The following is a 54,039-nucleotide window of genomic DNA, read 5'->3' as shown; positions in this document are numbered from 1 at the left end:
CGCTGGCAGCCCGACGACCTCCAAGCCGTTGCACACGCCCTCAACACCAGGCCTCGGAAGACCCTCGGTTGGAGGACACCCTCCGAAGCCCTCAATGAACACCTACTCTTGACTCAAGAAGCCAGTGTTGCAACGACTGATTGAGTCCGGGCTGCGATCCGGCATCGGAGTGGTGGATCAACTCCCGTGCGGTAACGGGGTTTCCGGCCCGATCACGCTGCCACAGCCCCATTTCCAGTGCGGACAGCACCAGCGGAGTCTGCTTGTTCGTCGCCGCGGACCAGCCGACGATCCGGCGGGAGAAGGTGTCGACGACGAAGGCGGCGTAGACGGTGCCGGACCAGGTGGCCACGTAGGTGAAGTCCGCGACCCATACCCGGTTGGGAGCACTGGCCACGAACCGCCGGCTGAGCCGGTCCGGAGCCCGCTCGGCCTCCCTGTCCGCCACCGTGGTGACGACCTTCCTCCCGCGCACCGCCCCGGCCAGACCCTCGGCCTTCATCAGCCGCTCGACGGTGCACCGGGCCACCTGATGGCCCTGGCGCTTGAGCTCGGCCCAGATCTTGCGGGCCCCGTAGACCCTGTAGTTGTCCTGGTAGACGCGGACGATCAGCGGCGCCAGTTCCGTGTCCCGCAGGGCACGGGCCGACACGGGACGTTTCTTGTACGCGTAATAGGTGGACGGGTGGATGCTGCAGTCGTGCTCGGTGAGCGTCCTGCAGATCGGCTCGACTCCGCCGAAGCGGTCCCGGTGCTCGTCGATGAACGCTACGAGCGTGTATGTGGCCGGTCGAGCTCGGCCGCGAAGAAACTTGCCGCAGCCTTCAGGATCTCGTTCGCCCGCTTCAGCTCGGCGACCTCCTTCCTGAGGGCCTTGAGCTGCACGGATTCCTCAGTCGTGATCCCGGTCCGGGCACCGGCGTCGACCTCGGCCTGCCGAACCCAGTTCCGCAGGGATTCCGGCCCGATGCCGAGCTTCGCGCCGATCGACCGGATCGCCGCGGACTCCGTCTTGTACTGATCGCGAGTCTCCAGGACCAGACGCACGGCCCGCTCCTTGAGCTCCTTCGGGTATTGCTTCGCCATAACGGACTCGATCCTTCCAAAAGATCGAGCCTCGATCAAACCCGGAACGGTTCAGTTCGGCGTCGTATTGATCGGCGTCGAAGTGAAAGATCGGAGGGCGCACCTCATCGACGGGCACCTGCCAGTCGGACCACTCCACGATCCCGCCGTGACGCTGTACGAACACGGACAGGTAGCCACAGCATCCGCCCGTGCACTCGGGCTCACCCAGCACTACACGTCGTCCCTCGACGGTTGCCCAGAGGGGACCCTGGCCATCGGCCGGCAATGCCTCCTCGGCAAACGGGCCGCGGCCTCCCTCTCCGATCGAGGCCGCGACCACTTCCTCGCCATCGATCTGGAAAGACAGTTGGGCAGCCCATCGGGAGCCTGGTGGCAACACACTGATCTCAAGCCGATTGAACACCCAAGAACCCTACGGGAGTACGGAGACGCCAGGGTCGCGCTGTCGGACATGTTCTCCGCGTCGGCCGCCTCCGGTATCGGACGGAAGGTGCCAGGAGCTTGGCCTGAGGTCGCACGGTGACTGAGCGCAGACAGGTCGGGTGAGCGCCGGAAAGCGCTGGTCACCGGGGTATCCAGCGTTCAGGAGCGTGCCCACCCGGAGGAATTCCCTGGCGCGTTGGTCACGCCGTTGGTCACGGAGGCGGTAGGTGGCCCACAGAGAGGCTGGTCAAGGGACCGTGTGTTGGAAGCGACGACCGGGGCCGCCACCCCCGGCTGTACCCAGTTGAAGAGGCCCCCTGACCTGGAAGTTTGCCGTCTAGGTGCCGGTTCCTGACTTCCGACTGTCTCGGCGTGTTTCCAGGTGATTCTGTCTGCTTCTGGGCGCTGTTGGCCACGCGTTGGTCATGCGATGCGCCCAGCCCTTCCGGCGCCCGGGCAGGCCGTTCACGTGGCCACGGATGCCAGCCGCTGATGTGCGTACGAGCGCAGGTCCTGAACGGCGGTTTCGCCCTTGTGGGGCTCGAGTGACTCCCGCAGGGTGCCGCGCACCAGGTCGAGGCAACGTGAAGCACCTGTGCCCAAAGCGGTGTCCAGAGCTGTCCGAGTGTCCGCCACGGCGGCGGCGACGTCGTGGTCGGCGAGCGCCGCGTGGGCTCGATAGGTGAGCATGATGGCGCGGGTTCTCTCCCGTTCGGGAACCAGCAAGCCCAGTCCCTCCTCCAACGCGGCGGTGGCTCGCCGTGGGTCTTCCAGGTCCAGCCAGCAGCGCCCCGCGTCAGCGGCGAGGTCGGCGGATGACATCCAGGACACCCACGGGGGTGCGGATTGTGCTCTGCCACGCTCCAGTTGGTGTTCGGCGTCGTTTAGTGCGCGGGCGGTGCCTACATCGTCCTGGAGGACCGCGAGGGCGCGAGCCCGGCGTACATCCAGCAGGGAGCGGGCGGTCGCGTGGCGGGTTCGGGTACGGGCCAGGGCGAGGATCTCGACCGCCTCACCGGGATGGCCGAGCCAAGTGGCGGAGTAGGCGAGGTCGGAGAGGACTCCGGCTCCGAGGTCGCGGTCGTCGGCGCTGTGGGCTGAGTGCAGGGCCGTGCGCCAGTGGCGCTGCGCCGAGGCGTGGCGGCCTTGGTCGAAGTGGAGCCAGGCGGCGCTCTGGGCAGCCTGGGCCAGGACGGTACGCAGGCGACGGTCGATGGTTTCGTCGTAGCGGGCTGAGTCGAGCAGGCTGATGGTGACGCGCATGGCCGCGCCGAGGAGGTCGGCACACTCCTGAGGGGATGTGTTCGCGAGGCCAGGGAGACGTTCGACGCTGCTCTCCAGCCAGGTGAGCAAGCTTTCGTCGACGCGGCGCCCGGCCAGAGCCCCGGCCAGGCGTTCGGGTTCGACGGGAGCCCATTCGGTTGCCATACCGACTAAGGATCCGGCGGCGAGGGCGAGGAAGGTACGGCGGTCAGGCTGGTCGAGATCCACCAATAACTCCGTGTGGGCGGCGCGGGCGCCGGCCGGGCTGAAGGGGAAGGGGCGATCGAAGGCGGGGAGCCACCAGGGCCATGGCACAGTCCGCAATCGGGCGGAATCGATGCCCAGAAGGTCGGCCAGCAGCTCCTGATAGAGGTCGCTGGGAGCGCCTACCCGCCTGTGCTCCCACCGATAGATGCGACTGCGGTCGGCAGCGCTGCGAAGACCGCGACGTTGCGCCGCCAGATTCAGGTGACGGGCGAGCCTTTCCATGCTCCACCCGCGCTGTTGGCGCACGTAAGTCAGGGGATGTCGTACCGCTTCAGTCGTCATGCACACCCCCCGACTCTGGTGTCTGTACGGCACCGTAGCGACCGGATTCACAGAACGGGACCACATCGGGGATACAGACTTCGATGGGGTGTGCGGCCCACCGTGGGGGCAGCTCGGCGACGTTCCGGGCATCTCTCGACGGCCTGCTGACATCGGCTCCCTGCGTGATGTGCCGGGCCGCCACTCTTCCGGGAGGCGTGCATGAAACACGTACTCGTCACAGGAGGTGCGGGCTTCATCGGCTCGCACTTCGTCAAGCGGATCATCCAGACTGAGGACGTCGCCCGTGTGACCGTCCTCGACACCCTCACCTACGCCGGTCACGTCGAGAACCTGGGCATGGCGTTCTTGTCAGACAAGCTCCGGTTCGTCCATGGTGACATCCGAGACGCGACTGCCGTCGACAACTTGATGGGGTCCGGTCCCACAGCAGTGGTGCATTTCGCGGCCGAGTCCCATGTCGATCGCTCCCATGACGCGGCCGACGGGTTTCTCTCCACGAATGTTCTCGGTACCCGGGTGCTTGTCGACGCGGCTCACCGACACGGCATTGCCAAATTCGTCCACGTCTCGACCGACGAGGTCTACGGCCCGTTGCCGAAGGGAGCAGCGACCGAGGCTTCACCCATGCGCCCCTCGGTCCCGTACGCGGTGTCGAAGGCGGCCGCCGACCTGGTAGCCCTGGGTGCTCACCAGACCCTTGGGCTCCCGCTGTGTGTAACTCGCAGCAGCAACAACTACGGGCCCTACCAGTACCCGGAAAAGATCATCCCGCTCTTCGTGACCCGGCTCTTGCGAGGAGCGCCCGTCACTCTCCACGACCGGGGGCAGCACGTACGTAACTGGCTGCACGTAGAAGACCACTGTGCCGGGATCGAAGCGGTGCTGCGTGGTGGGGAGCCGGGGGAGATCTACAACCTCGGTGGAGGCACTGACCTGTCCAGCAAGGAGCTGACCGGCCACCTGCTGAACATCTGCGGCGCGACGTGGGACGCGGTCACGTACATCCCCGACCGACCGTCGAACGACGTCCGCTACTCGATCGACTGGTCCAAGGCTCGCAACCAACTCGGGTACCGGCCGACTCGCGGCCTGGAGGATGGGCTGGCTGAAACCGCCGAGTGGTACCGCCGCAACCCCGACCGGTGGGCCCCGCTCGCGAGCGGCGGTCTGCGGCGCACCGCTCCGGCCTTCCGCCCCGCGCTCGCGCCTCCGGAGGGCGACCGTGCCTGCTGACCCGATCGCACCGCGCCGGATCCTGGTCACCGGTACGGGAGCCAACCCCGGCTTTGGGCTGGCCCGGAGCCTTACCCGCCTCGGCCACCGAGTCATCGCCGCCGACGCCAACCCTCTTGCCCCAGGCTTCCTGCTCCCACAAGTCGTGCCTCAGGTCATTCCGACAGCTGACGACCAGGACTACCGGGCCCGCATGACCGGGCTGTGCCGGGCGCTGGCGGTAGACGCGGTGGTACCCGCCATCGAGAACGATCTTCCGCCGCTGCTGCGCATGAGTTCTCGGCTGGAGGAGATCGGTGTGCGTATGTGGCTGCCCGAACCTTCATCGGTACACACATGCATCGACAAGGCAGCCTTTCATCGTGTGCTCACCGAGCAGGGGGTGCCAACTCCTCGGTCATGGTGGGGCGACACCCTCGACCGGGTCCCCGGGAACACACAGTTGGTGGTAAAGCCCCGGCGCGGCCACGGCGCCCAGCACGTCCACTTCGTCGAGAGGAAGGAGCACGCCCTGCTGCTGAGCGAGGTGATCCCTGACGCCATGGTGCAGGAGCGGTTGTACGGAACCGAGTTCACGGCAGACTGCCTGGTGGACCGCACCGGCCGAGCGTCGGCGATCCTGCGCCGCCGGGACCTGGTGAAGGCCGGACTCGCCGCAGTCTCCACCACCTTCCGCGACACCATCGTGCTCGATCTCGTACTGGCCGCCCTACGTGCTGTACGCGCCGAGGGCCTGTGCTGTGTACAAGGTTTCGTCCAGGCAGACGGGCAGGTCACCATCACCGAACTGAACGTCCGGATCGCCGGCGGGTTCCCGCTGACCGAGGCGGCCGGAGCCGACCTGGTCGGCCAAATGGTCAACGGACTGTTCGGCCTCCCGGTCGACCATGACCGCCTGGCCTACCGGACAGGAGTGTTCCTGACCAACTACGTCGAGACGTTGGCCGTCGGTGAGACGGCCGACCTGAAGCGCATCGCCATGAACGGGGCAACCACATGAGCCTGACCATCCCCGACGCCCGGCGCAACGCGTCCCCGTACCTCTACGGACGAGAAGCAGCGTCTGTCGCCCGCGTCCTGGAGGCCGGCCAGTACGGACACACTGACCTCACCGCCGAATTCGAGAGGCGGGTCGCCGCGTACCTCGGCGTACCCGACGTGGTGGCCGTCAGTTCCGGTACCGCTGCCCTGCACAGTGCCCTGCTGGCCACAGGCATCGGCCTTGGCGACGAGGTGATCGTGCCGTCCATGACGTTCTGCGCCACTGTGCAGGCCATCCGGGCTGTAGGAGCCGCCCCGCGGTTCATCGACGTAGACCCGGCGACGTTGTGCGTCACCCCGCAACTCGTCATGGACGCAGTCACTGATGACACGGCCGCCGTACTGCCGGTGCTCTTCGGTGGCCGTGCCGTCGACCTCAGCTCCATTCGCGAGGATCTGGCTGAACGGGGCATCGTGGTCATCGAGGACGCCGCCCACGCCTTCGGCTCTCACTGCGGACCCAAACACGTCGGCGCCGACGACACAGCCCTGACGTGTCTTTCCTTCGGGCCGGTCAAGAATCTGACGTGTGGCCAAGGCGGGGCTGTCATCCCTCGTACGCCCGAGGAGGCCGCCGCTGTCCGTCGACTCCGCATGCTGGGCGTTACTCAGTCCCAGAGCGAGCGCGCCGAGACGACCAGCTACCGAGTGGAAGGCTTCGGCTTGCGGTATCAGCTCTCGTCCATCAACGCCGCCATCGGGCTGGCGCAGTTCGACCATTTCGACGCCACCGTGCGCTCCCGGCGGCATTTGTGGCGCACCTACAGAGACGCCCTGGACGCGCTGGAGGGGGTGACGCTCGTCGCTGTCGACCTCGGCCACACGGTGCCGCACCTGTGTCAGGTACGCGTGCCGCACCGGGACCACGTATTCGCCCACCTACGGGCGAGGAACATCGGCGTCGGCGTTCACTACCCGCCCAACCACCTTCAGCCCGCCTTCGCACGCTGGACGCGTGACCTGCCCGCCACCGAACGGACCGGCCGTGAAATCCTGAGCCTGCCCTTCCATCAGCACCTCACCGAGGCAGATGTCCACCGAGTGGTGATCGCCCTCGGACAGGCTCTCAAGGCTACGGGCGGCTCATGATGTCGAAGCTGCTCGTTGTGTGTCTGGGGAACTACTGCCGTAGCCCCTTCGCTCAGCTTGCTCTCGCTCGACGGGGTGGACCACGTATGGCCGTTCGCTCAGCCGGACTGATCGGCAAGTGGCAGGACCAGTCGGCTCATTCCGCCATGATCAACGCCGCCCGGCGGCTGGGCTATGACCTCACCGCCCACCGTGCTCAGCAGACCAGCCTGGACATGTTGGATTGGGCGGACACGGTACTCGCCATGGACGCCTCCGTTCTCGCCACCCTCCGGGCCGTCTGCGGTCCGGAGAACGAGAACAAACTGCGTCTCTACCTCGGCGACCGGGACGTGCCCGACCCGATGGGCCAGGGTGACGCTGCGTTCCATGAGTGCGCTGTGCTCATTGAAGCTGGCACCGCCCTCCATACAGGTGGACGGATTACGTAGCCCACTGCGGGCGAAGCTGTTACTGGGACGCTGCGGACAGGATCACATCCACGAGCTTGTCCGCAGCGTCCGGGCGGCCGTGCGCCCTGGCCGCCGCTGCCATCGTGGCCCGGCGCGCCGGATCGTCGAAGAGCGGCCCGACCGCCTCGCGCAGGTGCCCGCCGGTGACGTCGCCGAGGAGGGCGATCGCCGCCCCGGACTCCCCCAGGTGGCGGGCGTTGTGGGCCTGTTCGTTCCCGGCCGCCGTGGCGAGCGGGATGAATACGGCGGGCTTGCCGAGGGCGGTCAGCTCCGCCAGGGTGCCCGCACCGCTGCGGGAGATCACGAGATCGGCCAGGGCCAGGACGTCCGGCAGCTCCGGTCCGACGAACGGAGTGAGGTGGTACCGGGCGACAAGGGAGGCCGGAAGTACTGCGGCGCGTGCGGACAGTGCCTCCTGGTGGGCCGGACCGCACTGGTGCACCACGTTGGCGCGCTCCAGCAGCCACGGCAGTTCGCCGCCGACCACGTCGTTGATCTGCTGCGACCCCTGCGCCCCGCCGGTGACGTACACCGTCGGAAGACGCCGGTCGAACGCGTGCAGACCCAGTGCCGTCACTGCCTTGTCCGGGTGGCCGGTCAGGACCTCCGGTCGTACGGGGTTGCCGGTGACGACCGCCGCCGGTCGCACGCTCTCCGGCAGGAGCGGCAGGGTCGACTCCGAGGACACGGCGATCCGCGCGGCGGAGCCTGCCAGCTTGCGGTTGGCGAGGCCGAGGCGCACGGTCTGCTCGTGCAGAACCAGCGGGACCCGGCACATCCTGGCGGCGAGGCCGGCGGGCACCGCTACGTAGCCGCCCGTCGCGAGGACGACATCGGGCCTGAAGTCGGAGACCGCCTTCCGTGCCTGGGCGACCCCGAGCGGCACACGTGCCATGTCCCGGACGTTGGCCGGCGAGACCATCTTCAGGGGGTTCGCGTGACGTCGGATCTTTCCCGTGGCGACGGTGGTGAACGGAATGCCCTCCGCGCTGGTGACCCGGGCTTCCAGGCCCTCCGCCGTTCCGATCCACAGAACGTCGAGCGTGCGGCCGGAAGCGGCCAGGCGTGCCTGCAAGGTGCGGATCGCGGTGAGGGCGGGGTACGTGTGACCGCCGGTGCCACCGCCCGTCACGATCAGGCGGAAGACAGACGTCTGCTGAGGCGCGGTGTTCACGCTGGGCACTCTAGTGGCTGCTGTCCGGTGATCGTTCGCCATGGTTCTCGGCGTCGGAGACGCCTGGGTCGCGCTGTCGGACATGCACTCCGCGTCGGCGGCCTCCGGTGCCGAACGGAAGTGCCAGGAGCTTGTCCTGAGGTCACGCGGTGACTGAGCGCAGACAGGTCAGGTGAGCGCCGGAAAGCGCTGGTCACCGGGGTATCCAGCGTTCAGGAGCGTGCCCACCAGGAGGAACTCCCTGGCGTGTTGGTCACGCCGTTGGTCACGGAGGCGGTAGGTGGCCCAAGAGAGACTGGTCAAGGGAGCGCGTGTTGGAAGCGACGACCGGGGCCGCCACCCCCCACAGGAGAGGCCCCGGCCGTCTTCCACGGGGTCGCAGCACGACCCCGTACTCATCTCAGCGCCATGACCGCGTTTTCTGTCACACCGTCGGCCGGCCGAGGAATTGTTGCGGGTTGTACAAGTCATGGACGTGGCCCCCGCCGAGCACGTAGCGTGCTGGTTCGCGCAGGGTTGCGCAGCAGTTGACCAGCTGCGATTGAGGACGGCAGAGCGGGTTGAGGGAGTGCTGGGGGACGACGCGGAGCTGACCGCCGCGGTGCTCGCGGCACAGGACGGGGACGAGGACGCCTTCCGTGCTGTGTACCGCGCGGTGCAGCCAAGGCTGTTGGGCTACATACGGACGCTGGTCGGGGAGCCGGACGCCGAGGACGTGGCGTCCGAGGCGTGGCTGCAGATAGCGCGCGACCTCGACCGCTTCAGCGGTGACGCCGACCGGTTCCGGGGCTGGGCCGCCCGGATCGCGCGCAACCGCTCGCTGGACCATCTGCGGATGCGCAGCCGCCGCCCCGCGATCGGCGGCGACGAGGCCGAGCTGACCGCGCGGGCCGCCGAGTCCGACACCGCGGGCGACGCCATCGAGGCGCTGGACACCGACCGCACCATGTCCCTCATCGCCCAACTGCCGCAGGACCAGGCCGAGGCCGTCGTGCTCCGGGTGGTCGTCGGGCTCGACGCGAAGAGCGCGGCGCAGACCCTGGGCAAGCGGCCCGGCGCCGTACGCACCGCCGCTCATCGAGGCCTCAAGCGACTGGCCGAACTCCTCGGCTCGGAGCATCCCGGGGCGGACGGGGCCTCCGTGGAAGGCGCCCCGGCCCCGGACCCGGCGCAGGGTGTCGACGGCGGCGCGGGTCAGGGGGCGGGCGATCGCGCCGGGCTCGGCGCCGTGCCCGCGCAGCGCCCCGGGCGGGGCGGTCCGGCGGCACCCGCCGGGGTCACTCCCGGTGTGACGCATTCGCGACCCTGGACGCAGAAGGACATGTGATGGCCGACGAGCACTACGAGTGGCTTGACAGGGAAGCGGCGGAGAGATTGCTCCGCGGCGAACCGGTCGTCCCCGTCGGCGACGAGGCCCGCACCGACGCCTTCCGGCTGGCCGAAGCCCTCGGCGCGGCCCGTGCGGGGATGCGGCCCCCGGCAGGCGAACTCCCCGGCGAGGACGCGGTCCTCGCCGCGTTCCGGCGGGCCGGCCACGGCAGCGGCAAGGGAGTGAACCGGCTCGCCGGCCTCTTCGCCGGCGGCGCCGTCCCCGGCCGACCCGGTCTGCTGCCCGCCGTCCACATCGGCTCCGCCCCCGACACCCCGGCCCGCCGCCCGCGCTGGAGCCGGCCGGTCCGCTTCGGCCTGGTCGCCTCGCTCGCGGGCTGTGCGCTCGGCGGGGTCGCGGTCGCCGCCGGCACCGGCGTGTTCACCGGAACGTTCGGCGGACCGGGCTCGCCCGCGCCGGCCACCTCCGTATCGTCCGCCGTGACCCCGGGGCCGCTGATCTCGGGCGGGCCCGCCGCCGACCCGTCGTCCCCGGCGGATCCGTTCTCGCCCGACGAGCCGGAGGAGCCTTCCTCGTCCGCGACCTGGGAGTCCGACGGGCCGGGGCACCCCGACGGCGCGCGAACCAGTGACACCGGCCGGGAGCCCGGCGAGGACCGCCCGGGCAGCCGGGACCAGCCGGGCGGCGACGGCCATGGGAAGAAGTCCGGGGGCGGTGACGGCCGGGACCGGAAGCCCGGCGGCTCCGGAGACGACAAGGCGACCGGGAAGTGGTACAAGCAGTCCGTCAAGGCCTGCAAGGCCTTCCGCGACGACAGTCTGGACGACCGGAGCCGACGGCAGTTGATCCGGCTGGCGAAGGGCGAGAAGAACCTGGAGCGCTTCTGTGACCGTCTCCTCGACGGGAGCGACGGGAGCGACGGGAGCGACGGGAGCGACGGGAGCGACGGAGACGGCGGCTCCGGTGGTGGCGGTGACGACGACGATGACGACGACGGTCAGAGCGGGCCGGGCGACGGCGACAGCGGCTCGCTGCCGCCGGTCTCCTTCCACCCCGTACCGCGCTCCGGAGCGGCCCAGAAGACGAGGGCCGGGACGGACACCGAGGTCCCGCCGCTCCCGAAGAGCTCCGGAGTGACCTCCGCACGCACCCGTTGATGACCTGAACCTCCCGCTGACCTGCGGTTCCAGGCGCATCGAGGCCGTAGGTGTGACGTTTTCCGGAGGCCGGGCGCAGTACAGAGTGAGCCGACTGGTCATCGGCCGCGCAACGAGCCGGGGTTCCCCCCGTACCTTCGGCTCAGCGCATCGGCGCGGGCGGGACACGTTCCCCCGGTCCCGCCCGCGCCCTCTCCTCCCTCGTGCTGGGCGTACGCCGGATCACCGGTACCGGACCACCCGTAGGCCCGGACACCCGTAAGTCCGGACGCCCGTAAGTCCGGAGCACCCGTACCGGATCACCAGTAGATGACGACCTTGTCGCCGTCCTTCACCTGCTCGAACAGTGCCGCGACCTTCTTCTTGTCCCGCACGTTGACGCAGCCGTGCGAGGCGCCGCCGTACCCGTCGGCCGCGAAGTCGGCGGAGTAGTGCACCGCTTGGCCGCCGCTGAAGAACAGGGCGTACGGCATCGGGGTGTCGTAGAGCGTCGACACATGGTCCCGGGACTTCCAGAACACCTCGAACACGCCCTCCCGGGTGGGCGTGTACTCCGAGCCGAAGCGCACGTCCATCGCGGAGAGGACCTTGCCGTCGTTCATCCACGCCAGGGTCCGGCTCTTCTTGCTGATGCACAGGACCCGGCCCTCCATGCACCGTTCGTCCGGCGCGGCCACCGGCCGCTCGGTCGGCGGGTCCAGCTCGGCGGACGTCGGCACCCGGGTCATGGCCAGCAACCGCTGCCAGGTGACCGCGTCGGTGCTTCCCGTGACCGGCAGCCGCCGCTTGGCCTGAAAGGACCGTACGGAGTCGGCGGTGACGGAGCCGTAGTAGCCGGTGGGGTTGCGCCCGAAGTGGCCGATCTGGCGGAGCCGGGCCTGGAGTTCCCGCACCCGGTCGCTCTCGGAACCCGTACGCATCAGGACGCGCGGCGGCGGTGCGGTGCTCGGTTCCGGGGCCGGCCGGGCCGTCGTGGTCGGGGCCGGGGCCGGGGCGGCGGTGGACGCCGACGGGCTGGGCAGCGGTGCGGTGCTCGGCTTCGCGTCCTCGGCAGCGGGGGTGGTGGGGGAGAGGGTCGGCGCGGCGGCCTGCGTGGCCCGCACCGGCGGCGGCACCTCCTGCGCCCCCTCGGCGGTCCCGGGCTCGCATCCCGTCGCGAGGGCGGCCAGCGCGACGAGGGAGGCGGCGGCGACGCGACGCCCCTGAGGCCTTCCGCCCGCACGCCGTTCGGCGGTCGCGCCCGGCCCCGGTCCGGGTGTCGCTTCCGACGCCCGTGTCCCGCCCGTGTCGCTCGCTCCCGGGCCGTCCCACCCGCTGTTCGTGTCCGTCATGCTCGGTCCCCCTGGATCACCCGGCCCGGCGCCTCCCGTACGGAAATCCCGTCCGGCCCGGTCACCGAATCCTCCGTCGGACGTCAGCCGCGCGTCCAGCCCCCCGAGGGGTTGCCCAATGGATCATGGCCGGGTCCGGCCCGCCGGACGCACCGAATCCCGCACGGCGCCGGACGGACGCTGTCGCCTGGTGAAACCCCCTGGACGGCGACTCGTACGGACGTGCGAGACTCCGTCCATGCTGGGTGTCACCGATCTTCCGACGTATCTCGCCGGTCTGGCGCTGATCGTTCTTCTGCCGGGGCCGAACTCGCTGTACGTGCTCTCCGTCGCCGCCCGGCGCGGGGTGCGCACCGGCTATACGGCCGCCGCGGGTGTCTGGACCGGGGACGCCATCTTGATGACGCTCTCCGCGCTCGGCGCCGCGTCGCTCCTCCAGACCACGCCCCTGCTCTTCGCGATCGTCAAGTACGCGGGCGCGGCCTATCTGACCTGGATGGCCGTCGGGATGCTGCGGGCGGCCGTGTCCCTGTGGCGCGAGCGGCACCGGCGTACCGCCGAGCTGGTGGAGTCGGCCGAGACGGCCGAGACGGTCGGGACCCCCGGGGCGACGGTGACGGCCCCCGTGGAGAGGCCCTACCGCCGGGCACTGGTGGTCAGCCTGATCAACCCGAAGGCGATCCTGTTTCTGATCTCCTTCTTCGTCCAGTTCGTTGACCCGGGCTATGCCTATCCGGCGCTGTCGTTCCTGGTGCTGGGCACGCTGCTCCAGCTCGCCAGCTTCGCGTACCTCTCGGTGCTGATCTTCGGCGGCACCCGCCTGGCCGCCGCCTTCGGCCGCCGTAAGCGACTGTCGGCGGGGGCCACTTCGGCGGCGGGCGTCCTGTTCCTCGGGTTCGCGGCCAAACTCTCGCTGAGCAGCGTGTAGCTCCGGCGCTCCGGCGCTCCGGCGCTCCGCCGTAACGCCGTAACGCCGTAACGCCGTAACGCCGTAACGCCGTAACGCCGTAACGCCGTAACGCCGTAACGCCGTAACGCCGTAACGGCCCTCAGTGTTGCCAGGCCTTTCCCCCGACGTTGTGGATCATGCGTTGCAGCACCTTGAGCGCGGCGACGAACTCCGCCTCGGGGATGCCCTCGTGGATCTCCGCGCTCGCCCGCGAGACCCGGGTGTACGCCTGCTCGCGCAGTGCCCGCCCCTCGGGGGTGATGCGCAGCCGGGACCCGGAGTCCTCGGTGACCAGCCCCCGTTCGAGGAGGCTCTCCACGGCTTCCTCCATACCGTCCACGCCGTCCGCCCCGGTGTGGAGGTACCCGCTGAGCATGGTGACCAGCTCGGCCCGGCCCCGCCCCTCCTCGTCCGCCCCGTCCAGTTGGTTGAGCACCCACCAGGGAGGCTGGGTGAGTCCGTGCTCGGCCAGCGCGGACCGGATGTGGGTGACCGTCGCCTCGTGCGCGGCCCAGCTCCAGTAGCCGATCGGCTGGCGTGCGAGTCCCGCGTCGTCGTGTGAGTAGTTCATGCCTCAGAACGTAGAACCTCAAGCTAAGTTGCGGTCAAGCCCTCCTTGTCGGGCGCTCTCCGGCGCACGTGCCCGGTCATACGGCGGACGCGCAGAGTTCACCCGCTGTCGTGACGGGCGTCACCCGATCCTTCCGCCGTCTCACTAGGTTGTCGGGACCATGATCGAAGGCGAGGGCACGCGTGCCGAAACTGTCCGTTGTCGTACCGCTCCACAATGTCGCGGCCTACGCACCGACCACACTGGGCAGCCTGGCCCGCAACGCGGACCCGGACATCGAGTTCCTGCTGGTCGATGACGCGTCCACCGACGGCACGCAGGACATCGTCGACCACTGGGCCGAGCGGCTGCCGCGCGCCCGGGTGATCCGGCACGGTACGAATGTCGGCATCGCGGCCGCCCGCAACAGCGGCATCGACGCCGCCGAGGGCGACTACCTCACCTTCCTCGACGGCGACGACTGGTACGCCCCCGGCCACCTGGACCGGCTGGTGCGCGCCGCCCAGGACCTCGACTGCGACTTCGCCCGCACCGACCACGTCCAGTCCACCGGCACCACCCGCGTCGTGCGGCGCGCCCCCGCGCCCCTCCGGGACACCCTGCTCGACCCCCGCGACGGGATCGGGGTGCCCGAGCGCGAGACCATGGTCGACTACCCGTTCGTCTGGGCCGGGATCTACCACCGGCGGCTCTTCGCGGAGGGCGCCCAGCGCTTCGCCACCGAACTGCGCACCGCCGAGGACCGGCTGTGGGTCTGGCAGCTCCATCTGCGCGCCCGCAGCTACGCGGCGCTCGGGCTGTACGGCGTCTTCTACCGGCGCGGGGTCACCACCTCCCTGACCCAGATCAAGGACGCCCGCCAGCTCGACTTCTTCCCCGCCTACGACACGCTGCTCGACCAGTTGCGCACGGACCGGGACGCGAAGACCCTGCTGCCCAAGGCCGTCCGCACCTACTGCGCGATGATCGCCTTCCACAACGAGAAGGCCGACGACTACGAGCCCGCCACCGCCCGGCGGCTGCGCTCCGAGTCGGCCGCCGCACTGCACCGGATGCCGCAGGACGTGCTCGACCGCACCCTGACGATGATCGACGACAAGCGTGGCACGCTCCTGGGCCGTCTGCGCACCAAGCAGAAGGCCGCCTGACCGATGCCCGTACCCACGCCCGTTCCCACCTCTGTACCCACGCCCGTACCCACCTCCGTGCGTACGCCCGTGCGCACCCAGATCTTCCAGGTGTCCACGTTGTACGGGGCGGCCACCCTCGCCGCCGCGCTCGACGCCGGACAGTTCGGCCGGGCCCTCGACAGCCACCGCGTCCTGCTGGTCTCCAACAACGCGGCCGTCCCCGAGACCGCCCCGCGCCTGGAGGAGATGCGCGGTTACGGCTCCCTCGCCACCCGCTTCGACGCCGTCGTCGACTGGAACGAGGCGATCAGCCCGCACCACCCCAGCGGCTGGGGCCCGCGCTCCGAGGAGACCGTCCTGTGGCAGCGGGCCTTCCGCCTGGCCTGGGACATCGCCCCCGACACCCCCGTCGACCTGGCCGTGGAGTCCATCCAGGTCAACCCGGGCCGCGCGCTCGCCGCGATCTTCTCCGAGAGCGCCGTGCACGTCTACGCCGACGGCCTGATGAGCTACGGCCCCACCCGCAACCGACTGCCCCGGTCCATCGCCTGCCGCATCCGGCGCGTCCTCCACCTCGACCTGGTCACCGGGCTGCGCCCGCTCCTCCTCGCCGAGGCCGGCGTCGCACCCGAACTCGTCCCCGACGACGCCTTCCGAGCCGTACTCTCCGAGATCGCCGCCGCGGCCGAGGGGGACAAGGAGCTCGCCGCCGCCGAGGCCGCCGCCCCCACGGCGATGCTGCTCGGCCAGTACCTGGCGGCCCTCACCATCCTCACCCCGGAGGAGGAAGAGGACCTGCACGTGCGGATGTTGCGCGGAGCCGCCCGCGCCGGACACACCTCCATCCTCTTCAAGCCGCACCCCACCGCCCCGGCAAGCTACTCCCGCGCCCTGGACGAGGCCGCCGCCGAGGCCGGCGTACGGCTCACCACCCTGGACGGTCCGCTGCTCGCGGAGACGCTGTACGAGCGGTGCGCGCCCACCCTGGTCGTCGGCTGCTTCTCCACCGCGATGTTCACCGCCGCCGCCTACTACGGCATCCCCGTCGCCCGCGTCGGCACCCGCCTGGTCCTCGACCGCATCACCCCGTACGAGAACAGCAACCGCGTCCCGCTGACGATCACCGACCACCTCGTGCCCGACCTGGAAGCGCCGGGCGCCGGGGCCGTACCCCTGCTGCCGCGCACCGCGCCGGACACCCTCGCCCCGCTGGTACGGGCCGTCGGCTACTGCATGCAGGCCAAGCTCAACCCCGGGCTGCGCCCCGACGCCGAGGCCTGGCTGCGGGAGCACCTCGACCCCACCACCCAGCACTACTTCAAGCGCCGCCGCCTACAGAGCCTCACCCTGCCCGGCGGTGGCGGCCCCCGGGGAGCGGCGGTCCGGCTGCGCCGCACCGTACGGCGCACCCGCGGCACCCTGGGCCTCTGACCCGGGACCACGCCGCCCGCCCCACCGGCCGGGCGTGACACCGTGCCGCCCGCGTGACGCACCCCACCTCTGTGGCCCGTAACCACCCATCGCGCCCCGCCGACTCACTGAGGCCCTGAGCACCATGCCGACCAGACCCCCCGCCTCCGCCCCCGCCTCCGCCCCCGCCTCCGCCCCCGCCTCCGCCCCCGCCTCCGCCCCCGCCTCCGCCCCCGCCTCCGCCTCCGCCCCCGCCTCCGCCCCCGCCTCCGCCTCCGGCTCCGTCCCCGCCCCGGCTCCTACGGTCCCGGAGACGCCTCGTCCCGTCCGCGAGCACCGCTACGACATCGACCTGATCCGGCTGCTCTGCTCGGTCGGCGTGATCGGCCTCCACGCCGGATCGGCCTTCGTCAACGCTGTGGGCCGGACGGCCTCGCAGGGGAGCGGCACCTACTGGGCCGGGCTGACCGCCGATTCCGTCGGCCGTTTCGCCGTGCCCCTCTTCTTCGCCATCGCCGGCTGGGTGGTCCTGGTCGGGGCCCCGCCGAAGGACGGCGCACGGCTGCGGCGGCGCGTCGTGCGGATCGTGGTGCCCCTCGCCGTCTGGACGGCGCTCTACCTCGCCTGGGGCAGGCTGCGCGGAACCAACGACGACCCGGTGGCCGGGTCGGCGCTGGACTCCGTGTTCGCCTCGGTCCGCCCCGCGTACCACCTCTGGTACCTCTACGCCTACCTTCCCGTGATCATGGTCCTGGGGCTGGTGGTGCTGATCAGGTCGGGCAAGCGGCCGTGGGGCCTCGGCGCGGTCCTGCTGGTCCTGGCGTCCGCGCCGTCGCTCCTCGGTGACCTGGCCGAGGTCACCGGCCGTGAACTGCCGCGCTTCGGCTGGGGGTTCGCGCCGTATCAGCTGACCTACGCGGTGCTCGGGGCGCTGCTGCTCGCCGCCCCGGCCGGTACGTTCGGCCGGCGGAGGCTTCCGTGGGTGCTGCTAGCGGCGGCCGGACTGGCCGGGGTGATCGCGTACCAGCACGAGGTGCACTACGCGATCCCGTACGCCCACGTCCTGGTGGCCCTGTTCAGCTGCGGCGTCCTGATCTCCCTGCACGGCCTGCGCGTTCCGGAGCGGATGCGTCCGGCGCTGACCCGGCTGGCCGACGCGTCGTTCGGGGCCTACCTGGTGCACGTACTCGTGCTCGGCGTCCTCACCGACGCCTTCGTCCGGGCGGACCTGAGCGGCCCGGCCGCCGCCGCGCTCGTGGCCGGGGTCACGGTGGCCACGACGGCCCTGTCGTTCGGCGCGGCCCTACTGTGGGGCCGTGCCGGGGCGGCCAAGGCGCTGGGCTGAGCGCCCCGCGCGGCCGGCCGCACCCCCCGGGGCTCCTCAGCCCCGGCCGCTCCGCAGCGCCTTGGCCCGCCGGGCCACCCGGCGCAGAGCCGGGCCGGCGCGCAGGAAGGCCAGCCGGGCCGGGACCGCGCCGGGAAGCGCGAGTGAGGCCAGCCGGCGGCGCTTGAAGTAGCGCCGGGTGCGGTCGTCCAGGTGCGTGGACAGATAGCGCTCGGCGGCCGGGCGCAGATCGGGCCGGACCTTCGGCCGCATCGCGAAGCCGACGGCCGCGAGCAGACCGTCCAGCTCCGCACCGGAGCACGGCTTCCGCGCACCCACCGCCTCCGCGTCACCGAGCCCGGGCAGCACGGCGTCGGCGAGCGTCGCCGGTATCCGCTCGGCGTTCTCGTACGGGGTCAGACGCTCCAGGAGCAGCCCCGTGCCGACGGTCGCCACCGGGAGGCCGTGGAACCGTGCCGCTCCGAACAGCGCGGCCGAGGTGCAGCCGAGGACCAGCGCGGGTCGCAGCCGGTGCAGCAGCACATCGGCAGGCACCGGCAACGGGGGTGCCAGTACGGTCAGTTCGACGCCCAGCCGGTCCGCCTCGGCGCGCAGCGGCGCCGGGCTCTCCCACGGTGCGTACGGATCCGGCGCGAACACCAGCCGGGTGTGACCGAGGGCGGCCGCCCCGCGCACCATCTCCAGACGCAGCCCCGCCTCCTCGGCCGCCGGGATCGACCCGGCCCCGGCGAGATCCTGCCCGAGCAGCAGCGCGGTCCCCTCGATGGCGGGCAACTCCAGCTCTGTCCGCGCCAGTTCGCCGATGACCTCGGCGATCGCCTCGGCCGGCACGGTCCGCGGCTCCACCCCGTACTCGCCCAGCAACAACAGCCGCGCCCCGGGAACCAGGTCCGGATGGAGCAGCCGCCGCACCCGGACCCCGGTCAGCGGGGGGATCTTCTCCCCGGTCGGGCCGTAGCCGCCGGGCCCCTCCGCGTACACATCGACCGGGACACCGGCGAAGACGTGGGTGAGGGCCCGGGCGGGACCGGCGTGCGGGGAGTCCACGACGAGCTCCAGCTCCTCGTCGCCGAGCCCCCAGGCGCGCCGGAAGTGGCGCTCCCACAACGGGGCGTCGTCGGCCCGGGGCAGCCAGTCGGCCGGGTGGAAGGGGAAGATCGCGTCGTTCCACGGGAGAACCTCGTCGAACCGGGCGCGCAGCCGCTCGAAGCCGGCGGTCTCCGAGACGTCGGCGACGGCCTCCGGGGCCGGTCCCGTCCGGGACAGCAGCAGGATCCGGCGGTCGGGACCGGTGAAGCAGCCCGCGTCGATCGCCGCGGCGAGCAGTACCGTCGCGGCGATCGAGGAGGCGTGGAAGATCCGGATGGTCATGCGGCCGAGGCCCCCTTCGCGGTGACCTGGCGGCGGCGCAGCCTGCGCACCCGGGTCGCTCGTGTCACGTCCATGGAGTCGAGAGCCTCGTTCAGCAGCCGCTGCGGCAGGCGCCCGAGGGCCGCCGCGCCACGCGACTTCAGTTCGCGGGCCACGGCCGGTTCGCAGGTGTCGATGGCGCCCAGATGGTGGGCGATGACCGCGCAGTACGTACGTACGGCCTTCGGCAGCAAATCGTCCGCGTCGCGGTCGGCGGCCGTATCGGCGATCACCTGGTCGAAAGCGCGCAGGAAATCGAGCCGACGCATATCGCCGATCCGGGTCAGCGACGTGTTCACCCCGCGCCGGTAGAAATGGCTGAGCATGCCCAGGGCGGCGAAGGATTCCGCTTCCCGGTGCAGCCGCCAGATCCACGGCCGGTCCTCGGCCGTGCGCAGCCCGTCGGTGAAGTGCAGCAGCCCCCGGTCCAGGAGCCGCCGGTGGTAGAGGCCCGCCCAGGCGAACGCGTAATCCACCGACGTGGTGCGGTGGGCGGGCAGGATCGCGGTCCGGGGGTCGCTCACCACCCCGTGCGGGCCGTGCGGCACCCGTCGTACGGTTCGCGACCTGCCGTTCGCCTGGACGTGGTCCGTCCGCACGAAGTCGCAGCCCAGCGCCTCGGCCCGGGTCACCAGCCGCCCGTAGTGCCCGGGGGCCAGCCAGTCGTCGCCGTCCAGGAAGGCGATGTACTCGCCGCGGGCGGCCTCAAGACCGGTGTTGCGCGCGGTGGCCAGACCGCTGTTCACCTCGTGCCGCAGCAGTACGGCCCCCGGGATCTCCTCGGCGGCCCGGCGCAGCAGCCGGGGGGTCCCGTCGGTGGAACAGTCGTCGACAAGAAGGAACTCGAAGTCCTTTCGGGCGTTGGCCCGCAGGCTTCTGAGGGTGTCGGGCGCGTAGGTCTGCACGTTGAAGAACGGCACGATGACGGAGAGCTTAACCACGCGCATCACGTTAGGTGCGACGTCGGTTCTTTCCTTTTCCATCGTGCGCCCAGCAGGTGAACAACGCTCGTCACCCAGGTGAATCACCTTTCCCGGAACGGGAATTGAGGGCGTTTTCAGCTCCGCTCCCCAATCGTCGGCTCGCTGTTAACCATCTGTTGCTGTCGCGTTGGGCCGCGCATCGAAATGCCTTCCTAGCTTCTAGGACGTGCCCCCACGTACCAGCAACGAGGCCGAACCGGCCGAAGCCCCCGCCGCGCCCCGACCGGCGCTGCGGGTCGCCGTCCTCGCCGACTCCGACACCCGGTGGAAATGGGGCGCGCTCACCGCGCGCCGCCTGACCGCCGGGGCGGACGGCCCGGACGCGCGGCCCGTCGAGATCAGCGGACTGCTGCTGCGCGGCCGGGCCACCCCGACGCCTCGCCAGCTCGCGGAGGTCGGCGAGGTCGGGATCGACGCCGAGCGGGTCCGCGAGGTCACCGCCGTCGAGTTCCTGCACACCGTGCGCCACGAGGGTTACGACCTCGTCGTCCTCGCCCTCGTCGGCGGCGGAGTCCAGGCCATGGTGCACGGCCTCGCCGCCCTCGGCCTGCCGCGCCGGCCCGTCGTCGTCACCGGATACGTGGGCGTTGTCTACGAGAAGCTCGCCGACGGGCTCCTCCTCCGCCACGGGGCGGACCTCGTCCTCGCCAACTCGGCCCATGACGCGGCGCGTTTCCGCGCGGTGTACGAGGGGGTGGGCGCCGACGCCTCGGCCGTCACGGAGGCCGCCCTCCCCTTCCTCGGCGGAGCCCCCTACCGCCCCGAAGAGGGCCGCGACACCGTGGTGTTCGCCGCCCAGCCCTCCGTGCCGGCCTCCCGCGCCGACCGTACGTACCTGCTGCGCAGGCTCGTCGAGCACGCCCGGCTGCACCCGCGCCGTGAGGTGCTGCTCAAGCTGCGCTCCAGGCCCGGCGAGCACACCACGCACATCGAGGAACTGCCCTACCAGAAGCTCGCGCAGCGGCTGCCCGGCGGTCTGCCGCCCAACTTCCGCCTGGTGTACGGGCATATGGGCGAGGTCCTGGACCGCACCGACCTGCTGGTCACGGTCTCCTCGACGGCCGCACTGGAGTCCCTGCACCGAAGCGTCCCGACCGCCGTCCTCACCGACCTCGGCGTCCGCGAGACGCTCGGCAACCACCACTTCGTCGGCTCCGGGCTCCTCACCTCCTGGGACCGGCTCGACGGCGGGATCCGGCCCCGGCCCGACGAGGAGTGGCTGGCCGGGCAGGGCGTCGCCGCCGATGGTTCGTACGGCACCGCCTACGACACGGCCCGCGCCAAGGTCACCGCCCTCCTCGCCACCGGCCAACTCCCGCCACTGGCGCCCTACTACACACCCGCCACCGCCCCCGGCTACCTCCCCGGCATCCTCGGCCGCCACCACCTGGCCCCCGACGGCACCCCCCTGCCCGGCGCGACCGCACCGCAGGAGCCCGGACGGGTCCGGGGCGCGGTACGCGAAACCGTCCGCAACGCGGCCCGGGGTGCCTACCGCCAGGGCGTCCAGCGCGTCGCCCCCGTGATCCGCCGGATGGGCGAGCTGTGACCACCCCAGCGGCCTCCACGGCCTCCATGGCCTCCACGGCCTCAGGAACCTCCGTGGCCCCAGCGGCCTCAGCTGCCTCCACGGCTTCAGAAACCTCTGCGGCCCCAGCGACCTCAGCAGCCTCCATGACCCCAGGGACAACGATGCAGCCGCCCCCGACCCCGCCCCCGACCCCGACCGTCCTCGCCGTGATCCCCGCCCGCGGCGGATCCAAGGGCGTCCCCGCCAAGAACCTCGCCGAGGTCGGCGGCATCCCCCTGGTGGCCCGCGCCGTCCGCGCCGCGCTCGGCGCCCCCGAGGTCACCGACGTCGTCGTCACCACCGACGACGGGGCGATCGCCGAGGCCGCCCGGAGCGCCGCCGCCGGCCTCCGGGCCGCCCACCGGCTGCACTGTGTGGAGCGCCCCGCCGCCATCGCGGGCGACACCGCCACCAGCGAAGCGGCCGTGCTGCACGCCCTGGACGTCTACGAGGCCGAGCAGGCCAAGCACGTCGACGTGGTCCTCCTCGTCCAGTGCACCAGCCCGTTCGTCTCCCGCGAGGACATCGACGGCGTCGCCAGGGCGGTGGCCCACGAAGGCGCGGACACGGCCGTCACGGTCGCCCCGTTCCACGGCTTCGTCTGGCGCGACGGGCACGCGGTCGAAGAGGAAACGTCCGGCGTCAACCACGACAAGTCCGTACGCCCCCGACGCCAGGACCGCCCCCAGGACCACCTGGAGACCGGCGCCGCCTACGCGATGGACGCGGCGGGCTTCCGCACCCACCGCCACCGCTTCTTCGGCCACACCGCCCTCGTCCCCACCGACCCGGCGCGGGTGCTGGAGATCGACGACCCGCACGACCTGGCCCGGGCCCGCGCGCTCGCCCCGCTCCTGGACCCCTCCCCGCTGCCCTCCCGCGCGGACGTGGACGCGGTCGTCCTGGACTTCGACGGCACCCAGACCGACGACCGGGTCATGATCGACTCCGAGGGCCGCGAGACGGTCGCCGTGCACCGGGGCGACGGACTCGGCATCGCCGCGCTGCGCAAGGCCGGGATGCCCCTGCTGATCCTCTCCACCGAGCAGAACCCGGTCGTCGCGGCCAGGGCCCGCAAGCTCCGGATCCCCGTCCTGCACGGCATCGACCGCAAGGACGAGGCGCTGAAGCGGTGGTGCGACGAGCAGTCCATCGCCCCCGACCGGGTCCTCTACGTCGGCAACGACGTCAACGACCTGCCCTGTTTCTCCCTCGCCGGCTGGCCCGTCGCCGTCGCGAGCGCCCACGACTCGGTACGCGCCGCGGCGCGCGCCGTCACGACCACCCCCGGGGGCTACGGCGCCATCCGCGAGATCGCGGCCTGGCTGCTCGGCCCCACCCTCACCACCACCACCGGATCCACCTCCGAGCCCACAGTCCCCACAGCCCCCACCGAGTAAGGAAGCACCATCATGAACACCTCCCGCCTGCGCACCTTCGGCACCCGCACCGCCGGCCCCGGCAACCCCGTCTACATCACGGGCGAGATCGGCATCAACCACAACGGCGACCTCGACAACGCCATCGCGCTGATCGACGCCGCGGCCGAAGCCGGCTGCGACGCCGTCAAGTTCCAGAAGCGCACCCCGGAGATCTGCACCCCGCGCGACCAGTGGGACATCGAGCGCGACACCCCCTGGGGCCGGATGACGTACATCGACTACCGCCACCGCGTCGAGTTCGGCGAGGCCGAGTACACCGCCATCGCCGAGCACTGCGCCAGGCGCGGCATCGACTGGTTCGCCTCCCCGTGGGACACCGAGGCCGTCGCCTTCCTGGAGAAGTTCGACGTCCCCGCCCACAAGGTGGCCTCCGCGTCGCTCACCGACGACGAGCTGCTGCGCTCCCTGCGCGCCACCGGCCGCACGGTGATCCTCTCCACCGGTATGTCGACCCCGAAGCAGATCCGCCACGCGGTCGAGGTCCTCGGCAGCGACAACATCCTGCTCTGCCACGCCACTTCCACGTACCCGGCGAAGGCCGAGGAACTGAACCTGAGGGTCATCAACACCCTCCAGCAGGAGTTCCCGAACGTCCCGATCGGCTACTCCGGCCACGAGACGGGCCTGCAGACCACCCTGGCGGCCGTCGCCCTCGGCGCCACGTTCGTCGAGCGCCACATCACCCTGGACCGCGCCATGTGGGGCTCCGACCAGGCCGCCTCCGTCGAGCCGCAGGGCCTGACCCGCCTGGTCCGCGACATCCGCACCATCGAGCAGTCGCTCGGCGACGGCGTCAAGAAGGTGTACGAGTCCGAGCTCGGCCCGATGAAGAAGCTCCGCCGCGTCGCGGGCGTCGTCGCCGAGACCGAGAGCGAGCCGGCCCCCGAGCCGGTCGCGGTCTGAGCGCCGACCGGTGAACCTCGCCTTCGTCGAGAGCCCGGTCCAGCTCCTGAACGTCCTGGAGTGGGTTCACACCCAGGGGGGAGACGATCCGGCCGACACCATGGTCGTCGTCCTCCCCCCGGTCGACCCGATGTCGCGCGGTCAGCTGCGCCGGATGGCGGAGCTGGCCCGCGACGAGGGCATCGCGGTCCGCTGGCAGGAGGCGCGCGGCGAGTCCGGCGCGCCCCTGAAGGCCCTGCGCGCCCTGGCCGGCCTGGTCCGGCGCGCGGACCACATAGTGATCGGCGACCCGTTCTCCCGCTATGTGCAGCTCCTGCTGACCCTGGTCCGCGCCGAACGCCTCACGGTGGTCGACGACGGCACGGCCACCATGGAGTTCGTCGCCCAGCTGGCCCGGGGCGAGCGCCTGACGCGCTGGCACCGCCGGGGCCGCACCGGACCGCGCGAACTGGTCCTGGCCCCGGTCACGGCGACGGCCCGCCGCCGCTTCACCCCGACGGCGCACCACACGGTCGAGGTGTTCACCGCGATGCCGGTCGAGGCTCCGCCCGGCATCGCGGTCACCCCGAACACCTTCGCCTGGACCCGCGCCCGGTTCGGCCCGCCCGGCATCGGCAGGGGCGCGGACCTGGTCGGCACCTCCCTGGTCGAGACGGGCGTCGTCGACCCCGTCCCGTACCAGGAGGCGGTCACGGCCCTGGCCCGCACCCACGGGGCCACCCGCTACTTCGCCCACCGCCGTGAGTCCGCCGAGAAGCTCCACGCCCTGGGGGCGGCCACCGGTCTGGAGATCGTCCGCCCGGACCTCCCCCTGGAACTGATCGCCCGCCGAGGCCCCATCGGCCGTACGATTCTCAGCTTCCCCTCCACGGTCGTCCACACCCTCCCGCTGGCCCTGGCCGGCACGGGCGTGAACGTCGCGGTCTGCGACATCGCCCCGGAATGGCTCCGCGCCACGGCCTCGCCCCGCGCCCAGGGCTTCCTGAACGGGGTCACGGAGACGGCGCGGGGGGTGCGGCGACTGTCGTCGGTGGCCCACGCGTAGGGCCCCGACGCGGCGGTGGTCCTACGGGGAGTCAGACGATCCTCGGGGGATCACCCGGCAGATCCGGGGGAGTCACCCGATCGCCCGCCCCGTCCCGAAGCCGAAGCCGCCGTCCGCCGCCACGCGGCCCGGCCACAGCGTCAGAGTGCCGTCCTGCGTACGGCCGTGCAGATCGGCGAATCCGTCGCCGTTGAGGTCGCCGACCGTGTCCAGCACCGGACGGGCGGCCAGGGTGAAACCAGTGCCGATCCGCACACGGTTCGCGGGGTCGCCCCAGACAGCGAGGTCCGGTCCACCGTCGGCACCGCTGCCGCCGCGCACGTCGTAGAGGTCGCCGGTGGCCTTCTCACGCAGCCACAGGTCGGCCAGGCCGTCGCCGTCGAGGTCGCCGGGCGCGAGGACGGTGAAGCCGTCCCAGTCCGAGCCGCCGACCGCCACCGGCACGTCCAGCCGCATCCCGTACAGGCCGTGGTAGACCCACAGCCGCTCGCCCTCCTGGACGAGGAGGTCACTCCTGCCGTCACCGTTCAGGTCGCCGGGGGCGATCACCTGCTCCGCGTCGCCCCAGTGGTCGTCGCCGGTCCAGCCGGGCTCGCCCACACAGCCGTAGTCCTCGTCCGGGACCGGACAGTCGACCGTCAGAAGCTGCCGGCCCCGGGTGCCGTCGACGCTCCCCAGCCCGCTGTTGGAATGGACCCAGAGCTGCTTTCGCCGTGTGTTGGGGTTGTACTCCAGCGTCACCAGGTCGACGTATCCGTCGTCGTCCCAGTCGGTCCGGTAGGTGGTGCCGGCCCCGGGCACGGTCAGCCCGGCGCCGGCCGCGGGGGCGAAGGTTCCGTCGCCCCGGCCCGCGTGGGTGAGCAGCGCGCCTTGGGAGTCCAGGCTCCAGATGTCCTTGGCACCGTCTCCGTTGAGGTCGCCGGGGGCGTCGGGGGCGGTGATGCCCTGGGCGTAGAAGCGGTACGTGGTCGTGTCGGAGCGATTGCCGGAGCGGTCGACGCTGTTGACGTACAGCACGTGCGGGCCGCCGGTCAGCGGAGTGGCCGTCACGTCCGCCGCCCCACCGGGGGAGACGGATACCTCTCGCCGCTGCGAGTCGAACGTGCTGTACCAGACGTACCCGACGACGTCCTCCACGCCGTTGGCGCCCAAGGTGAAGGTGCCGGGGGTGCGGGCGTCCCCGGTCTCCGCGGGCCATCCGGCGTCCCCGTCGGGGAACTCCTCCGAGGAGACGGTCGGCGGCCGGTCCGGCCGTACGCGGTCGACGGAGAGGACGCAGTAGCCGGTCCAGGCGGAGGCGGCTCCCGCCGGGTCCGTGGCACGGACCCGCCAGCGGTAGTCGCCGGAGGGCAGGTCGATCGAAGAGGCCGCGGCGGTGCCGCCCGCCATGGCGTCCACCGAACGCTCGGCCACCGGGACCGTGCCGTCGGCGTCAAAGACCTGGAACTGCGCGGTGAGGTAGGGCGAGTCGGCGTCCTCCACCCGGGCCATGAGAGTCGTCCCGGTGTTGCCGATGAATCCGCCCCCGCACTCGGTCGTGGGGCTCGTGGCCAGGCGGTCCGGTATCTCGGGGGGTGTGTTCGCCAGGCGCGCGCGGTCGGCGGACACGGTGGTACGGGAGCGGTCCGGCGCGGCCGTGGCGGGCGGTGCCAGGGCGGCGACCGTGCCGAGGGACGCGGCGACGGCCACCAGGAGTGTGCCGCGACGGAACAGTCTCCTTCTGTTCGGGGTGGAGTCGGATCGACTGTTCATAGGGCTCCTCACAGGATGTCCATGATTTCTTCGTGATCCTATGAGCGTTCTCGCCGTGGTGTCCCGCGCCTTTCCCGCAGGCGCACGGACCCTATTGCGGAAGACGAACGGGTATACCCGCAACCACCCAGCGTCACACGTCCTCACCCAAACTTTGTTCGCCTGAGCGGCTGAAGTTTTGTTGATCTGTGGCCAGTTGAGGGGGCAAGGGGCCTACGCTTCCTAGGGTGAACCAGTTGAAGTCCCGCGCCTCCCGCCCCCACGACCCGGCCGGCCGGCCCGGCGGAGGTGCGCTGCCCGGCAGGCTCTCCGACGAGCTCCGTGCCGAGCTGACCGCCTTCCGCCGGGATCTGCACATGCACCCCGAGCTCGGCAACCAGGAGTTCCGCACCACCGCGGCCATCAAGGACCGGCTGGAGAAGGCCGGGCTGAAGCCGAAGGTCCTCGCCGTCGGGACCGGGGTCATGTGCGACGTGGGGGAGTGGGACGGGGTGACGCCCATGCTGGCGTTGCGGGCGGACATCGACGCGCTGCCGATCCCGGACACCAAGGCGGCCGTGCCCTACCGGTCCACCGTGCCCGACCGGGCGCACGCCTGCGGGCACGACGTGCACACCACCACCGTGCTCGGGGCGGGGCTGGTGCTCGCCGGGCTCGACCGGGAGGGGCTGCTGCCCAACGCCGTGCGGCTGATCTTCCAGCCCGCCGAGGAGGTCCTGCCCGGGGGCGCGGTCGACGCCATCGAGTCCGGGGTGCTGGAGGGCGTCGGGCGGATCATCGGCGTGCACTGCGACCCGAAGGTGGACGTCGGGCGGATCGGGCTGCGGATCGGGGCGATCACCTCGGCCTGCGACCGGCTGGAAGTGGCGCTGGACGGGCCCGGCGGGCACACCGCCCGGCCGCATCTGACCACCGACCTGGTCACCGCCGCCGCCCGGATCGCCGTCGACGTGCCCGCGCTGCTCGCCCGCCGGGTCGACGCCCGTTCCGGGCTCGCGGTGACCTGGGGGCGGCTGGAGACCGGGCACGCCCCCAATGTCATCCCGCAGCACGCCGAGCTCTCCGGCACCGTCCGCTGCCTGGACCTGGACGCCTGGCGCGCGGCCCCCGACCTGGTGCACGCCGCTGTCGACGAGGTGGCCGGAATGCACCGGGCCAAGACCGTCATCACCTACGTGCGCGGGGTGCCGCCCGTGGTGAACGACGCCGAGTCCATCGGCCTGCTGGACGCCGCCATGACCGAGCGCCGCGGATCGTACGCGATCGAGGACACCGAGCAGAGCCTGGGCGGCGAGGACTTCTCCTGGTACCTGGAGCGGGTCCCCGGCGCGATGGCCCGCCTCGGCGTCCGGACCCCGGGTGACACGCGTGGGCTCGACCTGCACCGCGGCGACTTCGACGTGGACGAGGAGGCCATCACCGTGGGTGTCGAACTGTTCACCGCCGCGGCGTTGTTCGACGGGAACCGTTAGCGGAGCGTTGACACGGTCTTCGCGGGCCGTTCGTGGACCTGCGGGAGGTCTTCTGTTCACGACGATCCGATAACGGCTTCCGTACGTGCTCTTATCTGACATCTACGCGCGTTACGATCGCCGCGAAACCAGCGCCGGAAGAGGCGCTTCGGTCAGGTTTGAAGGAGCCTTCCCTTGCGCCGGATCACCAGGATCACCACCGTGGGCATTGCGTCCGCGGCGCTTGCACTCAGTGTTACCGCCTGTGGCGGAAAATCGTCGTCGGACGCCAGCGCCGACTCGGGCGGCGACAAGGCCGCCATCGCGTACGACATCGGCGGTCGCGGCGACCAGTCGTTCAACGACGCCGCTTACGCCGGACTCGCCAAGGCGGAGAAGGAACTCGACGTCAAGGGCAGCGAGGCCGAGCCCTCCGACGGTGAGGGCGACGCGGACAAGGTCCAGCGCCTCACCGAGCTGGCCCGTTCCGGCAACAACCCGGTGATCGGCGTCGGCTTCGCCTACGCGCCCGCCATCAAGAAGGTCGCGCCGAAGTTCCCGAAGACCACCTTCGGCATCATCGACGACGCCTCGGTGACCGGCGACAACATCGCCAACATCGTCTTCAACGAGGAGCAGGGCTCCTACCTCGCCGGTGTCGCCGCCGCCAAGGTCACCAAGACGAAGACGATCGGCTTCATCGGCGGTGTCGAGACCCCGCTGATCAAGAAGTTCGAGGCGGGCTTCGTCCAGGGCGCCAAGGACACCGACCCCGCGGTCAAGGTCCTCCCGCAGTACCTGACGCAGCCGCCGAACTTCGACGGCTTCTCCAAGCCCGACCTCGGCAAGGCCGCCGCCCAGGGCCAGCTCGACAAGAAGGCCGACGTGATCTACTCGGCCGCCGGTCTGGCCGGCTCCGGTGCCATCGAGGCCGCCTCCAAGGCCGGCAAGTGGAACATCGGCGTCGACTCCGACCAGTACAAGCAGGAAGGCCTCGCGGCCTACAAGGAGTCCATCCTGACCTCGGTCACCAAGGACGTCGAGGACTCGGTGTTCAACCTGATCAAGTCGGTCCAGGACGGCAAGCCGACCACCGGTGAGATCCGTTACGGCCTGGACAAGGACGGCGTCGGCCTGTCGATGTCCAACCCGGCGTTCGTCAAGATGACCGATGTCATCGCGGCCGTCGACAAGGCCAAGCAGGAGATCATCGACGGCAAGATCACCGTCAAGTCCGCTCCGTAAGCAGCTCGGAGCCTCCTGCCGTACAGCTGGTTTCCCCAAGGCCCTGTCCGTCCCTGCGCCGCACTCCGGCCGGTGGACGGACAGGGCCGCGGGCCCATCCCCGCCGGACGGACAGGCTCCCCGCCGCGGAACGCGAACCTCCCGCGGCACTCCCCGAGCTTCCCCAGCCTCACCCGCCTCACCCGCCTCACCCGCCTCACCCGAAGAAGATCCGCCTCTCGCAGTGCTCTCCCACCCGGCCGGACCGCGCGTCCGGACCGTGATGTGCACCTGTGTTTCACGATTCGGCAGCGCTACGCGTGTAGACAGCCCTCCGGCGCGATAACTTCACCCCGCCCCTCAGGGGGGTCTCCGATACCCCCAGCCCCTCCGCCCCCGCTCCTGTCCGGCCAAGGAGAGTGCGTCATCAACGCGTCCAGCAGCCCCCCTGCCGTAGAACTGCACGGCATCACCAAGCGCTTCCCCGGCGTCGTCGCCAACCACGACATCGACATCACGATCGGCAAGGGAACGGTCCACGCCCTCGTCGGTGAGAACGGTGCCGGCAAGTCCACCCTGATGAAGATCCTCTACGGCATGCAGAAGCCGGACGAGGGCACCATCGCGATCAACGGCGAGCAGGTCTCGTTCTCCAACCCGGGCGACGCCATCGAGCGGGGCATCGGCATGGTGCACCAGCACTTCATGCTCGCCGACAACTTCACCGTCCTGGAGAACGTCGTCCTGGGCGGCGAGAAGCTGTACGGCATCGGCTCCGGCGCCCGGAAGAAGATCAAGGAGATCTCCGACGCGTACGGCCTGGGCATCCGGCCCGACGCGCTCGTGGAGGACCTGGGGGTCGCCGACCGGCAGCGCGTGGAGATCCTCAAGGTCCTCTACCGGGGCGCCCGCATCCTGATCCTGGACGAGCCGACCGCGGTCCTCGTACCGCAGGAGGTCGACGCGCTCTTCGCCAACCTGCGCGAGCTCAAGGCCGAGGGCCTGACCGTCATCTTCATCTCGCACAAGCTGGGCGAGGTGCTCTCGGTCGCCGACGACATCACGGTGATCCGCCGCGGCACGACCGTGGGCACCGCCGACCCGGCCGGCATCACGACCAAGCAGCTCGCCGAGCTGATGGTCGGCAGCGAGCTGCCCTCGCCGGAGACCCGCGAGTCCACCGTCACCGATAGGCCGATGCTGCGCGTGCGGGACCTGGCGCTCACGGTCACCGACCCCGACGGCACCGTCCGCGACGTGCTCGCCGGCATCGACCTCACCATCCACCAGGGCGAGGTCCTCGGCATCGCCGGGGTCGAGGGCAACGGGCAGACCGAGCTGATCGAGGCCCTGATCGGCATCCGCGACCCGGACGGCGGGGTGATCACCCTCGACCAGGACGACATCTCGCACGTCCCGACCCGCAAGCGGCGCGAGGCCGGCATCGGGTACATCCCCGAGGACCGCCACCGCCACGGCGTCCTGCTGGACGCCCCGCTGTGGGAGAACCGCATCCTCGGCCATGTCACCGAGAAGCCCAACAGCCGCGGCTGGCTGCTGGACAACAAGGCGGCCCGCGCCGACACCGAGCGGATCGTGCGTGAGTACGACGTGCGCACCCCCGGCATCGAGGTCACCGCGGCCTCCCTCTCCGGCGGTAACCAGCAGAAGCTGATCGTCGGCCGCGAGATGAGCCACGCGCCCAAGCTCCTGATCGCCGCCCACCCCACCCGTGGCGTGGACGTCGGCGCGCAGGCGCAGATCTGGGACCAGATCCGCGAGGCCCGCCGCGAAGGGCTGGCCGTCCTGCTGATCTCGGCCGACCTGGACGAGCTGATCGGGCTCTCCGACACCCTGCGCGTCATGTACCGCGGCCGACTGGTCGCCGACGCCGACCCCGCCACCATCACCCCGGAGGAACTGGGCTCGGCCATGACCGGCGCCGCCACCGGTCACCTCGAAAGCCCGGAGGACGAGGCCCGATGAAGAAATTCGACAAGGACCGGCTGATCCTGGGCTTCGCCGGCCCGGTGCTCGCCCTGGTCGTCGCCCTCGCGCTGACGACCGTGGTGCTGCTCGCCTCCGGCCGGAACCCCTTCGAGCCGTACCGGATCATGTTCGAGTCGGCCGGGTACGTCGACGTACAGGTCCTGATCGTCAACCAGGCCGGTACGTACTACCTCGCCGCACTCGCCGTGGCCGTCGGCTTCCGGATGAACCTCTTCAACATCGGCGTCGACGGGCAGTACCGCCTCGCCGCCATGATGGCCGCGCTGGTCGGCGCGAGCGTCAGCCTGCCGGGTCCGCTGCACATCGCGCTGATCGTGATCGTCGCGATGCTGGTGGGCGCGTTCTGGGCCGGCATCGCGGGCTTCCTCAAGACCACCCGCGGGGTGAGCGAGGTCGTCTCGACGATCATGCTCAACTCGATCGCCACCGCCCTGGTCGCCTGGCTGATCCTGCCGAAGAACTTCGGCGAGCAGCCCGCCGGCTCCAACAACCTGACCACCGGGGAGATCCCGGAGTCCGGCTGGTTCCCGGGGCTGCCGATGGGCGACCAGGCCGGGGAGATCTACGGTTTCACCTTCGTCGCCGCGGGCTGCGGCCTCCTGTACTGGTTCGTGCTGAACCGCACCCGGTTCGGCTTCGACCTGCGCGCCACCGGCGCCAGCGAGAGCGCAGCCCAGGCGTCCGGCGTGGACGCCAAGAAGATGATCCTCACCTCGATGCTGATCTCCGGTGCGGTCGCGGGCCTGGCCGGGATGCCGACCCTGCTCGGCGACACCCACACCTACAGCCTCGACTTCCCCACCGGTATCGGCTTCACCGGCATCACCATCGCGCTGCTGGGCCGCAACAACCCGCTCGGCATCGCCTTCAGCGCCCTGCTGATCGCCTTCCTCGACAAGTCGTCGGCCTCGCTCGACCAGTACGGGTACGAGAAGGAGATCGCCACGATCATGCAGGGCCTGATCGTGATCTCGGTCGTCGTCTCCTACGAGCTGGTCCGCCGGTACGGAATCCGCCGCCAGCAGCAGAAGGTCGGCGAGGAGCTCGCGGCCGGCCACGCCATCAAGACCGAGAAGGAGGCGGCCCTGTGAGCACGAGCAAAGCCACCGCCGCACGCGTCGCCCCCACCAAGGGCGGCGGACGCCGCAAGCTCTCCCTGCCCGTCGTCCTCCTGATCATCGCGGGCGCGCTCGCCCTGGTCTCGCTGGTCCGCCTCATCAGCGGCGCCAACGACATCACCTCGGTCGGCCAGGTCGCCGGCGCCCTGGAACTCGCCGTCCCGATCGGCCTCGCCGGGCTCGGCGGCCTGTGGGCCGAGCGCGCGGGCGTCGTCAACATCGGCCTCGAAGGCATGCTGGTCCTGGGCACCTGGTTCGGGGCCTGGGCCGGGTTCCAGTGGGGCCCGTGGGTGGGCGTCCTCTTCGGCATCCTCGGCGGCTGCCTCGGCGGTCTGCTGCACGCGGTCATCACCGTCACCTTCGGCGTGAACCACATCGTCTCCGGTGTGGCCATCAACATCCTCGCCGTCGGCGTCACCCGCTACCTCTCCAACTTCGCCTTCGACGGCATCCAGGGCGGCTCCTCCAAGCAGTCCCCGCGCATCGATCCGATCGACAAGATCACCATTCCAGGCCTCTCGGACTGGCTCCAGGACCTGCAACAACAGCACTGGTTCCTGATCTCCGACATCGCGGGCATCGTCGGCGGGCTGGTCACCGGCCTCTCCCTGCTCACCGTCGTCGCCCTGCTGCTGATCCCCGCCACCTGGTGGATCCTGTGGCGCACGGCGTTCGGACTGCGGCTGCGCTCCTGCGGCGAGTCCCCGGTGGCCGCCGAGACCCTCGGCGTCAACGTGTACAAGTACAAGTACATCGCCGTCACGGTCTCCGGCGGTCTGGCGGGCCTGGGCGGCGCGTTCCTCGCGATCGTCGCCACCGGCATCTACCAGGAGGGCCAGACCGGCGGCCGGGGCTACATCGGCCTCGCCGCGATGATCTTCGGCAACTGGATGCCGGGCGGCATGGCCCTGGGCGCCGGGCTCTTCGGCTTCACCGACAGCCTCAAGCTGCGCGGCGGTGCGGAGAACGTCCACGCGATGCTGCTCCTGCTGGCGATCCTGCTGGTCATCGCGGTGTTCTGGCAGCTGTACAAGAAGAAGTACGTCGCCGCGGTGATCTCGGCGGCCGTCTCCGCGCTGCTGTTCACCTGGTACTTCCTGACCGACCAGGTGCCCAGCCAGTTCGTCGACGCCGCCCCGTACATCACGACGCTGCTGGTCCTCTCGCTCTCCGCGCAACGCCTGCGGATGCCCAAGGCGGACGGTGTGCCGTACCGCAAGGGCGAGGGCAAGTGACGACGCCCGCCGCCGGAGACGGCGTCGCCGCCACGGCGTTCGGCGAAGCCGACTGGGAGGGACTGCGGGTCGCGGCCCGGGACGCCATGTCCCGGGCGTACGCCCCCTACTCGGGCTTCCCGGTCGGAGTCGCCGCCCGGGTGGACGACGGCCGCACCATCACCGGCTGCAACGTGGAGAACGCCAGTTACGGCCTCTCGCTCTGCGCCGAGTGCGGTCTGGTCTCCACCCTCCACGCCACCGGCGGCGGCCGGCTGACCCACTTCACCTGCGTGGACGGCACCGGGGCGGTCCTGGTGCCGTGCGGCAGGTGCCGGCAGCTGCTGTACGAGTTCGGCGGGCCGGAGCTGCTCCTGGAGACGCCCGACGGGCGGCGCACGCTGGACGAGATGCTGCCGCAGTCGTTCGGCCCGCAGCACCTCGGCTGAACCCCGTATCTCCCGGCGGTGGCCCTTCCCCTCAGTGGAAGGGCCACCGCTCTTTCCTCTCTCTATGCGCGTAGAGTCATCGAGGACTCTTGCGTACGCACCCGGCCGGAAGGATTCCCATGGACGCCATCTCCGTCATCCGCACCAAGCGGGACCGAGGCGAGCTGACCCCCGAGCAGATCGACTGGGTCATCGACGCCTACACCCGCGGCGAGGTAGCCGACGAGCAGATGTCCGCACTCGCCATGGCGATCCTGCTCAACGGGATGAACCGCACCGAGATCGCCCGCTGGACCGCCGCGATGATCGCCTCCGGCGAGCGGATGGACTTCCGGGCGCTCTCCCGCCCCACCACCGACAAGCACTCCACCGGCGGCGTCGGCGACAAGATCACCCTGCCGCTCGCCCCGCTGGTCGCCGCCTGCGGCGCGGCCGTGCCGCAGCTCAGCGGCCGGGGCCTCGGCCACACCGGCGGCACCCTGGACAAGCTGGAGTCCATCCCCGGCTGGCGGGCGCACATCTCCAACGCGGAGATGCTCGACGTCCTCGACACCACCGGCGCGGTCATCTGCGCCGCCGGTGACGGGCTGGCCCCCGCCGACAGGAAGCTGTACGCGCTCCGCGATGTCACCGGCACCGTCGAGGCGATCCCGCTGATCGCCAGCTCGATCATGTCCAAGAAGATCGCCGAGGGCACCGGGGCGCTCGTCCTGGACGTCAAGGTCGGTTCCGGCGCCTTCATGAAGACCATCGAGGACGCCCGCGAACTGGCCTCCACCATGGTCGCGCTCGGCACCGACAGCGGGGTGCGCACGGTCGCGCTGCTCACCGACATGGCGACCCCGCTCGGCCTCACCGCGGGCAACGCGCTGGAGGTCCGCGAGTCGGTCGAGGTGCTGGCCGGCGGCGGCCCGAGGGACGTCATCGACCTCACCCTCGCCCTCGCCCGCGAGATGCTGGACGCCGCCGGGCTCAAGGACGCCGATCCGGAGAAGGCGCTCGCCGACGGTTCGGCCATGGACGTCTGGCGCCGGATGATCTCCGCCCAGGGCGGCGACCCGGACGCCGCGCTCCCGGTCGCCCGCGAGCAGCACGTGGTGACCGCGCGCTCCTCCGGCGTCCTGACCCGCCTGGACGCCTACGACGTCGGCGTCGCCGCCTGGCGCCTCGGCGCGGGCCGGGCGCGCAAGGAGGACCCGGTGCAGGCGGGCGCGGGCGTCGAACTGCACGCCAAGCCCGGCGACACCGTCACCGAGGGCCAGCCCCTGATGACGCTGCACACGGACACCCCCGAGAAGTTCGACTACGCGCTGAAGGCGCTGCCCGAGGCGTACGACATCGCCCCGGCCGGCACGTCGTTCGCGCCGCTGCCGGTGGTGCGGGAGCGGATCGCGTAACACGCTGACCGGGCACACGCGGACGGCCCGCCGCACGGATGGGATCCGTGCGGCGGGCCGCCGTCGTGCGGGTGTGAACTACGCGACGCGAAGCGTCACTTGCCCAGGTACGCGCTGTAGATCTTCACCGACGAGGTGTTGCCCTTCTTGTCGGTGACCTTGGCGGAGAAGGAGATCGCCTTGCCCTTCGCCGGGTTCTTGACGGTGATCTTCCCCTTCGTGACGGTGACCTTCTTCCAGGTCTTGCCGCCGTTGTAACTGACGTACGTCTTCAGCGACTTCAGGTTCTTGCCCACGGCCGCGCCGTGCACCTTCACCGGCACCGAGACGGTCTTGCCCGCCTTGACCCGGCCGTCCGTGCCCACGGCTGGGGTGAACCGGACGGTGGAGACGGGCAGCATCGTGGACGCGGTCTTCTTGGAGCGGAAGGTCCAGGCCGCGTCCACCCGGGTGGAGAGCGGGCTGATCTTCGCGCTGTGCCTGACCGAGGTCGTCAGCCGGTAGTCGGCCGCGCCGGCCGGTACCCGGAAGACCTCCTCCCCGAGCAGCGGGTCGCTGTTCTGGCCGAGCTTCTTACCGTTGCGGTACAGGACGGTCTTGACCGACGAGAGCGCGATGCCGCCCGCGTTGCCCTGGCCGTCCGCCAGCAGCGGGAGCATGCCGCTGATCTCGTTGCCGTCGCGGACGATGCCGAAGTCCTTGCTCACCAGCGGCCCGAAGACCGCGGTGTTCACGGTCCTCGTGTACGTTTTGCCCGGCTTGTACTTTCCGGACCCGCCGATCGTGTAGCCCGCCTCGTAGGTGGGGAAGCCCTCCTCGTCGGCGGGACCGGTCTGGTTGAACTCGGAGCTCCAGGTCACCTTGTCGGCGGTGGAGAGGTACAGCGTGCGGGTGCCGGGCAGCTTCTGCTCGGTCACGGCGGCCCAACTGCCGCCCTGGGTCGGGAGGTTGCCCCAGGAGACGATCTCGCCCTTCTTCTTCGGCGCGGCCGCTCCCATGACGACCTTGACCTTGGCCAGCTGCCCGGCGGTGAACTTCCGGTGGTAGCCGGTCGCGAGCTGCTCGACCTTGCCGCCGACCGCGATGCCGTACTCGGTCGACGCACCCCTGGTCCAGGAGCCCGTCCAGTGCTGGGCCAGCGAACCGTCGGTGATCTTCGGGCCGACGTGCAGTGTGCGGATGCCGGCCGGCGACTGCGCCAGCCAGCCGAAGGAGACCCGGTCGTTCGAGGACTCCACCGAGTAGTCCGGCGCGTACAGCCGGGGCTTCGCCTTCGTGTCCGGCACGGTGATGCTCACCGGCTTCGCCTTGCGGGCGTCGAACGTCAGCGAGGTGTTCTTGGTGACCGCGACCTTGGGCCGGGCGATCCAGTCGGCGCCCTTGGTGACGTCGTCCGGGTCGCTGTAGACCGTGGAGTTGACCACGTACGTGCCCTTGGGTACCCGGATCTTCGCCGTGCCGTCGACGACCTGCGGGCTCAGGAACGGGAAGTCCGCCCCCGCGTCGAAGCGGTAGAGCGTGTTGTCCGCGTAGGCGGCCGGACGGCCGTCGCGCCCGAGGTGCTTGACGGTGACCTCGTAGCTCTCCACCTCACGCTCGACCGCGGCGGCCGTGCGCACGGTCTGCCCGCCGCCGGTCGCCACCAGGTAGGCGGAGTACGTGCCGTCCACGGTGCCGCCGAGGCGGGTGTCGGCGGTCAGGGTGACCTCCGCCGTGCCGCCCTCGGGCACGGTGACCCGGTCCGCGCCGAGCGTGAAGAAGCCGGCCGGGGCGGGCTTGCCCCCCGGGTCGGTGCCCGTCGCCTTCAGGTCGAGGGTGACGTCGCCCTTGCCGAGGTTGCGGTACGTGACCTTCTGGGTGGCCGGCTTGTCGTCGGTGTGCGGCCACTGCTGCACCCCGAAGCTCACCGAGACCGGGTCGGCGACGACGGTCTGGGCGATCGCGCGATCCACCGCGATCCGGCCGGATCCCTGCTGGAACGGGTTGTACGCGCCGGGCTTCGTGGACGCGGTCAGCGCGCCCTTCAGCTCGGTGTACGCCCACGTGGGGTGCTGCTCCTTGAGCAGGGCGGCCGCGCCCGCGACGTGCGGGGTGGCCATCGACGTACCCGAGATCGTCGCGTAGCCGGCGGGGTTCTCGCCCACCTCCTTCGCGATCAGCGAGTCGGACGGGATAGCCGCCGTGGTGTCCACGCCGGGCGCCGTCACGTCGGGCTTGATCGCCCCGTCCCCGACCCGCGGGCCGCGGCTGGAGAAGTCCGCCAGCTTGTCCTGGTCGTCCACCGCGCCCACGGTCAGCGCGGCGTCCGCGCTGCCCGGCGAGCCCACCGTGCCCGCGCCGGCGCCATCGTTGCCCGCGGCGATGGCGAACAGGACGCCGTTCTCGGCCGACAGCTTGTCGACCGCCGCCTCCAGCGGGTCCACCTCCGGGGTGTCGGTCCCGCCGAGGCTCAGGTTGACGATGTCGGCGCCCTGGGCGACCGCCCACTCCATTCCGGCCAGGATGCCGGAGTCCTCGCCGTAGCCGTCGTCGTCGAGCACCTTGCCCGAGAGCAGCTTGGCGTCCGGGGCCACGCCCTTGAACTTCCCGCCCGACCGGGCACCGGTGCCCGCCGCGATCGAGGCGACGTGCGTACCGTGGCCCACCCGGTCCTTGGTGTCGGCGGAGGCGCTGAAGTTCTTCTCCGCGAGGATCTGGCCCTGGAGGTCGGGGTGGGTGGCGTCCGTCCCGGTGTCCAGGACCGCGATCTTGACGCCCTTGCCGGTGAACCCGGCCTTCCACGCCGCCGGGGCGCCGATCTGCTGGACGCTCTTGTCGAGGCTCGCCCGGCGCACCCCGTCCAGCCAGACCCGGTCGATACCGGCCGCTGTGGTGACCCGCTCGCCGCCCGGGCGCCGGTCGGTGAGCGCCTTCCAGATGGCCGGCGCGTCGGCGGTCGGCGTGGTCACCGACTCGGCGTTCAGTGACGTCAGGCTCCGGCGCACCTCTGTGGAGCCCGCTTCGCGGACCTGCGCCTTCGCGGTGGCGGTCTGCTTGCCCCGGTAGCCGACGATCAGCTTCAGACCGTCCCGCTGGGCCCGGAGGTTCTCCGGGCGGCTCAGCTCGGTGACGTCGAACAGCCGTCGGTCGAGTTTGCCGGAGACGATCAGCCGGTGGGCGTCGGCCGGGACGACGAGCGTGTGCCCCTTGTCGCTCATCCGCTGGACCGGGATCTGCTCCCGGCCCTTCGCGGGCCGGAAGGCGACCGGCTTGCCCTGGGCGTCGACGGTGACCCGGTCGCCGGTGACGAGGGTCAGCTGACGCGACTTACCTCCCTGGGAACGGTCCTGGGCCCGGGCGTCGGACGCCCCCCTCGGATCCGGCTGGGCGACGGCGGACGGGGCCATGCCCGCCGCCAGTGCCACGGCCACGGCGGTGGCGACCGCCGGTATGCACGCGTTTCTCACGTGTCTGCGCAACTCTCCCCCTGGAGAACTCGATGGTTGCTCGGTCCCGCCGGGCCGGTCCGCAGAGACGCAGGAACGACGGCTGCGGCCCGTCGGTTCGCTGAACTAGAGCGAATATTGGGGGAGTTGGTTCACGGAAGGGGCGTCAGGGGCTCACAGTTGTCGCAAAACGGCCCCTCCGTGGCGGGTGCGCGTGGCAGGGACCGATGAGTTTCGCCCGCCGGAGCGGTCTGCCTGGTGTGGATGCCGAGAATCCGATCGTCCTGACTGTGACCGGCCGGGTCAGCCGTGCCGTCGTGCCCGACCTCTGCGCCGAGCTGGAGCGTGCTCTCGCCGGCCCCCGCGGAGCCGCCCTCGCCCCGGGCGCGGCGGTGGACTGCGATGTGGGCGGGGTGATCCGGCCGGATCTGACCCTGGTCGAGGCGGTGGCCCGGCTGGGGCTCGTCGCCCGCCGGTCCGGACGCACGCTGCGGCTGCGCCGCGTGCCCCCCGAACTCCGGTCGTTGCTGGACCTGGTGGGCCTGGCCGACGTGGTGGCCCTGGAGGAGGGCCCGGAGGAACGGGTGCCGGACCCGGGCTGACGCGGGCCCGGGCTGACGCCGGGCGCGCACCGACCCGCGTACGGTCGTCGGCCGGGCCCGGCACCCCACGGCACACCCGGGGTGCCGGGCCCGGCCGACGACTCCTACGCGTCGGCCGGGAGCCGGTCCTCCAGGCCGAACAGCGGGAACCAGCGAGGGACGTCCAGGAAGCAGTGCATTCCGGTGATCGCCCCGTCCTGGATGTCGATGACCTGGACCGCCCACGGCACGAATCCGTCCCCGTCCTCGGCGGGCTTGTAGTGCGCGAAGCCGGGGGACCCGTTGGCCGGGACGGGCACCAGCTTGGAGCCCGCGCACGCCGCGCCGATGGAGGTCATGAAGCCCGTGATGTCCCCGGTGCCCTGGAGCCACAGGTCGAACGGTGGCATCGTCATCACCGCGTCCTCGTGGAGCAGCGCGGTGAGGGCGGCCATGTCATATCCCTCGAACGCCTTCACATAGCGCTCCAGGAGCTTCTGCTGCTCCTCGTCGAGGGGGTCGGCCGCGTCACCCGACCGGCCCCCCGTCTCGGTCAGCGTCGCGCGGGCCCGCTGCAGGGCGCTGTTGACGGAGGCGACGGAGGTCTCCAGCAGCTCGGCCACCTCCGCGGCCTTCCAGGCGAGGACCTCGCGCAGGATCAGCACGGCGCGCTGCTTGGGCGGCAGGTGCTGGAGGGCGGCGACGAACGCCAGACGCACCGACTCGCGCGCCACGGCCGCCTCCGCCGGGTCCTGGACCGAGGGCAGGATCCGGCCGTCGGGCATCGGCTCCAGCCAGACGTTCTCCGGGCGGGAGCTCAGCGCGGCCTGGGCGAGCGGGGTGGGCCCCGTCAGGTCGACCGGGCGGGCCCGCTTGTTGCCCGCGTTCAGCATGTCCAGGCAGACGTTGGTGGCGATCCGGTAGAGCCAGGAGCGCAACGAGGAGCGGCCCTCGAACTTGTCGAAGTTGCGCCAGGCCCGGACCAGGGTGTCCTGCACCGCGTCCTCGGCCTCGAAGGCGGACCCGAGCATCCGGTAGCAGTACCCCGTCAGCTCGGTCCGGTGCCCTTCCAGGCGGCTGTCGATACCGGAAGCGTCGCCTCCGCTGTCCGCCGCCGCTCCTATGGCCGTCGTCGTGGTCAGTTCGCTCATCGCTCCACCTCTGTCGCGCGCAGCCGCGCTGTGGCATCCGTCACCCGGCACGTCGGAAGCTATCGCAGGCCACTGACAGTCGGGGCGGACGGACGACAGAGGGGCACCGGGCGGATCGCGGCCACGATCCGCCCCGGTGCCCCTGAAGGTGTTCCGCCGGTAGCGAGCGCTTCGCTCAGGTCCCGGGCTTGCGCCCGTACACGTACACGTCGTCGCCGTTCTTCAGCAGTTTCCAGTATGCCTTCGCGTCGGCGGGGCGCATGTTGACGCAGCCGCCGGAGCCCGGCGGGTTGTACATGGACTTGGTGACCGAGTGGAACGCCTGGCCGCCGTCGAAGAACTGGGAGTGCGGCATCCAGACCTTGTAGATGGTCGACCAGTGCTTGATGCTGCGCCAGTAGATCTTCTTGGCGCCGGTCCGGGTCTCGACGCCGTTGCGGCCGGTCCGTACCGGCACGGGGCCGTACTTCAGCTTCTTGCCGTCCTGGATCCAGCTCAGCTGCCGTGTCAGGTCGACACAGGCGATGCGCCCTTTGTTGGTAGGGCACTTCTTGGCCTTGTTGGGGTTCTTCCCGGCGGCCTTCTGGGCGAGCATCGTGTTCATCGTGCGCCAGGTCAGCGGACCGGCGTAGCCGATGGTGGGGGTGATCCCGTGCGTCTTCTGGAACTTCTGGATCGCCTTGCAGTCGGCCGTCGACTGCCTGCCGTCCACGGGCCGCTTCAGGAACTTCTCGACCTGCTTCTGGTGCGGTCCCACCGACGTGGTGCAGGACGCCGCGTGGGCGGCGGTGCCGGTGCCCAGGACCAGGGCCGGAGCGGCCACCAGTCCGGCGACGGACAGTGCCACCCCTCGTCGCGGAGGTCTTCCGGATCTCTTCGCCGTGACTCGCATGCGCGCCAACTCCCCTTCGCCCACAGTGCGTTGTTGGTTACGCCTGGTAGACGTGCGAAGGGGGCCGGTGGTTGCGCGCCGGTATGTCTCGGTTGCGTCCCGGTCCGGCGGGTGGCGCGGCGGTTCAGCGGGTGGCGGGGACGAGCGCCTGTCGCTCCGCACGCGCCACCCTGGTCCCGTACAGGGTGATCGAGACGACCCCGAGGACCGCGAGCAGCCCCAGGGCCACCGTCGCCGTCCAGCCCCCGGCGTGGAAGGCGACCGCGCCCAGCGTGCCGCCCGCGCTGGAGCCCAGGTAGTACGCCGACTGGTAGAGCGCCGAGGCCTGTGCCCGGCCTGTCGTCGCGGTGCGGCTCACCGACGACGAGGCGACCGCGTGCCCGGCGAAGAAGCCTGCCGTGATCAGCACCAGGCCCAGCAGTACGGCGGCCAGCCGGTCGGCCAGTGAGAGCAGCAGCCCGGCGGCCGTGGTGGAGACCGCCAGATAGAGCGCGCCCCGGCGGCCGAGGCGGGCCACCAGACGCCCGGCGGCGGCGGAGGAGACCGTACCGACCAGGTAGACCAGGAAGATCGAGCCGATGACGCCCTGCGGCAGGCTGAACGGCTCCTCGACGAGCCGGTAGCCGATCACCGTGTAGACCGCGCCGAACACCGTCATGAACAGCGCGCCGATGGCGTACAGCCGGACCAGCAGCGGGTCGGCCAGATGCGTGGCGACGGTCTTCGCGAGGGCCTTCGGGTTCAGCGAACCGGGACGGAAGTTCCGGGCCTTCGGGATGAGGAAGTGGAACGCGACGGCGCACGCCAGCGCGAGCAGCCCGACCGCCGCGAGCGCGGCGCGCCAGCCCCAGGCCTGGGCGACCCACCCGGTGAGGATGCGCCCGCTCATACCGCCGATGCTGTTGCCCGCGACGAACAGCCCGATCGCGGCGATCAGTACCTTGGGCCGCACCTCCTCCGCGAGATACGCCATCGCGGAGGCCGGGAGTCCGGCGAGCGCCGCGCCCTGGACGGCGCGCAGGGCGATCAGCGCGCCCATCGACGGGGCGAGGGGCACCAGCAGTCCGACGAGCACCGCGATCGCCAGCGACGCCGTCATCATCTGCCGCCGCCCGAACCGCTCCGAGAGCGCGCTCAGCGGCAGCACGAACAGGGCCAGCGCCCCGGTCGCGGCCGAGACCGTCCAGCTCGCCTGTCCGGCACTCGCGTCGAACGAGGCGGAGAGCGCGGGCAGCAGCGCCTGGGTGGAGTAGAGGAGGGCGAAGGCCGCGACCCCGGCGGCGAAGAGGGCGAAGCTCATCCGGCGGAAGCCGGGGCGGCCGGGCTCCAGGCGCTCATGGGCAGCGGCGGTGGCTGCGGCGGCGGGGGACTGCGGGGCAGAGGCATCCACGGCGATCGTGGATGCCCCGGTACTGGCGGGAGGCATACGTCGAACGTAGAGCGAGACGTTTCATGCGTCCAATGCACGAAACTGCGATAATCAATCCCATGGCGCATGAACGCAGCTCAGGGCCTCGGCTGTCACCAAGTGGTTACGAAGAAGACATCCGGGCCGTGCTCGCGCCGCGCCTCGCGTACTTCGAGGCGGTCGCCCGGCACGAGCATGTGACCCGTGCCGCGCACGAGCTGGGCGTTCCGCAGTCCACGCTCTCGCGGGCCATGGTCCGGCTCGAAGCGGACCTGGGCGTCGCCCTGTTCGCCCGCAAGGGCCGCACCGTCTCGCTCACCCCGGCGGGCCGCACCTTCCTCGGCTCGGCGGAACGGGCCCTGGCGGAGGTGGAGAAGGCCGCCGACTCGGTCCGGGCGGACGCCGACCCGACGGCGGGCCGGGTCTCCTTCGGCTTCCTGCACACCATGGGCTCGGAGACCGTGCCCGCCCTGATCCGCGCCTTCCGGGCCGACCACCCCAGGGTCCGCTTCCAGCTCGTGCAGAACTACGGCGAGGCGATGATCGAACGGCTGCGCGCGGGCGCCCTCGACCTCTGTCTCACCTCTCCCGTGCCCGACGCCCCCGACCTGGTGGCCCGCCGCCTCGACGAACAGCGGCTGCGGCTGGTGGTCCCCGACGACCACCGCCTCGCGTCCCGCCGGCGCATCCGTCTCGCGGAGGCCGCCGAGGAGACGTTCGTCACCCTGGAGCCCGGTTACGGGCTGCGCCGGATCACCGACGACCTCTGCGCCCAGGCGGGCTTCACGCCCCGGGTCGCCTTCGAGGGCGAGGAGGCGGAGACCCTGCGCGGGCTGGTCGCCGCCGGGCTCGGGGTGGCCCTGCTGCCGCCGCCCGCGGTCGCCCGGCCCGGCGTCGTCGAGCTGACCGTCACCGCACCGCGCGCCGCCCGCGAGATCGGGGTCGCCTGGCTGGACGGCCACCCCGACACCCCGCCGGTCGCTGCCTTCAAGCGCTTCCTGCTCTCGCGTCGGGGCAACCTGCTGCCCAACTGAGCGGGCGCCCGGCGGGGCGTGCGCTCAGTGCCTCAGCGACCGGCCGAACCCGGCGGCCAGCGGCATCCGCAGCCCCAGCGGCGGCGGTGCGGCGAGCGCGTCCGCGACCGGGCGGGCGTAGGACCGGGCGAAGAGTGAGCCGCGTACGAAGTCGGCGGCCAGCGCCACCACTTCGGAGCGATGCTGGCGCAACGCGTGGCCGTCGGAATGGACTTCGAAGCGGCAGGTGTCCCGGTTGGACTTCTTCGCCCGCTCGGCCAGCCGGTAGGACAACTCCGGGTCGGTGCGCTCGTCGTTGGTGCCGTGCACGATCAGCACCCGCCGCCCCACCAGTTGCCTCACCGGCTCCGGTTCCGCCGGAGCCCGCTCCGGCAGCCACGGGGCCATCGCCAGGACGGAGGTGACCGCTCCGTGCCCGGCGGCCCGCAGCGCGGCCCGCCCGCCCATCCCGTGGCCGGCCAGGCAGACCGGCACGTCGCCGTACCGGCGCTGGACCTCGTCGGCCGCCCACGAGGCGTCCTCGACGGGATGCGCTTGGTCCGCGTTCCAGCCCCGGCAGCGGTAGCGCAGGACATGCACCGCGAGCCCGTCGCCCACCCCGGCACGGGCCAGGGAGCGGGCGAACGGCAGCTGCGCCGCGTACGACAGGGGGGAGGGGCGACGGTGCGATGCGGCCCGGCCGTCCGGGAGCAGCAGAACCACGCCGCTGACCTCGTCCGTTGCTCCGGCCGTCCGAACGGCCCGTCCCAGCCTGGCATCGGGCGAGGAGAGTGCGCGCTGTCCCATGACAGAACAGTGTCAGAAGGAGACGTGTACTCCACCCGACTTCGCGGTCACTGTTACGCATCGACATCAGGCGCTCTACGCGCGTAGGCGCTAGAGTGCCAAGATGACGAGCCAGACCCCGAATGTCCCTGATTCCGACCAGATCCGGCGCGCCCCCAAGGTGCTGCTCCACGACCACCTCGACGGCGGCCTGCGGCCGGGCACGATCGTCGAGCTGGCCCGCGCGCAGGGTTACGACTCCCTCCCCGAGACCGAGGCCGACAAGCTCGGCATCTGGTTCCGCGAGGCCGCCGACTCCGGTTCGCTGGAGCGCTACCTGGAGACGTTCGCCCACACCTGCGCCGTCATGCAGACCCGTGACGCGCTGTTCCGGGTGGCCGCCGAGTGCGCCGAGGACCTCGCCCAGGACGGCGTCGTCTACGCCGAGATCCGCTACGCCCCCGAGCAGCACCTGGAGGGCGGCCTGACCCTCGAAGAGGTGGTCGAGGCCGTCAACGAGGGCTTCCGCGAGGGCGAGCGCATCGCACGGGCGGGCGGCCACCGCATCCGCGTCGGCGCCCTCCTCACCGCGATGCGACACGCGGCCCGCGCGCTGGAGATCGCCGAACTCGCCAACAGCTACCGCGACCAGGGCGTCGTCGGCTTCGACATCGCGGGCGCCGAGGCCGGGTTCCCGCCCACCCGCCACCTCGACGCGTTCGAGTACCTCAAGCGCGAGAACAACCACTTCACCATCCACGCGGGTGAGGCCTTCGGCCTGCCGTCGATCTGGCAGGCCCTCCAGTGGTGCGGCGCCGACCGCCTCGGTCACGGAGTGCGGATCATCGACGACATCGAGGTCGCCGAGGACGGCTCGGTCTCCCTGGGCCGTCTCGCCTCCTATGTGCGGGACAAGCGCATCCCGCTGGAGATGTGCCCGACCTCCAACCTTCAGACCGGCGCGGCCACCTCGTACGCCGAGCACCCGATCGGACTGCTGCGCAAGCTGCACTTCCGCATCACGGTGAACACGGACAACCGGCTGATGAGCGGCACCAGCATGACCGGGGAATTCGAGCGGCTGACCGAGGCCTTCGGATACACGCTCGACGACATGCAGTGGTTCACCGTCAATGCGATGAAATCAGCTTTCATTCCTTTCGATGAACGTCTCGCCATGATCAACGACGTCGTCAAGCCCGGATACGCGGAGCTGAAGTCCGAGTGGCTCTTCCGTCAGACCGCTGTGACCAGCAATTCTGGGGTCTCCGCGGGCTGATGTCCGCGACAGCCGAAAGGGCCGGGAGGTGAAATCCCGGCCCTTTTTCGCGTGTCGGGATGTTTGCGACAGGGGCAGGGGAATGGCTAGCTTGCAGAGCCGCTCACATCCCCTTCCCCAAGGATGAATTCTCCATGAAGAAGTCTGCTGCCAAGACTCTCGGTGTCGCCGCTCTCGGCGCCGCTTTCGCCGCTGCCGCCGCCGGCAGCGCCTCCGCCGCCCCCGCGCTGCCGCTGGAGGCCGCGGCCGGGGTGCTCCCCGTCTCGACGATGGCGCTCGACACCGTCGCCAAGTCGGCCCAGAACGCACCGGTCCAGGAGACCGTGGGCAAGGTCCTCGGCGGCGACGCCACCGACGCGGCCGCCCCGGTCACCGGCCTGCTCGGCGGACTGCCCACCAAGGGCCTCACCGCCAACGGGATCCCGCTCGGCGGCTGAGAGGCCGCCGGGTGACCTCGGCCCGGACGGACACGGTCCGGCCCCGCACGCCGGGGCTACCGGCGCCACCCGCATATGCGGGTGGCGCCGCGCGTCACCAGGCCGTCGCGGAGGAGGCGGACTTCTCCGAGGGCAGCAGCGCCCACAGCGCCAGGTAGAGCAGGAACTGCGGACCGGGCAGCAGACAGGAGGCGACGAAGACGACGCGCATCGTGTTCGCGGAGATACCGAAGCGCCGGGCGAGGCCCGCGCACACTCCGCCGATCATGCGGCCTTCGCGGGGGCGGACAAGTGCGGCCATGGTGGGCTCCTTCGCGAACCGTTGCCGAGGAGCGGCCTTGTGCGCTCCCCGATGTATCCATGGTGCAGCCGCGAAGGGGGGCAAAACATCGCTCTACGGTGCGAGGCCGACCCCGGTAATCGTCGGGGTCGCCCCCCCAGGGGCCTCGTCCCTGAGACGGGTCTCCTGCCGGTGGTGGGGCAGGTCCCGTGCCCCCGGCAGTCCCCGGCGGCGCAGCCACGCCCGGCAGACAGGCACGAACAGCAGATGGGTCAGCACCACCCCGGTGGTGTTCAGCAGCAGCGAGTCGATGTCGACGATCTGGCCGGGCACCCCGGTCTGGCCCAGCTCGATGGCGAGTGAGATCAGCGCCCCGGCGGCGACCGTACGCAGCAGCGATACCCAGGGGGAGACGAAGATCCGGCCCCCGGCCATCGGCAGCAGCACCCCGAGCGGGGCCAGCAGCAACAACGCCCCGCCGATCCGGCGGGCCGCCTCGGCCGGTCCCAGCGCGAGGTCCGCCCTGATCCCGGCGAACGGCTCGAAATTCGCCGCCGTGATCCAGGGGACGTCCAGCGGGCGCAGCGTCAGCCACCCGACGAACAGCAGATGCGCGACCAGGAGGGCGACTCCCGGCGCGCGGAAGTGGATGACGGTCTGGCCGTCCGAACTGTGACGCACGTCCACCAAGACGCCACGACCGGCAGGATCGGTTCCGCGCCGTCGCGGCCCGCCGCCCGGGCGGCACTCCCGGCGGCCCGCGGGCCGCGCGGACCGCCCGGGGCGGGCCCGCGTCAGTCCAGCCGGACGTTGTCCGGCGTGGCCAGGTCGCCCGGCCGGGACTTCGTCTGCGAGGTGCACAGATAGCCGCGCGGCGGGTAGTCCCCGGGCCCGCCCAGGATCACCGATCCGTCCCTGACCAGCGTCTCGCTCTCCGCGTACGTGCACACCAACTGGGCCAGCGCCTCCGCCGACAGGTCCTCCGGCTGGCTGCTGAGGCGCACGGTGCCCGCCGGGTCGCCGTCCAGGGCCGGGATGACCCGCAGCCCCGCCGGAACCGCCGTGGTGAACCCGGCCCGCCGCTCGTTCGCGGGCGGCGCCTGCCGGACCTCCTTCAGCAGCGTCCGGGCGACCGCCAACGGGTCTTCGTCGGCCGCGTCCGCCGCCACCGGACGGTCCGCGGTGACCAGCTGCGAGGTGCACACCAGATACACCGTGGCGCTCACGCTGTCCGGTGACCGGGTGGCGGCGTCCGAGGAGTCCGAGGAGGACAGCCGGCACGGCACCCGGGAGGGCGCGGCCCCCGCGTCCACCGGCACCGAGGTCGTACGGATCCCGCACCCGGAGAACAGCGCGGCGGCCGCCAGGACGGCCGTCAACGAGGCTGCCGTACGCCGCCGGAGCGGTCCTCGCCGGCAGGTGACATCGCCACGCTTCACGTCGCCCCGTTCTCGTCCGGGGCGTCCGCCCCCGGTCCGTCGTGGTGCGCGAGCTTCTCGGCGTCGCGCGGCAGCCGCAGTTCGAAGACGGCGCCGCCGTCCGGGGAGTTCGCCGCCGTGATGTCACCGCCGTGGATGTGCGCGTTCTCCATGGCGATGGAGAGGCCGAGCCCGCTGCCCTCCGACCGGGGCCGGGAGGCGCTGGCCTTGTAGAACCGGTCGAAGACGTGCGGCAGCACGTCCTCGGGGATGCCCGGACCGTGGTCCCGTACCTCGATGACCAGCTCCTCGCCCTCGGTCCGCACCCGTACGCCCACCGGCGAACCCCCGTGCTTGAGGGCGTTGCCGATCAGATTGGCCAGGATCACGTCCAGCCGGCGCGGATCGAGCCGGACCATCATGCCGCGCTCCGCGTCCAGGTCCACCGCGTCCAGCCAGGCCCGCACGTCGATGCACGCGGTCACCTGGTCGGCGACGTCGACCGTGTCCAGCACCAGACGGGCCGTGCCCGCGTCGAAGCGGGTCACCTCCATCAGGTTCTCCACCAGGTCGTTCAGCCGCCGGGTCTCGCTGACCACCAGATGCACGGCGGGCGCGATCATCGGGTCGAGGGTGTCCGCCTCGTCCTCCAGCACCTCGGCCACCGCGGTGATCGCGGTCAGCGGGGTCCGCAGCTCGTGCGACATGTCGGCGACGAACCGGCGGCTGGCCTCCTCCCGCGCGCTCATGTCCGCGACCTTCTTCTCCAGCGAGCCGGCCGTTCTGTTGAACGTGCGGGAGAGGTCGGCGAGTTCATCCGTGCCGGAGACCACGAGCCGGGTGTCGAGCTTGCCCTCGCCGAGCTTGCGGGCCGCGTCGCCGAGCCGCTGCACCGGGCGCAGCACCGTCGTCGCCGCGGCCTGCGCGAGCAGCGCCGAGCCGACCAGCGCGAGGGCGGTGGCGATCCCCAGCGACCAGGCCAGCGAGTTGAGGTCCTGTCGCTCCTGGTCGAGGGACTTGAGCATGTAGCCGGTCGGGCCGCCGCCGATGATCCGCGTACCGGCGACCAGATACGGCGTGCCCGCGATGCTCGTCCGCTGCCAGAACAGGTGGTACTCGTGCTCGTTGCTCGACGTCAGCGACTGCTTGCGGGCCACCTGCTCCTGCAATGAGTCCGGCACGTCGTCCCGGGTGAAGGTGTCCAGGTCGGAGTAGCCCACGATCGGCTTGCCGCGCTCGCGTTCGGCCTCCAGCAGCACGCTGTAGCCCGGGCTGCTGGACGCCATCTCCCCGGCGGCCCGCTGGAGATCGTCCTTGGTGGGACGGGTCGGCAGCCCCGCCGCGGTCTCCTGCATCTGCCGCCGGAAGTCGTCGAGCGCGGTGTCCTGGGTACGGGTCAGCACGGCCTCGCGGTTGAGCCAGTACGCGATCCCCGAAGCGGACACCGCGGCCGTCAGCGCCACCAGCGCGAACACCACGACCAGGCGCAGCCGCAGACTGGTCCAGCGCAGACCGGCGCGCAGGGACCGTTTGGCGGTTTCGGTCACTGAGGCGAGTCCAGCCGGTAGCCCACGCCCCGCACCGTACGGATCAGGGTCGGCGAGGACGGCACGTCCTCCACCTTCGCGCGCAGCCGCTGCACACAGGCGTCCACCAGCCGGGAGTCGCCCAGGTAGTCGTGCTCCCACACCAGGCGCAGCAACTGCTGCCGGGACAGGGCCTGGCCGGGCCGGCGGCTCAGCTCCAGCAGGAGCCGCAGCTCGGTCGGCGTGAGCTGCAGATCCTCCCCGTCCTTGGTGACGGTCATGGCGGAGCGGTCGATCACCACACTGCCGAAGGTCGCCGAGTCGGTCGACTCACGTTCCCCCCGGCGCAGCACCGCCCGGATCCGGGCGTCCAGCACCCGGCCCTGGACGGGTTTCACCACATAGTCGTCCGCGCCGGACTCCAGTCCCACCACGACGTCGATGTCGTCGCTGCGCGCGGTCAGCAGAATGATCGGCAGTTGGTCGGTGCGGCGGATACGCCGACACACCTCGAAACCGTCGATTCCGGGCAGCATCACATCCAGCACGACCAGGTCGGGCCGCTGCTCGCGCAGCAGCTCCAGGCCGTCCTCTCCCGTCGCCGCGGTGGCCACACGGTGGCCCTGGCGTGACAACGAGAGTTCGAGGGCCGTGCGGATGGCGTCGTCGTCCTCGATCAGCAACAGGAAAGGCACGAACGTCATTCTGGCCCATGGTGGCGCTTCAGTTCGACCTGTGGCCCGGTCCGATTGCCCCGGCACGGCCTCGACAACCCCTGTGACAGGCCTGTGACAGTCGGGGGACAGCGCCATGAAACTGCCCCGGCAAGCTCTTCGACAGCAGGGAACGAACGGACTCCACCGATGAGGGGGCGCGAGATGAACGCACTGCACAGCACCAGCTCAAGCGCAGTTGTCACGCGTCTCCACGACGTCGTGCGGAGCACGGAGAAGTCCGGTGCGGTGAACATGCGGGGGTGTGTTCGGAGCACCGGGCGTCAGCACCGGACGGCCGCGGAGCAGGTGCGCATGCCGTACATGAAGGTGATCGACGCGCCCGAGGCGGCGGCGAGCGCGTACGGGCAGGCCACGGGGGATCGCGGAACCCGGACGCGGAACCCGGACGCCGAAACGGCGTTCACGGCCTACGTCCAGGAGCGGCGGGCCTCCCTGTACGCGACCGCCTACCACCTGACCGGTGACCGGTTCGAGGCCGAGGACCTGCTGCAGAGCGCCCTCTTCTCGACGTACCGGGCCTGGGACCGGATCAGCGACAAGGCGGCGGTCGGCGGCTATCTGCGCCGCACCATGACCAATCTGCACATCAGCGCCTGGCGCAGGCGCAAGCTCAGCGAATACCCGACCGAGGAGCTGCCGGAGACGGTGGGCGACACGGACGCGATGCGCGGCACGGAGCTGCGGGCGGTGCTGTGGCAGGCACTCGCCCGGCTGCCCGAGACCCAGCGCACGATGCTGGTCCTGCGGTACTACGAGGGCCGCACCGACCCGGAGATCGCGTCGATCCTCGACATCAGTGTCGGCACGGTGAAGTCCAGCATCTGGCGCTCCCTGCGCCGGCTGCGCGAGGACGAGGTCCTCAGCTTCGGACGTGACGAGCAGGAGTCCTTCGGCGAGCTGGTGGCCTGAGGCTACGGGGGAGAGGGGCCACTGCTTCGGGGGAGGCAGGGGCTACGGGGGAAGTACGGGGGAGCGGTGGAAGCGGGGACCGAGGGGGTTCGGGGGAGCCACGGGGGAGCAACACGGGGAACCGGCCCATCGCTTCGGGGGAGGCGCGGGTCACGGGGAGACGGGGAACCACAGCGGGGTCGTACGGGCCGGGGGGCCTGTACGACCCCGCTGGGCCGTGCGGCGGCTTCATGACGTACCCGGCGTCCCGAGACCTTCGACCGCGCGGGTCCCCACCGGCCGAGCGCGAGCGGGGCGCCTGTCCCTACTCCGGGACCGGTGCCCCCGCGCTCGCCCGGCGGCACCGTCCGGCCGCCGCGGCGGCGAACCGCCCCAGCGCCTCCTCCTTGCCGCAGGGGTATGCCCCCAGGGCCGTCTGGCGGGCCACGATGCGGCGTTCGGTCCGCATCAGCCGCCATCCCCGCCGCAGCAGGAAAGGCACCGATTTGCGGCCCTCGCGCAGATCCCGCACCAGCCGCCGCCGGAACGTGGTGGACGGGCGGCCGCGCAGACACAGTGCGTCGGCCAGCAGCCCCAGGTCCTGGCAGCGTTCGACGATGTCCGCCGCGAAGATGCCCTCCGCCACGAACAGCGGTGACCGCTCGATGTGGAAGGCGTCGTGGCCCGTACGGGAGCTGGTGGCGATGTCGTACACCGGAACGTCCGTACGGCCGCACCGGCACAGCTCGGCGATGGCGGCCATCGCCGCGTCCGCGTCCCAGGACCCGGCGGAGTCCCAGTCGGTGTCCATGGAGCCGGGGACCCGGGGCAGCGTCGGGTCGCCCGCCTCCTTGTAGAAGTCGTCCAGGCGCAGCACCGGCAGACCGGTGCGGGCGGCGAGGACGGACTTGCCGGAGCCTGAGGGGCCCGCGAGCAGTACGACGCGGGTCGGGATCGGTTGGGAACTCACAGAACAGAAGTGTGAGGCATTGACCCGCGCAGGGGACCCCTCGGGTCTCCTGTTGGTATCCAGCATCACACCTCAACTACTCTGCGTGTACAGACGATTACCCGACCAGGCTCGATCAGGTGGAAAACATGGCACTTCATGCACGTAAGCCCGAACGTCGCGTCCTGCTGCGCGCCGGTCTGACCATCACCGCGCTGGGGGCCGCCCTGGGGGCCGGCGCGGGCTCCGCGGGGGCGGTCCAGCTGCCTCCGGTCGCGGAGATCCCGGACCAGGGCGCCGCGGCCCTCCGGGCGGTCGGCGAGACGGCCGCGCCGGCGGTGGCCAGTGCGCTCGGGACCTCGCTGGCCAGCAGCGTCGCCCCGATCACCGACCTCCAGCTGCACCCGCTGGCCAACACCGGGGTGGACCCGCTGGACAACGCCGTGGGCACCCAGATCGGGGACTTCAAGCCGCTGTCCACCGCCGTCCTCACGGACCCGATCACCAGCGGCGGCTCGCTGGGCGACCTGCCCGTGGTGGGGACGGTCACCGGACTCGTCACCGGCTGACGCGGACGAACGGCGGACGGGGCCGCCCCGGGGTGGGAGGGCGGCCCCGTCCGGGCACCGGGTGTGCGTCAGTACGAGGAGCCCGCGGCTCCCAGGGCGCCCGTCGGGTGCCACACCGTCTTGGTCTCCAGGAAGGCCGTCAGACGGTGTGTGCCGGGGGCGGCCGTCCAGTCCGCCGCACCGTCCGCGTCCACCGGCCCCGGACGCAGGACGCGCTTCAGGTTGTCCGCCGCCGCGATCTCCAGCTCCTTCGCCAGCGTGGAGTCCGCGCCGGTGAGGTCGATCGCGTTGACGTCCCGGTGGGCGGCTAGCGGGGCCGCCAGCTCCGCCGTGCCGCCCGACAGGATGTTGACCACGCCACCGGGGACGTCGGAGGTGGCCAGCACCTCGCCCAGCGACAGCGCGGGCAGCGGCGCGTCCGCCGAGGCGATGACGACCGCCGTGTTGCCGGTCGCGATCACCGGGGCGATCACCGAGACCAGCCCGAGGAACGACGACGTCTGCGGCGCGAGGACCGCGACCACGCCCGTCGGCTCGGGGGTGGAGAGGTTGAGGAAGGGCCCCGCGACCGGGTTGGCCCCGCCCGAGATCTGCCCGATCTTGTCGGTCCAGCCCGCGTACCAGACCCAGCGGTCGACCGCCGCGTCGACGACGGCCGCCGCCTTGGACTTCGACAGCCCCTCGGAGGCGGCCACCTCGCGGACGAACTGCTCCTTGCGGCCCTCCAGCATCTCCGCGACGCGGTAGAGGACCTGGCCCCTGTTGTACGCGGTCGCGCCCGACCAGCCGCCGAACGCCTTGCGCGCGGCCACGACGGCGTCGCGCGCGTCCTTGCGGGAGGACTGCGGCGCGTTCGCCAGCCAGTGGCCCTTGGAGTCGCTCACCTCGTACACCCGGCCGCTCTCGGAGCGGGGGAACTTGCCCCCGACGTACAGCTTGTAGGTCTTGAAGACGCCAAGTCGGTTGTTATCGGACATCGAGGTACGCCTCCAGGCCGTGGCGGCCGCCCTCGCGGCCGTAGCCCGACTCCTTGTAGCCGCCGAACGGCGACGTCGGGTCGAACTTGTTGAACGTGTTGGCCCAGACGACGCCCGCGCGGAGCTTGTTCGCCACCGCGAGGATGCGGGAGCCCTTCTCCGTCCAGATGCCGGCCGAGAGGCCGTACTGACTGTTGTTGGCCTTGGCGACCGCCT

The 54,039-nt window shown here is 71.3% G+C and carries 49 protein-coding genes and 1 pseudogene (1 of these 50 cut by a window edge); 28 read left to right on the top strand and 22 right to left on the bottom strand.

What is annotated here, in order from left to right; all coding sequences use genetic code 11:
* Nucleotides 1-144 (top strand): annotated as a pseudogene (locus ACZ60Q_RS33270) (IS30 family transposase); the annotation flags it as partial.
* Here ACZ60Q_RS33270 and ACZ60Q_RS33265 read toward each other — a convergent pair.
* The 3 genes from ACZ60Q_RS33265 to ACZ60Q_RS33255 form a co-directional block, all read right to left on the bottom strand.
* The gene (locus ACZ60Q_RS33265; protein ID WP_469641299.1) at nt 92-763 is read right to left on the bottom strand and encodes an IS3 family transposase; all 672 of its coding nucleotides are present in this window, start codon (nt 761-763) and stop codon (nt 92-94) included. The pseudogene ACZ60Q_RS33270 and the gene ACZ60Q_RS33265 overlap by 53 nt on opposite strands.
* 5 nt (nt 764-768) lie before the next feature.
* Complete coding sequence (locus ACZ60Q_RS33260; protein WP_469641292.1) at nt 769-1,086, bottom strand: transposase; 318 nt, start codon at nt 1,084-1,086, stop codon at nt 769-771.
* A gap of 891 nt (nt 1,087-1,977) precedes the next feature.
* The gene (locus tag ACZ60Q_RS33255; RefSeq protein WP_469641291.1) at nt 1,978-2,940 is read right to left on the bottom strand and encodes an XRE family transcriptional regulator; all 963 of its coding nucleotides are present in this window, start codon (nt 2,938-2,940) and stop codon (nt 1,978-1,980) included.
* Between the two features lie 585 nt (nt 2,941-3,525).
* Between ACZ60Q_RS33255 and ACZ60Q_RS33250 the strand changes: the two genes are divergently transcribed.
* The 4 genes from ACZ60Q_RS33250 to ACZ60Q_RS33235 are packed head-to-tail and all read left to right on the top strand — an operon-like array spanning nt 3,526 to nt 7,121.
* Entirely contained in the window at nt 3,526-4,560 is a 1,035-nt protein-coding gene (locus ACZ60Q_RS33250) for a dTDP-glucose 4,6-dehydratase (protein ID WP_469641290.1), read from the top strand.
* The gene (locus tag ACZ60Q_RS33245) at nt 4,550-5,560 is read left to right on the top strand and encodes an ATP-grasp domain-containing protein (protein WP_469641289.1); all 1,011 of its coding nucleotides are present in this window, start codon (nt 4,550-4,552) and stop codon (nt 5,558-5,560) included. Before ACZ60Q_RS33250 ends, ACZ60Q_RS33245 begins: the two co-directional genes overlap by 11 nt.
* Nucleotides 5,557-6,690 (top strand): DegT/DnrJ/EryC1/StrS family aminotransferase, encoded by a 1,134-nt coding sequence (locus tag ACZ60Q_RS33240; RefSeq protein ID WP_469641288.1) that lies wholly within the window; start codon nt 5,557-5,559, stop codon nt 6,688-6,690. The genes ACZ60Q_RS33245 and ACZ60Q_RS33240 overlap by 4 nt, the downstream gene beginning before the upstream one ends.
* Nucleotides 6,687-7,121: an arsenate reductase/protein-tyrosine-phosphatase family protein gene (locus ACZ60Q_RS33235; protein WP_469641287.1), complete on the top strand. Its 435-nt coding sequence runs from the start codon at nt 6,687-6,689 to the stop codon at nt 7,119-7,121. Before ACZ60Q_RS33240 ends, ACZ60Q_RS33235 begins: the two co-directional genes overlap by 4 nt.
* A 19-nt stretch (nt 7,122-7,140) precedes the next feature.
* On the opposite strand, the gene ACZ60Q_RS33230 is transcribed toward ACZ60Q_RS33235, so the two are convergent.
* Complete coding sequence (locus tag ACZ60Q_RS33230) at nt 7,141-8,316, bottom strand: UDP-N-acetylglucosamine--N-acetylmuramyl-(pentapeptide) pyrophosphoryl-undecaprenol N-acetylglucosamine transferase (RefSeq protein ID WP_469641286.1); 1,176 nt, start codon at nt 8,314-8,316, stop codon at nt 7,141-7,143.
* Between the two features lie 568 nt (nt 8,317-8,884).
* Here ACZ60Q_RS33230 and ACZ60Q_RS33225 point away from each other — a divergent pair.
* Together ACZ60Q_RS33225 and ACZ60Q_RS33220 are read left to right on the top strand one after the other, a co-directional pair.
* Nucleotides 8,885-9,643 (top strand): RNA polymerase sigma factor, encoded by a 759-nt coding sequence (locus ACZ60Q_RS33225; RefSeq protein ID WP_469641285.1) that lies wholly within the window; start codon nt 8,885-8,887, stop codon nt 9,641-9,643.
* Nucleotides 9,643-10,803: a hypothetical protein gene (locus tag ACZ60Q_RS33220; RefSeq protein WP_469641284.1), complete on the top strand. Its 1,161-nt coding sequence runs from the start codon at nt 9,643-9,645 to the stop codon at nt 10,801-10,803. The genes ACZ60Q_RS33225 and ACZ60Q_RS33220 overlap by 1 nt, the downstream gene beginning before the upstream one ends.
* A gap of 299 nt (nt 10,804-11,102) precedes the next feature.
* On the opposite strand, the gene ACZ60Q_RS33215 is transcribed toward ACZ60Q_RS33220, so the two are convergent.
* Nucleotides 11,103-12,134: a L,D-transpeptidase family protein gene (locus ACZ60Q_RS33215; RefSeq protein ID WP_469641283.1), complete on the bottom strand. Its 1,032-nt coding sequence runs from the start codon at nt 12,132-12,134 to the stop codon at nt 11,103-11,105.
* 238 nt (nt 12,135-12,372) lie between these two features.
* Here ACZ60Q_RS33215 and leuE point away from each other — a divergent pair, with 238 nt between their 5' ends.
* Nucleotides 12,373-13,062 carry a leucine efflux protein LeuE gene (gene leuE, locus ACZ60Q_RS33210; protein WP_469641282.1) on the top strand — a complete coding sequence of 230 codons (690 nt, stop codon included), beginning with the start codon at nt 12,373-12,375 and terminating at the stop codon, nt 13,060-13,062.
* A gap of 121 nt (nt 13,063-13,183) precedes the next feature.
* Here leuE and ACZ60Q_RS33205 read toward each other — a convergent pair whose 3' ends face one another.
* Nucleotides 13,184-13,654: a MarR family winged helix-turn-helix transcriptional regulator gene (locus ACZ60Q_RS33205; protein WP_469641281.1), complete on the bottom strand. Its 471-nt coding sequence runs from the start codon at nt 13,652-13,654 to the stop codon at nt 13,184-13,186.
* A gap of 182 nt (nt 13,655-13,836) precedes the next feature.
* Here ACZ60Q_RS33205 and ACZ60Q_RS33200 point away from each other — a divergent pair, with 182 nt between their 5' ends.
* The 3 genes from ACZ60Q_RS33200 to ACZ60Q_RS33190 all read left to right on the top strand — a co-directional run bounded on the left by ACZ60Q_RS33200 (nt 13,837) and on the right by ACZ60Q_RS33190 (nt 17,539).
* The gene (locus ACZ60Q_RS33200) at nt 13,837-14,802 is read left to right on the top strand and encodes a glycosyltransferase family 2 protein (RefSeq protein WP_469641280.1); all 966 of its coding nucleotides are present in this window, start codon (nt 13,837-13,839) and stop codon (nt 14,800-14,802) included.
* 3 nt (nt 14,803-14,805) lie between these two features.
* Complete coding sequence (locus tag ACZ60Q_RS33195; RefSeq protein ID WP_469641279.1) at nt 14,806-16,215, top strand: polysialyltransferase family glycosyltransferase; 1,410 nt, start codon at nt 14,806-14,808, stop codon at nt 16,213-16,215.
* 124 nt (nt 16,216-16,339) lie between these two features.
* Nucleotides 16,340-17,539, top strand: a complete 1,200-nt coding sequence (locus ACZ60Q_RS33190; protein ID WP_469641278.1) for an acyltransferase — start codon at nt 16,340-16,342, stop codon at nt 17,537-17,539.
* Nucleotides 17,540-17,575: 36 nt separating this feature from the next.
* Here ACZ60Q_RS33190 and ACZ60Q_RS33185 read toward each other — a convergent pair whose 3' ends face one another.
* Both ACZ60Q_RS33185 and ACZ60Q_RS33180 read right to left on the bottom strand, forming a co-directional pair.
* Nucleotides 17,576-18,910 carry a hypothetical protein gene (locus ACZ60Q_RS33185; protein WP_469641277.1) on the bottom strand — a complete coding sequence of 445 codons (1,335 nt, stop codon included), beginning with the start codon at nt 18,908-18,910 and terminating at the stop codon, nt 17,576-17,578.
* Nucleotides 18,907-19,890, bottom strand: a complete 984-nt coding sequence (locus tag ACZ60Q_RS33180; protein WP_469641276.1) for a glycosyltransferase family 2 protein — start codon at nt 19,888-19,890, stop codon at nt 18,907-18,909. The genes ACZ60Q_RS33185 and ACZ60Q_RS33180 overlap by 4 nt, the downstream gene beginning before the upstream one ends.
* Nucleotides 19,891-20,098: 208 nt before the next feature.
* Here ACZ60Q_RS33180 and ACZ60Q_RS33175 point away from each other — a divergent pair, with 208 nt between their 5' ends.
* The 4 genes from ACZ60Q_RS33175 (at nt 20,099) to ACZ60Q_RS33160 (ending at nt 24,892) form a co-directional block, all read left to right on the top strand.
* Nucleotides 20,099-21,481: a DUF6716 putative glycosyltransferase gene (locus ACZ60Q_RS33175; protein ID WP_469641275.1), complete on the top strand. Its 1,383-nt coding sequence runs from the start codon at nt 20,099-20,101 to the stop codon at nt 21,479-21,481.
* A 125-nt stretch (nt 21,482-21,606) separates the two neighbouring features.
* A complete protein-coding gene (locus ACZ60Q_RS33170; RefSeq protein WP_469641274.1) occupies nt 21,607-22,902 on the top strand; it encodes a cytidylyltransferase domain-containing protein in 1,296 nt (431 codons plus the stop codon).
* 12 nt (nt 22,903-22,914) lie between these two features.
* Complete coding sequence (locus ACZ60Q_RS33165) at nt 22,915-23,847, top strand: N-acetylneuraminate synthase family protein (protein ID WP_469641273.1); 933 nt, start codon at nt 22,915-22,917, stop codon at nt 23,845-23,847.
* 10 nt (nt 23,848-23,857) lie between these two features.
* Nucleotides 23,858-24,892 (top strand): hypothetical protein, encoded by a 1,035-nt coding sequence (locus tag ACZ60Q_RS33160; RefSeq protein WP_469641272.1) that lies wholly within the window; start codon nt 23,858-23,860, stop codon nt 24,890-24,892.
* 72 nt (nt 24,893-24,964) lie between these two features.
* Here the strand turns inward: ACZ60Q_RS33160 and ACZ60Q_RS33155 are convergent, their stop codons facing one another.
* Nucleotides 24,965-26,644, bottom strand: coding sequence for an FG-GAP repeat domain-containing protein (locus ACZ60Q_RS33155; RefSeq protein WP_469641271.1), 1,680 nt, complete (start codon nt 26,642-26,644; stop codon nt 24,965-24,967).
* A gap of 236 nt (nt 26,645-26,880) precedes the next feature.
* Between ACZ60Q_RS33155 and ACZ60Q_RS33150 the strand changes: the two genes are divergently transcribed.
* The 7 genes from ACZ60Q_RS33150 (at nt 26,881) to ACZ60Q_RS33120 (ending at nt 35,507) form a co-directional block, all read left to right on the top strand.
* On the top strand, nt 26,881-28,116 hold the full coding sequence (locus ACZ60Q_RS33150) for an amidohydrolase (RefSeq protein WP_469641298.1): 1,236 nt from the start codon (nt 26,881-26,883) through the stop codon (nt 28,114-28,116).
* A gap of 174 nt (nt 28,117-28,290) precedes the next feature.
* Nucleotides 28,291-29,340: a BMP family lipoprotein gene (locus ACZ60Q_RS33145; RefSeq protein ID WP_469641270.1), complete on the top strand. Its 1,050-nt coding sequence runs from the start codon at nt 28,291-28,293 to the stop codon at nt 29,338-29,340.
* A gap of 381 nt (nt 29,341-29,721) precedes the next feature.
* Entirely contained in the window at nt 29,722-31,305 is a 1,584-nt protein-coding gene (locus tag ACZ60Q_RS33140; protein ID WP_469641297.1) for an ABC transporter ATP-binding protein, read from the top strand.
* Nucleotides 31,302-32,420 carry an ABC transporter permease gene (locus tag ACZ60Q_RS33135; RefSeq protein ID WP_392160696.1) on the top strand — a complete coding sequence of 373 codons (1,119 nt, stop codon included), beginning with the start codon at nt 31,302-31,304 and terminating at the stop codon, nt 32,418-32,420. Before ACZ60Q_RS33140 ends, ACZ60Q_RS33135 begins: the two co-directional genes overlap by 4 nt.
* Complete coding sequence (locus tag ACZ60Q_RS33130; RefSeq protein ID WP_469641269.1) at nt 32,417-33,682, top strand: ABC transporter permease; 1,266 nt, start codon at nt 32,417-32,419, stop codon at nt 33,680-33,682. The genes ACZ60Q_RS33135 and ACZ60Q_RS33130 overlap by 4 nt, the downstream gene beginning before the upstream one ends.
* Nucleotides 33,679-34,110 carry a cytidine deaminase gene (locus ACZ60Q_RS33125; RefSeq protein WP_469641268.1) on the top strand — a complete coding sequence of 144 codons (432 nt, stop codon included), beginning with the start codon at nt 33,679-33,681 and terminating at the stop codon, nt 34,108-34,110. Before ACZ60Q_RS33130 ends, ACZ60Q_RS33125 begins: the two co-directional genes overlap by 4 nt.
* Nucleotides 34,111-34,229: 119 nt before the next feature.
* A complete protein-coding gene (locus ACZ60Q_RS33120; protein WP_469641267.1) occupies nt 34,230-35,507 on the top strand; it encodes a thymidine phosphorylase in 1,278 nt (425 codons plus the stop codon).
* A 95-nt stretch (nt 35,508-35,602) separates the two neighbouring features.
* Here ACZ60Q_RS33120 and ACZ60Q_RS33115 read toward each other — a convergent pair whose 3' ends face one another.
* The gene (locus ACZ60Q_RS33115; protein ID WP_469641266.1) at nt 35,603-38,953 is read right to left on the bottom strand and encodes a S8 family peptidase; all 3,351 of its coding nucleotides are present in this window, start codon (nt 38,951-38,953) and stop codon (nt 35,603-35,605) included.
* 206 nt (nt 38,954-39,159) lie between these two features.
* Here ACZ60Q_RS33115 and ACZ60Q_RS33110 point away from each other — a divergent pair, with 206 nt between their 5' ends.
* A complete protein-coding gene (locus tag ACZ60Q_RS33110) occupies nt 39,160-39,534 on the top strand; it encodes an STAS domain-containing protein (protein WP_469641265.1) in 375 nt (124 codons plus the stop codon).
* A 104-nt stretch (nt 39,535-39,638) separates the two neighbouring features.
* Here the strand turns inward: ACZ60Q_RS33110 and ACZ60Q_RS33105 are convergent, their stop codons facing one another.
* The 3 genes from ACZ60Q_RS33105 to ACZ60Q_RS33095 all read right to left on the bottom strand — a co-directional run bounded on the left by ACZ60Q_RS33105 (nt 39,639) and on the right by ACZ60Q_RS33095 (nt 42,982).
* Nucleotides 39,639-40,664 (bottom strand): sigma-70 family RNA polymerase sigma factor, encoded by a 1,026-nt coding sequence (locus ACZ60Q_RS33105; protein WP_469641264.1) that lies wholly within the window; start codon nt 40,662-40,664, stop codon nt 39,639-39,641.
* A 175-nt stretch (nt 40,665-40,839) separates the two neighbouring features.
* Nucleotides 40,840-41,556 carry a L,D-transpeptidase family protein gene (locus tag ACZ60Q_RS33100; protein WP_469641263.1) on the bottom strand — a complete coding sequence of 239 codons (717 nt, stop codon included), beginning with the start codon at nt 41,554-41,556 and terminating at the stop codon, nt 40,840-40,842.
* A 124-nt stretch (nt 41,557-41,680) separates the two neighbouring features.
* Entirely contained in the window at nt 41,681-42,982 is a 1,302-nt protein-coding gene (locus tag ACZ60Q_RS33095) for an MFS transporter (protein ID WP_469641262.1), read from the bottom strand.
* 62 nt (nt 42,983-43,044) lie between these two features.
* Here ACZ60Q_RS33095 and ACZ60Q_RS33090 point away from each other — a divergent pair, with 62 nt between their 5' ends.
* Nucleotides 43,045-43,998 (top strand): LysR family transcriptional regulator, encoded by a 954-nt coding sequence (locus tag ACZ60Q_RS33090; protein WP_469641261.1) that lies wholly within the window; start codon nt 43,045-43,047, stop codon nt 43,996-43,998.
* Between the two features lie 24 nt (nt 43,999-44,022).
* On the opposite strand, the gene ACZ60Q_RS33085 is transcribed toward ACZ60Q_RS33090, so the two are convergent.
* Nucleotides 44,023-44,784, bottom strand: coding sequence for an alpha/beta hydrolase (locus ACZ60Q_RS33085; protein ID WP_469641260.1), 762 nt, complete (start codon nt 44,782-44,784; stop codon nt 44,023-44,025).
* 103 nt (nt 44,785-44,887) lie between these two features.
* Here ACZ60Q_RS33085 and ACZ60Q_RS33080 point away from each other — a divergent pair, with 103 nt between their 5' ends.
* Nucleotides 44,888-46,042: an adenosine deaminase gene (locus ACZ60Q_RS33080; protein ID WP_469641259.1), complete on the top strand. Its 1,155-nt coding sequence runs from the start codon at nt 44,888-44,890 to the stop codon at nt 46,040-46,042.
* A 134-nt stretch (nt 46,043-46,176) separates the two neighbouring features.
* On the top strand, nt 46,177-46,479 hold the full coding sequence (locus ACZ60Q_RS33075) for a hypothetical protein (protein ID WP_359614750.1): 303 nt from the start codon (nt 46,177-46,179) through the stop codon (nt 46,477-46,479).
* Nucleotides 46,480-46,573: 94 nt separating this feature from the next.
* Here the strand turns inward: ACZ60Q_RS33075 and ACZ60Q_RS33070 are convergent, their stop codons facing one another.
* From ACZ60Q_RS33070 to afsQ1, 5 genes are all read right to left on the bottom strand, one after another.
* Nucleotides 46,574-46,780: a PspC domain-containing protein gene (locus ACZ60Q_RS33070; protein ID WP_469641258.1), complete on the bottom strand. Its 207-nt coding sequence runs from the start codon at nt 46,778-46,780 to the stop codon at nt 46,574-46,576.
* A gap of 93 nt (nt 46,781-46,873) precedes the next feature.
* Nucleotides 46,874-47,446 carry a VanZ family protein gene (locus ACZ60Q_RS33065; protein ID WP_469641257.1) on the bottom strand — a complete coding sequence of 191 codons (573 nt, stop codon included), beginning with the start codon at nt 47,444-47,446 and terminating at the stop codon, nt 46,874-46,876.
* A gap of 107 nt (nt 47,447-47,553) precedes the next feature.
* Entirely contained in the window at nt 47,554-48,198 is a 645-nt protein-coding gene (locus ACZ60Q_RS33060; RefSeq protein WP_469641256.1) for a hypothetical protein, read from the bottom strand.
* Entirely contained in the window at nt 48,195-49,724 is a 1,530-nt protein-coding gene (locus ACZ60Q_RS33055; protein ID WP_469641255.1) for an ATP-binding protein, read from the bottom strand. Before ACZ60Q_RS33055 ends, ACZ60Q_RS33060 begins: the two co-directional genes overlap by 4 nt.
* Complete coding sequence (gene afsQ1 / locus ACZ60Q_RS33050) at nt 49,721-50,398, bottom strand: two-component system response regulator AfsQ1 (protein ID WP_078580519.1); 678 nt, start codon at nt 50,396-50,398, stop codon at nt 49,721-49,723. The genes ACZ60Q_RS33055 and afsQ1 overlap by 4 nt, the downstream gene beginning before the upstream one ends.
* Before the next feature lie 183 nt (nt 50,399-50,581).
* Between afsQ1 and ACZ60Q_RS33045 the strand changes: the two genes are divergently transcribed.
* On the top strand, nt 50,582-51,349 hold the full coding sequence (locus ACZ60Q_RS33045; protein WP_469641254.1) for a SigE family RNA polymerase sigma factor: 768 nt from the start codon (nt 50,582-50,584) through the stop codon (nt 51,347-51,349).
* A gap of 304 nt (nt 51,350-51,653) precedes the next feature.
* Here the strand turns inward: ACZ60Q_RS33045 and ACZ60Q_RS33040 are convergent, their stop codons facing one another.
* Complete coding sequence (locus ACZ60Q_RS33040; protein ID WP_469641253.1) at nt 51,654-52,364, bottom strand: uridine kinase family protein; 711 nt, start codon at nt 52,362-52,364, stop codon at nt 51,654-51,656.
* A 62-nt stretch (nt 52,365-52,426) separates the two neighbouring features.
* Here ACZ60Q_RS33040 and ACZ60Q_RS33035 point away from each other — a divergent pair, with 62 nt between their 5' ends.
* Nucleotides 52,427-52,846 carry a hypothetical protein gene (locus ACZ60Q_RS33035; protein ID WP_469641252.1) on the top strand — a complete coding sequence of 140 codons (420 nt, stop codon included), beginning with the start codon at nt 52,427-52,429 and terminating at the stop codon, nt 52,844-52,846.
* Between the two features lie 68 nt (nt 52,847-52,914).
* Here the strand turns inward: ACZ60Q_RS33035 and ACZ60Q_RS33030 are convergent, their stop codons facing one another.
* Nucleotides 52,915-53,823: an aldehyde dehydrogenase family protein gene (locus ACZ60Q_RS33030; RefSeq protein WP_469641251.1), complete on the bottom strand. Its 909-nt coding sequence runs from the start codon at nt 53,821-53,823 to the stop codon at nt 52,915-52,917.
* Nucleotides 53,813-54,039, bottom strand: partial view of an aldehyde dehydrogenase family protein gene (locus ACZ60Q_RS33025; RefSeq protein ID WP_469641250.1) — the 3' portion only. Its footprint extends 1,213 nt past the window's final position; the window shows 227 of its 1,440 coding nt (coding positions 1,214-1,440); its start codon lies off the right edge, out of view; its stop codon occupies nt 53,813-53,815. The genes ACZ60Q_RS33030 and ACZ60Q_RS33025 overlap by 11 nt, the downstream gene beginning before the upstream one ends.

The sequence above is a fragment of the Streptomyces sp. NPDC104313 genome (assembly GCF_055583985.1).
Note: the sequence above shows the minus strand (reverse complement) of the source record. Positions and strands in the feature narration are given on the sequence as shown.

What these genes read in the sequence shown, in the direction of transcription:
- ACZ60Q_RS33260 (WP_469641292.1), bottom strand. Translation starts at nt 1,086, where the DNA reads ATGGCGAAGCAATACCCGAAGGAGCTCAAGGAGCGGGCCGTGCGTCTG.
- ACZ60Q_RS33255 (WP_469641291.1), bottom strand. Translation starts at nt 2,940, where the DNA reads ATGGCAACCGAATGGGCTCCCGTCGAACCCGAACGCCTGGCCGGGGCT.
- ACZ60Q_RS33250 (WP_469641290.1), top strand. Translation starts at nt 3,526, where the DNA reads ATGAAACACGTACTCGTCACAGGAGGTGCGGGCTTCATCGGCTCGCAC.
- ACZ60Q_RS33240 (WP_469641288.1), top strand. Translation starts at nt 5,557, where the DNA reads ATGAGCCTGACCATCCCCGACGCCCGGCGCAACGCGTCCCCGTACCTC.
- ACZ60Q_RS33235 (WP_469641287.1), top strand. Translation starts at nt 6,687, where the DNA reads ATGATGTCGAAGCTGCTCGTTGTGTGTCTGGGGAACTACTGCCGTAGC.
- ACZ60Q_RS33220 (WP_469641284.1), top strand. Translation starts at nt 9,643, where the DNA reads ATGGCCGACGAGCACTACGAGTGGCTTGACAGGGAAGCGGCGGAGAGA.
- ACZ60Q_RS33215 (WP_469641283.1), bottom strand. Translation starts at nt 12,134, where the DNA reads ATGACGGACACGAACAGCGGGTGGGACGGCCCGGGAGCGAGCGACACG.
- leuE (WP_469641282.1), top strand. Translation starts at nt 12,373, where the DNA reads ATGCTGGGTGTCACCGATCTTCCGACGTATCTCGCCGGTCTGGCGCTG.
- ACZ60Q_RS33205 (WP_469641281.1), bottom strand. Translation starts at nt 13,654, where the DNA reads ATGAACTACTCACACGACGACGCGGGACTCGCACGCCAGCCGATCGGC.
- ACZ60Q_RS33195 (WP_469641279.1), top strand. Translation starts at nt 14,806, where the DNA reads ATGCCCGTACCCACGCCCGTTCCCACCTCTGTACCCACGCCCGTACCC.
- ACZ60Q_RS33190 (WP_469641278.1), top strand. Translation starts at nt 16,340, where the DNA reads ATGCCGACCAGACCCCCCGCCTCCGCCCCCGCCTCCGCCCCCGCCTCC.
- ACZ60Q_RS33185 (WP_469641277.1), bottom strand. Translation starts at nt 18,910, where the DNA reads ATGACCATCCGGATCTTCCACGCCTCCTCGATCGCCGCGACGGTACTG.
- ACZ60Q_RS33170 (WP_469641274.1), top strand. Translation starts at nt 21,607, where the DNA reads ATGACCCCAGGGACAACGATGCAGCCGCCCCCGACCCCGCCCCCGACC.
- ACZ60Q_RS33165 (WP_469641273.1), top strand. Translation starts at nt 22,915, where the DNA reads ATGAACACCTCCCGCCTGCGCACCTTCGGCACCCGCACCGCCGGCCCC.
- ACZ60Q_RS33155 (WP_469641271.1), bottom strand. Translation starts at nt 26,644, where the DNA reads ATGAACAGTCGATCCGACTCCACCCCGAACAGAAGGAGACTGTTCCGT.
- ACZ60Q_RS33135 (WP_392160696.1), top strand. Translation starts at nt 31,302, where the DNA reads ATGAAGAAATTCGACAAGGACCGGCTGATCCTGGGCTTCGCCGGCCCG.
- ACZ60Q_RS33120 (WP_469641267.1), top strand. Translation starts at nt 34,230, where the DNA reads ATGGACGCCATCTCCGTCATCCGCACCAAGCGGGACCGAGGCGAGCTG.
- ACZ60Q_RS33110 (WP_469641265.1), top strand. Translation starts at nt 39,160, where the DNA reads ATGAGTTTCGCCCGCCGGAGCGGTCTGCCTGGTGTGGATGCCGAGAAT.
- ACZ60Q_RS33105 (WP_469641264.1), bottom strand. Translation starts at nt 40,664, where the DNA reads ATGAGCGAACTGACCACGACGACGGCCATAGGAGCGGCGGCGGACAGC.
- ACZ60Q_RS33100 (WP_469641263.1), bottom strand. Translation starts at nt 41,556, where the DNA reads ATGCGAGTCACGGCGAAGAGATCCGGAAGACCTCCGCGACGAGGGGTG.
- ACZ60Q_RS33095 (WP_469641262.1), bottom strand. Translation starts at nt 42,982, where the DNA reads ATGCCTCCCGCCAGTACCGGGGCATCCACGATCGCCGTGGATGCCTCT.
- ACZ60Q_RS33090 (WP_469641261.1), top strand. Translation starts at nt 43,045, where the DNA reads ATGGCGCATGAACGCAGCTCAGGGCCTCGGCTGTCACCAAGTGGTTAC.
- ACZ60Q_RS33085 (WP_469641260.1), bottom strand. Translation starts at nt 44,784, where the DNA reads ATGGGACAGCGCGCACTCTCCTCGCCCGATGCCAGGCTGGGACGGGCC.
- ACZ60Q_RS33080 (WP_469641259.1), top strand. Translation starts at nt 44,888, where the DNA reads ATGACGAGCCAGACCCCGAATGTCCCTGATTCCGACCAGATCCGGCGC.
- ACZ60Q_RS33075 (WP_359614750.1), top strand. Translation starts at nt 46,177, where the DNA reads ATGAAGAAGTCTGCTGCCAAGACTCTCGGTGTCGCCGCTCTCGGCGCC.
- ACZ60Q_RS33070 (WP_469641258.1), bottom strand. Translation starts at nt 46,780, where the DNA reads ATGGCCGCACTTGTCCGCCCCCGCGAAGGCCGCATGATCGGCGGAGTG.
- ACZ60Q_RS33045 (WP_469641254.1), top strand. Translation starts at nt 50,582, where the DNA reads ATGAACGCACTGCACAGCACCAGCTCAAGCGCAGTTGTCACGCGTCTC.
- ACZ60Q_RS33040 (WP_469641253.1), bottom strand. Translation starts at nt 52,364, where the DNA reads ATGCTGGATACCAACAGGAGACCCGAGGGGTCCCCTGCGCGGGTCAAT.
- ACZ60Q_RS33035 (WP_469641252.1), top strand. Translation starts at nt 52,427, where the DNA reads ATGGCACTTCATGCACGTAAGCCCGAACGTCGCGTCCTGCTGCGCGCC.
- ACZ60Q_RS33030 (WP_469641251.1), bottom strand. Translation starts at nt 53,823, where the DNA reads ATGTCCGATAACAACCGACTTGGCGTCTTCAAGACCTACAAGCTGTAC.